The sequence below is a fragment of the Rhizobium sp. MHM7A genome (genome assembly GCF_005862215.1).
In the GTDB taxonomy this organism is placed as follows: domain Bacteria; phylum Pseudomonadota; class Alphaproteobacteria; order Rhizobiales; family Rhizobiaceae; genus Rhizobium; species Rhizobium bangladeshense.
Window position 1 is genome coordinate 559,565 of record NZ_VCHT01000003.1, and the last position, 55,712, is coordinate 615,276.

A 55,712-nucleotide genomic window follows, 5' to 3' on the forward strand; every position below is an offset into this window, starting at 1 on the left:
ATCGCGCACGGTGAAGCCGGCCGCCTTCAGCAATTGCTTCGGCGCAAGCGTGATGCGCTGGCCGTGCTGCAGCGAACAGGCGGAATGATAGGCGACCGTGATCCCCCTCGGCGTATGGGCCGGCAGGTCGAGGGTCGCCAGATACTCGGTAATGTCCTTTGCCAGCGCCGAGACCCTGGCCGCCTTTGCGGCATAGACGGGGTCGAGGCGCAGCATGTGACCGTAATCCTTGATCGTCGTGCCGCAGCCCGATGCGGTGATGATGATCGCATCGAGGCCCTGGCTCTCGATTTCGCGCGTCCAGATATCGACATTGGTGCGAGCGCTTGCAAGCGCCTGTTCAGCCCGACCCATGTGGTGGACCAATGAACCGCAGCAAACCTCGCCTTGCGGCGCCACGACCTCGACGCCAAGCCGCGTCAGCAGCCGGATCGCCGCCGCATTGATACCGGGATCGAGCACCGGCTGGGCGCAGCCGGACAGGATCGCCACCCGCCCCCGCCGTTCCGTCTCCGGCCGATGCGTGCCGGGTTTTGCGAAGTCTGAAGGCGCGGGGATGCGGCGCGGCGCCAGCGCCAGCATGGCGGCAAAGGATTTCAGCGCCGCCCCCCGCATCAGGCCGGCAAAGGGGCGGCCGAGACGGGCGAGATTGAGCGCCAGGCGGAAACGGCCGGGATAGGGCAGCACGGCCGCGAGAATGGCGCGCGTCAGCCGGTTCATGAGCGGCCGTCTGTAAGTCTTTTCGATATGAGCGCGGGCGTGATCGACCAGATGCATATAGTCGACGCCAGAGGGACAGGTGGTCACGCAGGCAAGGCAGGAGAGACAGCGATCGATATGGGTAACGACCTCGGCATCGGCGGGACGGCCGTTTTCCAGCATGTCCTTGATCAGGTAGATGCGGCCACGCGGGCTGTCGAGCTCGTTGCCGAGCGTCACATAGGTGGGACAGGTGGCGGTACAGAAACCGCAATGCACGCATTTGCGCAGGATCTGCTCGGATTCGGCGACATGGGGATCGGCGAGCTGGGCCGGGGTGAAGTTGGTTTGCATCTAACGGAGTCTCGACATTGGGAGGATGTCGTAGATCGTGCGTGGCGTACCGGCCGGAGAGGAGCAACCCATGCATGGACCCATTTCGTTCTTCATGCCATCTTCCCTGGATTGAATATGCCGGCAGGATCGAACTTCTCCTTCACCCGCCGCGACAGCAGCGCGACGGCCTCCGGCTCAGGATGAAAGGCGGCGGTTGCCGCCCTCGCCGCAGCGGATGCGCGGATCAGCGTCGCATGCCCGCCGCCGAGCGCCTTGATGTAGCGGCGGACCGTTTCTGCTTCGGTGCCGGCCTCCATCCGCATCCAGACGAGACCGCCCTGCCAGTCGTAGAAGGCGTCGATGCCGGCTTCCAGGCGGAGTGCGGCGACGAGCTGATGACCGGTGCCGGGGGCGACCGAGACACGCCAGACCGGCCGCGCCGTACCGTCGGCATAGGGTGATACATCACGGATTTCCTGCCAGAGTCTCTGGCTTTCCGGCTCATCCAGCCGCGTCACCGTGGCAAAGGCCGACATCGCCGTCGCAAGCTTTTCGATGCGCACGTCGACCGAACCGGCCAGGCCTTCGACGCGCAGAACCGTCGCCTCGCCCTCGGGCAATTTTCCGGCGAGGAATTTCCAGGCCACGGTCAGCGGCAGATGGGCGGCACCGGAGACCTCGAGCGGCAACGCCATCGCCGCCGCCATGGCATTGGCCGCTTCGGCATCGTTGAGGCCGGAGAGAACCAGCGTCTGTTCGGTTTTCGGGCGTGGCGGCACGCGAAAGGTGAGTTCGGTGAGAAAACCGAGCGTGCCGTGCGAGCCGGCGATCAGCTTGACGAGATCGAGGCCGGTGACATTCTTCATCACCCGGCCTCCGGCCTTGATGATCTCACCCCTGCCGTTGACGAAACGCACGCCGAGCAGGCTGTCGCGGGCGGCTCCCGCAACGAGGCGACGCGGGCCGGAGACATTGGCGGCAAAGACGCCGCCGATGGTCGGCTCGCCTGAGGTGCCCATGACCGGGCGATGATCCATCGGTTCGAAGGCGAGCATCTGGCCGTTTTGCGATAGCGCCGCCTCGACCATGGCAAGCGGCGTGCCCGAGCGAGCGGTCATGACCATTTCGCCGGGATTATAGGCGACGATGCCGTCAAGTCCGGCCGAGCGCAGCCGATCTTCTGATGCAACGGCGTTGCCGAAGCCGGCGCGGCTATTGCCGCCGCAGATGGCGATCGGCCGGCCGCCCTCAGCATGATCGCGGATGATCGCCGCCGCCTCTTCCTCGCTTCCGGGTATCAGATCGATCATGCGGCGGGGCGCCCTTCCAGCGGGAAGACCTTCGACGGGTTCAGCAGCCAGCCGGGATCGAAGGCGGCGCGCACCGCCATCTGTTGGGCGAGATCGGCCTCTGAATACTGGTGGCGCATCAGGTCGCGCTTTTCGATGCCGACGCCATGCTCGCCGGTGAGGCAGCCGCCGGCATCGACGCAGAGCTTGAGGATGTCGTTGCCGGCGGCTTCGGCGCGGGCGGCATCCTCGGGGTCGTTGGCATTGAAGAGGATCAGCGGATGCATGTTGCCGTCGCCGGCATGGAAGACGTTGGCGACTCGCAGGCCGTAGTGATCGACGATCTCCGTGGTCTTCTTCAGCACATGGGAAAGCTGGCTGAGCGGCACGGTGCCGTCCATGCAGATATAGTCGGCGATGCGGCCGGTGGCGCCGAAGGCGGATTTGCGCCCCTTCCAGATCAGCGCCGCTTCCGTGGCCGACTGGCATTCGCGCACGGTCTTCACAGCATGGCGGCGGGCGATCTCGACGATATCCTTCAGGGTGGCGTCCATTTCGGCTTCCGAACCCTCAACCTCGACGATCAGCAACGCGCCGACATCGAGGGGATAGCCGGCATGGGCGAAGGCTTCGCAGATCTCGATCGCCGGCTTGTCCATGAATTCGATGGCAACAGGGATGATTCCGGCGGCGATGACATCGGCGACGCAGGCGCCGGCCTCTTCCGAGCTTTCGAAGCCGAAGAGCACGGGGCGGGCGCCTTCGGGCTTGGCGATCAGCCGCACCGTCGCCTCGGTGACGATGCCGAGCTGGCCTTCGTGACCGCAGACGAGGCCGAGCAGGTCGTAACCGGCCGCGTCCAGCGCCTTGCCGCCGAGCTCAATCACCGTTCCGTCGACCAGCACCATCCTGACGCCGAGCAGATTGTTGGTGGTGACGCCATATTTCAGGCAGTGGGCGCCGCCGGAATTCATGCCGATATTGCCACCAATGGTGCAGGCGAGCTGCGAGCTCGGATCGGGCGCATAGAAAAACCCGTCCGCGAAGACGGATTCGGAGATGTTGAGATTGGTGACGCCGGCCTGAACCACGGCGACGCGGTTCGGCAGATCGATTTCCAGGATGCGGTTCATCTTCGAGAGGCCGAGCACGACCGCATCCTCCTGCGGAATGGCGCCGCCGGAAAGCGAAGTGCCGGCGCCGCGGGGCACGACGGGAATGCCGTAACGGTGGCAATAACGCATGACGGCCGACACCTCGGCCGTGGTGCGCGGCAAAGCGACGGCGAGCGGCAGGCGGCGATAGGAAACGAAGGCATCGGTCTCGAACGGCACCAGCTCGCGCGCCTCATGAACCAGGCATTCGGGTGGCAGAAGATCGGCTAGATCCGCAATGATCCGGGCGCGGCGCGCCAGCACATCAGCGCGCGGGGCGAGAAACGGAATGGCGTCGGACATGGTGTCCTCTCTGACCCTGACGACCGGAAATCACGGCGGAAAGATGACTGCGCGGCGGGCCGCCAGCCTCTGCCGCCGGTGAACCGGCTTAGCACTTTCCCGAAAGCGGCGCAAATGCTAAGCACTTATGTCAAAAGGGGAAAAAATCACGAAAATCGCATGACCAATCTGGGTGATCTCGAAATCTTTGCCAAGGTCGTTTCAACGGGAAGCATGTCGCTCGCCGGGCGTACGCTCGGCTTTTCGCCCGCGGTCGTCTCCAAACGGATCAAGCGGCTGGAGGACCGGCTCGGCACTCGGCTTCTGCAGCGCACGACGCGGCAGATTTCGCTGACGGAAGCCGGACAGGGTTTTTACGACCGCGTTCTCGGCATTCTCGCAGGGCTCGAGGAGGCCGAATTCTACATTTCCGGCCGCTCGGCGCAAATGCACGGCACACTGAAGGTGTCGGCGCCGACCTCCTTCGGACGCATGCATATCGCACCGCATCTGAAGGCGTTCATGCAGGCGCACCCGGAGCTTGCAATCAACCTGGTGCTGGCCGACGAATTCAGCGACATCGTCGGTGGCGGCTTCGATCTGGCGATCCGGATTGCGGAACTGACCGATTCCAGCCTGGTCGCCCGACGGCTGGCGCCGGTGCGCCGGCTGCTCTGCGCGTCGCCGGATTACCTCGCGCTGCATGGCGAGCCCAGGCATATCGACGATCTGAAACACCATCGTTGCCTGCCGGCGCACAATAACGACACCTGGCGGTTGAACGGGCCCGACGGCCCCCTCAGCCTGCGGCCGGACGGCATGCTGATCACCAATTCGAGCGAGGTCATCCGCGAGGCTGTTATCGCCGGCCTCGGAATCGCACTGCGCTCCACCTGGGATATCGGGGAGGAACTCAAGGCCGGTCGCCTGGTGCAGGTTCTGCCCGCCTATGAGGGCTCGCACAATGTCACGCTCTCGGCCGTCTATCCCAGCCGACAGTTCCTGCCGGCAAAGGTACGGCTTTTCATCGACTATCTCACCGAGCTTTACGGGCCTGTGCCCTATTGGGAGCGCTGATGGCTCGGCGCCCGGTTTACCGCGAGAGATCGAGATAGGCGCTGGCGACCATCGCATCGATTTCGGCCGGTACCGGTACGACGCAGGATTCGGCACCGACCTCGCCCTTTGCGATCCGCTCCAGGCAGCGGGCCTGGAGCGTGAAGCCGAGATCCATAGACTCGACCGTGTTGCCGAGCGGCCGCGGCCCGGCGAGATTGGCCATATGACCTCCGCCAAGCACGTGGAAGCAGCGGCCGTCCTTAAGACGGAAGGTCTCGATATGCTCGGCCTCGTAGAGGTCGATGCCGACGACATCGGGATGGCTGCGAAAAGCCTCGACGTCGATCTCTTGCGGGAAGTGACCGCCATTCATCAGGATCGCGCCGTCCTTGAGGAGCGGCAGGTCGGCAGCCGTGACGATGCCGGCGAAGCCGGTGACCGTGACCAGAATATCGGCCGAACGAATCGCCGCCTCGCGCAGCGGCGTGACAAAACCGTCGAGATGAGCCTCCAACGTCGTCACCGGATCGATATCGACGACGCTGACAATCGAAAAGGCATTGCGGAAACAGGCCGCCGTGCCCTTGCCGCAGGCGCCGTAACCGAAGACCGTCACGCGTTTGCCGTTGGTTGAGCGGTTGGTGAAGCGCAGGTAGCTTTCGAACAGGCTCTGGCCGACGGCATGCCGGTTTTCGGCAAACTGCTTGATCGGGCTGTCATTGATAACGAGGACCGGCACGTTCAGGCGCGTGCGCAGCTGCAGCAGGCGTGTTCGTCCCGAGGTCGTTTCCTCTGTGCCGCCGAGAAGATTGGCGTAAGGCCTTTCCACGGCGATGGCGAAGAGATCACCGCCATTGTCGAGCAGCAGATCCGGCCTTTCTGCGATTACGGCCTCGAGAGTCCGATGGTGAGCGGCTGGATCGGTCGTCTGCGTGGCAAAGACATTGATGCCCTGCGCGCGCAGGAATTCGACGGTCGAGGGCTGGGTGCTGTTGAGGTTGCCGGTGCAGACAAGACGCCCGCCGCCGGCGCGAAGCGTCATCAGCAGCGCCACCGTCTTCGGCTCCAGATGGATGCCGGTGCCGATCGTCAGGCCCTCGAAGGGGCGCGTACGCTCGAATTCGGCAGACGTCGCCGTGAGCAGCCGACAGTTGCTGCCGATCCAGTCGATGCGGGTGGCCTTAACTTCCATCGTGTTCTCCTCTGCGTCTGATGTCGGAGCATTTTTAGCGGAGCGAAAGCACTGCGAGTATGGAGGTTATTCTGGCGGAAGGGCAGAAAATCTGCCATTTCAAACCTCCGCACCACTGTGAAGCAGCCAGGTGGAAAGAGCAGCAAAAGCTGCCCGCCTGGCGTCGAGCGCGCGATAGCAGAGGCTGTAACCTGAGGGCCGGGAGATGAAGCCGTAAGGCGCGACCAACTGTCCACGCTCGAGATCGTCCTCTATCGAAGCGCGCGGCGCAAGCGCGATACCAAGTCCGGAGCGGGCGGCGCTTAGCGCCAGCAGCAGATCCTCGAATTCCTGGCGGCGGCAAAAGTCGACCGGAGGCGTGCCGCTTTCGGCAAACCATTCGTCCCAGAGCTTCGGGACGCTACGGCTGACAAGCATCGTCAGCGCACCCATTGCCGCGGGGTCCTTCGACAGCATCCCAGCAAGCGCAGGTGTGGCGACCGGACCGAACTGGTCCGCCATGAATCGCAGCGCCGCGATCCCTGCAGCCGGCCGGTACTCGCCGCCCATGATCACCGCATCCAACTCAGGGTGCATCTGCAGCGGTTCAGCCACCGTCATCGGTACGATATCGACCGCTATGTCGCCAAGGCTGGCCTGCATGTCCCCAACGCGCGGCATCAGCCACCAGACGGCGAAGGCGGAGGGAACACCAAGGCGAATCCGGCGCGTCCCGACACTTCCGAACTCCAAAGCAGCACGATGCAGGGTATCGAAAGCCACACCTGACGCTTCAGCAAAAGCGCTTGCCTCCCGGGTCGGGACCAGCCTGCGGCCCTCGCGCGTGAAGAGCTTGCGGCCGAAGTGATTCTCGAGCGTCGCGATCTGCTGGCGCACCGCTCCGCGGACGACATTCAGCTCCTCGGCGGCCTTCAGAATGCTGCCGTGACGGCAGACGGCCTCGAAGGCGCGAACGGCATTGAGAGGCGGTAGACGCATGGTGGCATATTCTCAAAAATGATCTGGAACTATTGATCCCACCATTGATTACAAGGCAAGCCGAAGTCATATTGTACACCTGTGCAATATGACGCTTTCGAAACAGCTCTTGCCGGATTTCTGAGCCCGTTCCAGCTCGATGTCCACTAAGTACGATGCTCAACCCGCTTCGGCGTCTGCGGCTTTGGAAAGCGTAAGCATTCCGTGATACAAGTATATGAGTGATTCCTAACAACCGCTGTAAAGGTGACCCGACAATTGACTCTTCTCGCCCGACTGGCTTCCGATGTGCAACTTATGTTCCGGCGTCCGCCGCGGCAGCAATATGGTGCGATCTGCTATCGGGTGAAGAAGAAAAGCGGTGATGTCGAGGTCCTTCTGATGACGAGCCGCGACACCGGCCGCTGGGTCATTCCCAAGGGCTGGCCGATGAACGGAAAGTGCGCCCACGAGGTCGCCGCGCAGGAAGCCCTGGAAGAAGCCGGCGTACGTGGATCGGCCGAGGCGGAAACGCTCGGTTCCTACACCTATCCGAAGGTGCTGCGCGACGGGGTCCAGGTCATCTGCAAGGTGCAGGTCTATGCGCTTGAGGTCACCGAGTTGGCGAAGAACTTCAAGGAAAAGGGCGAGCGCACCATCGAATGGGTCTCGTGCGACGAGGCGGCTAGCCGCGTGCGCGAACCCGAGCTCCGCAACCTCTTCCTCGCCTTCAAGCGAGAGATGACCGACAGGCTTTCGGTCAAACCGGCGAAGCAAATCCCGGCGGAATGAATCCTGCCATCTTGCACTGCTAGGAAAGCAGCGTAGAAGCAGATTCATCCTTCAGGAAAAAGAATGCCGCCACGTCCCGCAGTTCTGACGAAACGCACGCTCGACAAAGACCTCGATAAGATCACCTATGTCGAGGACGCCGCAAAGCATGTTGCGCGACGGCTGGTGGCGCCCGGGCTCGGGCTGATCTTCGTCGGCCTCGCCATGCTCTTTGCAGGCGTCTACGTCTTCGACCGGCCGGGAGCCGTGCTGATCGTGGCGGCAGCGGCCCTTGCCGGCTATATGGCGCTGAACATCGGCGCCAACGACGTGACCAACAATGTCGGTGCGGCCGTCGGTGCACGCGCCATGACGATGGGCCAGGCGCTGGTGATCGCTGCGGTTTTCGAGGTCCTTGGCGCCACGATCGGGGGCGGCGAAGTGGTCAAGACGATTTCCTCCGACATCGTCGACGCCGGCCACGTGTCGCCGGCGGTGCTTGGCTGGATCATGATGGCGGCGCTGACCGCAGCGGCCCTCTGGATCAACCTTGCAACCTGGATGAATGCCCCGGTTTCCACCACACACGCGATCGTCGGCGCAGTGATCGGGGCCGGCATCTCAGCTGTGGGGCCGGAGCCGGTGAACTGGCGGGTGATGTTTGAGATCACTTCGAGCTGGATCACCTCGCCGCTCCTTGGCGGACTGATCGCGGCCGGTCTGCTCTATCTCGTCAAGACTCTCATCATCTATCGCGACGACAAGATCGCGGCGGCGCGGCGCTGGGTGCCGGTGCTGGTCGCGGTGATGGCCGGCGGCTTCATGGCCTATATGGTGCTGCAGCTGTCGCCGGTCGGCAGATTTCCGCCCCTCACGGTCGTTCTGATCGGGATCGGGATCGGTCTGGTAAATTGGCTTGCCGTTCGGCCGCTTGTTCTCGTCCAGGCGCGGGATCTCGAAAACCGCAACAGCTCGCTGCGGGTGTTGTTCCGGTTGCCGCTGATCGGCTCTGCGGCGCTGCTTTCCTTCGCCCATGGCGCAAACGACGTTTCGAACGCGGTCGGGCCGCTTTCGGCAGTCGTCCACTCGGTCGGCATCGGCGGCGACGGCGGCGTGGGCCACCCGCCCCTCTGGGTCATGCTGATCGGCGCCTTCGGCATTTCCGTCGGCCTGCTGCTGTTCGGACCGCGCCTCATCCGCCTCGTTGGCGAGGAGATCACCAAGCTCAACCCGATGCGCGCCTATTGCGTCGCGCTGTCGACCGCTTTCACCGTCATAGTCGCCTCCTGGCTCGGCCTGCCGGTCAGCACCACGCATGTCGCCGTTGGTGCCGTCTTCGGCGTCGGCTTCTTCCGCGAATGGTACACCCGCCATTCCAAGCGCCGCATCGCCTATCTCAGGCGCAAGGCCGAGAGCTGGGAACTCGACGAGCCGGAGGAGCCGAACATTTATGAGCGGCGGCGACGCTATCTCGTGCGCCGCTCGCATTTAATGACGATCGTCGCCGCCTGGATCATCACCGTGCCGGTTTCGGGAGCGCTTGCGGCCATGATTTATTGGGTTATGTTCGCGCTCTTCGTTTAGTGCGCGTCGCGATCTTCGAGATTCGCGTGCTGCGCTTAGGGCTTTATTTTTTCGGATGTCATGATCGCAAGACCTTGCATGATCTTGCGGCATCGACTTCAAGATTTCGAGTTTTTCGATGCGCGCCAATTTCCGCATGCAACGGCTTTTCGTCGACGCGCCGCTTTCGAGTGGCGCCGCCGTGGAAGCAAGTGCCGAACAGTTCAACTATCTCGCCAATGTGCTGAGGATGGAGGATGGCGCGGAAATCCTCATCTTCAACGGCCGTGACGGCGAGTGGAAGGCTGCCCTCTCCTTCCCGACGCGTAAACGCATCCTGCTGACGGCAACCGAGCAGACCAGGCCGCAGCCGGCGCCCTCGGACCTGCATTACCTCTTTGCGCCGCTCAAGGTCGGCCGCATGGATTATCTCGTGCAGAAAGCGGTCGAAATGGGCGCCGGGCTGTTGCAGCCGGTCCTGACCCAGCATGTGCAGGGCAGGATCACCAGCCTCGACAAGCTTCGCGCCAATGTCGTCGAGGCGGCAGAGCAATGCGGCATTCTCGCCATTCCCGATGTGGCCGAGCCGGTACGCCTTTCCGAATTGCTCGACCGCTGGCCAAAAGAGCGTCGCATCATCTACTGCGACGAGGGCGATGCCGGGCAGAATCCTCTGCCGGTGCTGTCGTCGATCCGGGAAAGACATCTCGCCTTGCTGGTCGGGCCGGAAGGCGGCTTTTCGGAAGACGAACGGAAGCGGCTTCGAGGCCTCGATTTCGTCACCGCCATTCCTCTCGGGCCGCGCATCCTTCGCGCCGATACGGCCGCTGTTGCGGCACTTGCTGTGGTCCAGGCGACGGTCGGCGACTGGAGCTGACGGCGAAAACGGGTGGACATGGAAATCGCAGCTATTTTTTTGATGCGTCGTTGAAAGAATTTCACTTGCAACAGACGTGACTTGGGTCCTAATCAGCCTTCCAACTGCCCGGCCCCCTGGGCGCCTTTTGAATACAGGTACCCCGCATGGCCCGCGACACCACCGACCAGACACCGCTCTCTTCGGTTCAGGATCTGACCGATTACATCGCTGCGGGCAGCAAGCCGCGAGAGCGTTTCCGGATCGGCACCGAACACGAGAAGTTCGCCTTCTTCCGCGCCGACAACAGCCCGGTTCCCTATTTCGGGGACGCCAGCATCTCAGCCCTGCTTACCGGCCTGCAGAAGAAGAGCGGCTGGGAGCCGATCATCGACGGCGGCAACATCATCGGCCTTGCCGAACAGAACGGCATGGGCGCGATCTCGATCGAGCCAGGCGGCCAGTTCGAACTGTCAGGCGCGCCGCTGGAGACGATCCATCAGACCTGCAGGGAATCGAACCAGCACCTGGCGACGCTTCGCGAGATCGCCGAGCCGATGGGCATCCGCTTCCTCGGCATCGGCGGCAGCCCGAAGTGGGCCTATGCGGCAACCCCGCAAATGCCGAAGTCGCGCTATGAGATCATGACCCGCTACATGCCGAAGGTCGGCACCAAGGGTCTCGACATGATGTACCGCACCTGCACGATCCAGGTGAATCTCGACTTCTCCTCGGAAGCCGACATGCGCAAGAAGATGCGCGTCTCGATGAAGCTGCAGTCGCTGGCAACCGCGCTCTTTGCATCCTCACCCTTCACCGAGGGCAAGCCGAACGGTCTGCTCTCCTGGCGCGGCGACATCTGGCGCGATGTCGACAACCGGCGCGCCGGCCTGCTCGATTTCACCTTCCGCGACGACTTTGGCTTTCGCGATTACGCCGAATGGGCGCTCGACGTGCCGATGTATTTCATCGTCCGTGACGGGCACTATCACGACTGCACACACGTCACTTTCCGCCAGTTCATGAATGGTGCGCTGAAGGGGGAAGTAGCCGATCCGGCGCCGACGATGGGCGACTGGACCAATCATCTTTCGACACTCTTCCCCGACGTGCGGCTGAAACGTTTCCTGGAAATGCGAGGCGCCGACGGCGGGCCCTGGCGGCGCATCTGCGCATTGCCGGCCTTCTGGGTCGGCCTGCTCTACGACGACGCAGCCCTCGAGGCAGCCGACAAGCTGACGGGGGACTGGAGCTTTGCTGAGATCAGCGCTCTGCGCAATGCCGTTCCGGCCGAAGGACTGAAAGCCGAATTTCGCGGGCATACGCTCTTCGACATGGCGCGCGAGGTGATCGGCATATCAAGGGCCGGCCTGAAGGCGCGCGGCAAGCTGAATGGGGAGGGCCAGGACGAGAGCATCTTCCTGGCGCCGCTCGAGGAGGTACTCGCCAAAAAGGCGACGCTTGCCGAAGACCTGCTCTCCCTCTATCACGGGCGCTGGCACGGCTCGGTGGAGCCGGTCTTCGAGGACTACCAGTACTAGGTGTGCAGTCCCCGTACTCTCCAAGTCGGAAAACTCGCTCCACGCTTTGCCGTAACGGCTTCAAGTTCTTATGGCAAAAAGCCGTTTGCACATTACCTTTTCCGGATATAGTGGCGTTACACGCGTCACGACTCGGGGAAAGGGACTCCCATGCTGCCACTCTTCGACATGATGATGCAGGCGCAGAACGGCGCGGCGATGGAGGCGATCGCCCGGCAATTCAATCTCGCGCAGGAACAGGCGACGAAGGCGATGGCGGCATTGATGCCGGCCTTTTCCGCCGGCCTGAAGCGCAGCACTAGCAATCCCTATGATTTCGTCGGGCTGATGCAGGCCGTTGCCTCCGGCAACTATGCTCGCTATTTCGAGGATATGAGCCGGGCCTTCACCCCGGAGGGCATTTCCGACGGCAACAACATCCTTGCCCAGCTCTTCGGCTCCAAAGAGGTTTCGCGGGCGGTCGCCGCCCAGGCGGCACAGATGACCGGGATCGGCCAGGAGATCTACAAGCAAATGCTGCCGGTATTGGCCGACACGCTGATGGGCGGGCTGTTCAAGCAGACGACCGGCCAGATGGCCTCTCCGGTCAACCCCTTCGCTAATACGGCGATGGGCGAGAGCATTCAGAAATGGCTGGAGAGCACCGGCTTTGCACCGAAACCGAAAGCACCGGAACCCAGCGTTTTCGACAATCCGTTCACGCAGGCGATGCAGCTGATGTTTTCAATGCCGAAACAGGAGCCGGCGCCTGCCCCGAACCCCTTTCTTGACAATCCCTTCGCCAAGGCTTTCCAGGAGATGATGGCCGGGCTCGGACAGCAGCCGGCCGCCAAGCAACCGGCCGCCGCCAAGGCGCCTGAGGTGCCGAAGGAAGAGGCGAAGGCCAATGCCGAGAGCTACACCGAAATGCTGAACGCCATGTTCGACAGCGGCCTCGAGGTGCAGAAAAGCTATCAGAGGAACCTGGAAGCGATTTTCGAAACCTACCGGCCGAAGTCTTCCCCTGACAGCAAGGCATAAAAAACCCGGCGATGGCTTGGGAAAGCCGATCGCCGGGTCAAGCGGCAGGGCTATTGGCTATCACCCTGCGGGGAAACTCGACGCTCCTACTCGTCGCAGGAGCGGAAGAACTGAAGGCGCCAGCGATTGCGCGCCGAACGCGTCAGATGTTCCGACGGATCCTCGAAAAAGGTCGAGGCCAGGAACGCAGAGGTCAGATCGGCCCTGGTGAGGCCGATATCCCTCAGCTGAGTGTCGTTCAGATCTTGCAGCGCGTTGATCTCCATGCGATTGCGGAACACGCGAAAGAGGGAGGTCAACGGCGAGAGGCCTGCCGCCAGACGCTGGGAAAACGTCGGGGTGAGCTTGCCGCAGTCGAGTTCTAGTGTCCGGTCTGTCATATGCATCGAACTCTCCTTTCTTTCGGGGCACGCAACAACCCACCCCTCCCGCGAGGTCGTACGGGAGGGAGCAGGCTGAATTCGGCTCGGACAGGCAGGTCACCTGTCCTTCACTTTGCTTGATTTGCATCCCGAACATGCCAAAGACCTATTGATCAGTCCAACGAATGTTTCTAATGATTATCATCAGCTATCTTTATAGGTGAAACCATGTCCGCGCCTCTTGATCTCGACCAGTTGCAGACTTTCATCGCCATCGTCGATTCCGGCAGCTTCACCAAGGCGGCCGACAGGGTCTACAAAACCCAATCTGCCGTTTCCATGCAGATGCGCCGTCTCGAAGAACGCATCGGCAAGCAGTTGTTCATCAAGGACGGCCGCGGCAACCGGCTGACGGTCGAGGGCGAAAAACTCCTCAATTACGCCCGGCGCATCATCCGCCTCAACAATGAGGCGATCGCCGCCTTCGACGACAACAGGCTGGAGGGGACGCTGCGCATCGGCACTCCGGACGATTATGCCGACCGCTATATGCCTGAAATCATCGGCCGTTTTGCCAAGACGCACCCGAACGTCGAGCTTTACATCGTCTGCGAGCCTTCGATGGACCTTGCCGAGCGCATGCACAAGGGCGAGCTCGATATCGCGCTCGTCACCCACAATCCGCGCGAGCGCATGTCCGATGTGGTGAGAACAGAACCGCTGTGCTGGGTAGGCTCGGCCAACCATCCTATCCGAGACGACGCGCCTGTGCCGCTTGCCGTTGGCCGGCGCGACTGCCAATGGCGCCAACTCGCCTGCTCGGCGCTTGATGCCGTCGGACGAGAACACCAGATCCTGTTCACCAGCTGGTCCTGCACGGTCGTCGCCGCAGCGGTGCTTGCCGGCATGGCGGTCTCCGTGATGCCGGAATCGGCGCTGCGGACGGGCATGAAGGTACTGAGCCAGGCGGATGGCTTCCCCGCTTTGCCTCCGGTGCAGATCGGGATCATGAAAAGGCCTGGCGTTTCGATCTCGCTGATGAACGCGATCACTGCGCATATCACTGCCTGCCTCGACAACATCACGCCGGCGGTTGTCGACGACAGCCTCGACGTGGATGTTAAATCCGCCCAGGCGCGGCTTTATCCGCGGCTGAAGGCCGCCAATACGATGCCGAGCTGGTAGGGCGCTTCAGCTCGTTATCTGCGAGTATGTCGTGATCCCGGCTCCGCTTCCATAGGCGGCGCTCGGCGCGGCAGCGGCGAAAAGGGAGGCGCGGATGACGCGTTTCCACTCGCCGAGCATGCGCCGGGCTATGGTCTCTTCGCTGACGGCGGCAAGCCGGATAACGGCGCCGATCAGGTGGCTGAAAAGGTAAGTGCGCGCGAACATTTCTTCGTCGCAAAGGTCGGGAGCCAACCTGCGTACGGCGTCATGAAAGATGCCGGCGACGCGGCCGCTATGCTCGATATTCAGCTGAAGCAGATCCTGATCCGTCTCGGTTCCCATCCAGACGCCGAGATAGACGGGATCGTCGCGATAGGATTCGTAATACCAGTCGATGGTGGCGCAGACGAGATCGAGGGCCTGCTCGAGTGACTGCACTTCGCTGAACATCGCAGCCGTCTTCGCCTGGATTGCCGAAGCGTGCTGGTCGAACAATGCTTTGACGATCGCTGCCTTCTCCGGGAAATACTGGTAAACCGAACCTATCGGCACCTTGGCGGCTACGGCGAGTTCCGTCATCCGCATGGCGCTGACGCCTTTTTGCGCGATTATTTTGGCAGCGGCGGCAAGAATAAGATCCAGCCTCTGGATGCTGCGCTCCTGCTTCGGCTTCCTGCGCAAGCCGATGCGTTCCATGCTTTCCGCGCCCATTTCGTTCCCATTCTTATTGTTCGCGGCGGATGCATCTGCGTCCGGCGCGTTGAGCGGATATGACATTGCAGGCGTTCATCAGCGGTAAATGGAAAAGCTCACATTTTAACGATCGGCAAACGTCAGTGAAATCAGACTTCTAGACCACATTACTCTGATTGATAGGCACGCAAAAAACGTTACCTGGTTGTAAGATCCGATGAGTTGCTGCCTGGACAGCGTCACCGTCAGCCCACCGCCATCCAGACGGCGAGCCAACCCCACATGGCTGCAAGCACCAGATAGCCGGCAGCAAAGATCGGGCTGCGGTAACGGAGATCATTGCTCGTGACGTGAATGGCGGCATGAGCGTAACGCAGGGCGACGAAGACCCAGGCAAGGCAGACGGCGACAAGATTGTCGGCCTCGGTGATAAAGAGAAGAATGCAGCAGGCGTAAAAGAGTACAGGCAATTCGAACTGGTTGGCGAGGCAATTCTTGACGACCAGGCTTTCTGGGGGTTCGTCACGATTTTCGCGATAGTCCGATTTCCGGATCTTGCCGGCGCGCACCAATTTCCCGCGGCGCATGCCCAGGAGCACATAGAGACCATAGACCAGAGCCACATGGGCAAGCAGTGGCCAGAAGATTTGATAGCCGGTCATGGTCGCCGTTACTTTCCGCTCCTATATGTCGATGGCAGCATTAGCGGAAAGGATTAGCGGATGCCAGCGGCTCGCCGCCGGTATCCGCAAACCCGATATCGTCTTCACACCTGGGCGCTGCCGCCGTCGACGAAGAGTTCGGCACCGGTGACGAAGCTGGAATCCTCCGAGGCAAGGAAGAGTGCGGCAGCGGCAACTTCCTCGGCACGACCGACCCTGCCCATTGGCACCTGGGCCGCCAGGACGTCGAGCAAGCCCTGCTGTTGCGCTTTGTCCTTACCTGCCAATTCGACCAGTCCAGTCGTTTCCGTCGGGCCAGGACTAAGCGTGTTGATCCGAATCCCGCGATCCTTCAAGTCGAGGATCCAGTTGCGCGCAAAACTGCGCAAGGCGGCTTTCGATGCGGCGTAAACGCTGAAGGCGGGTGTGCCGGTCGAGCCTGCTGTCGATCCCGTCAGGATGATCGATGCTCCTCGCGAGAGCAGCGGTAAGGCCTTCTGCACCGTAAAGAGAACCCCCTTCACGTTCCGGTCGAACGTGTCGTCATACTGCTCTTCAGTGATTTCGCCGAGGGGCAACATGGAGCCGCCACCCGCGTTCACGAAGAGCACGTCAACTTTCCCAGCCTCTGCCTTCACCCGTTCATAGAGGCGATCGAGGTCGGCGAGATTGGCTGAATCAGCCTGGATTCCCACAACCCCGCCGCCGATCTCAGCGATTGCTGCATCGAGAACGTCCTTCCGGCGGCCGGTGATAAAAACGCGTGCGCCCTCGGCTACGAAACGCTTAGCCGCTGCAAGGCCAATGCCAGAAGTGGCGCCCGTGATAACCGCAACCTTCGCATTCAGTCGTTGTGTCATCGTGTCGTCTCCTTTGGTTCGACTGAAGCGGAGATATGGACGGCGGCGTCGTTTCGGAATAGAAAGAATTGAAATCCATTGTTTCAGGAATGAAATGAGCAAATTTCCAGATTTCGAGGGTCTGGCGATGTTCGCGAAGGTCGCCGAAGAGCGTTCTTTCCTTCGGGCTGCCCAGACGCTCGGCGTGTCAGTGCCGACAGTTTCGCGCGCCGTGAGCCGGCTTGAGCACAGGCTGGGCGCAAGGCTCTTCAACCGCACCTCACGGCAACTCGCGTTGACGGAATTCGGCCTGCGACTGGTCGACAGCGCCGCACGAATATATGCCGAAGCCGAAATGGCAGAGGACGCTGCCCGGGAGATTGCTACCCGGCCGAAGGGGCTCATCAGGCTTGCCGCACCGATGGCCTTCGGGACACGCTGGCTGGCCCCAATCCTACCCGACTTTTTCGAGCTCTTTCCGGATATTTCCATCGACCTGCACTTGAGCGATGCCGTCGTCGATATCGTCGCAGACGGCTTTGATGCGGCGCTCAGGATCGCGGTGCTGCCCGACTCCTCATTGGTCGCGCGCAAGCTGACGCCGGTGGATCGCTTCATTCTCGCTGCACCCGCATATCTCGATCGGTACGGCGTGCCGGAACATCCCCGTGAACTAGCGGCTCACCATTGCCTCGGATACACTTATAGGGCGCGACAGGATGTCTGGCGCCTGCGCAACAGTGAAGGCAAGGAGGAGGTCATCGTGCCAAGTGGCTCTCTCAAGGCCACCAATTCCCAAGCTTTGGTGCCAATGGCGCTACGCGGCCTCGGGATCATCGAACTACCCGAGTTTCTCGCGCATGACTATCTCATAGACGGCCGGCTGAAGCCTATCCTTCCCGCCTGGACGCTGCCGACCGGCGCACTGTATTTCGTCACACCTTCTGCTCGGAACCGGCCAGCGAAGGTCGAGGTCCTTTCCGATTTCATGATGGCGGGGCTGTCAAATCCGGTATGGCGGCGAAGGGGCTGATAGCCGCTTCAACCCCGGCCTGGCGAGAGCCAACGGGCAATGGCCAGCCGGGCGGCGACGATGAAGCAGATAGCGAGGCTTGCGAATTTCAACCGCGTCATCCATGGCAGCAGGTACGTTGCAAGACCTGCAGACGCGCCGTTGCCGAAGGCGATCAGACTGGAAATATTCTCGCCGTAATCGGAGATGCCGTAGATAAAAGGCAGCAGGTAGATCGCCTTGGCGAGGAGCGGATGAAGTGGCCGGCCGAACCACGAGCCGACAGGGCCAAGCCAGAGGAAGACAAGGAACAGCAGCGCCGTCAGCAATGCCGGAAAGATCAGCTCCGGCCCGAAATACATGGCGCTGAGCAGCCTCGCCGCCGTTTCGTTCCCGTCGAGCACCTTCTGCATGTGGAGGACGGCAGATTCCTCGTAACCGGCGAAATAGGTGTCGAGCACCGCCTGCCCGGTTTCGTGCTTAAAGGGAACGACGAAGCCGAATGTCGTCCAGGCAATCACCGCAAGGCAGAGGACTGCGAGCAGCGCGAGGATCCAGGACGGAATTGCGCTGCCCGCCTTCATATCAGAGGCCGGCGCCCGGATAGTTCGGGCTCTCTCGGGTGATCGTCACGTCATGAGCGTGGCTTTCGCGAAGACCGGCTCCGGAGATGCGCACGAAAGTGGCCCGCTCCTGGAAATCCTTCAGATCCTTGCCGCCGACATAACCCATGGCCGCCTTGAGGCCGCCGGCGAGCTGGTGGACGACGGCCGACACCGGTCCCTTGTAAGGCACCTGACCCTCGATGCCTTCCGGCACGAGCTTGAGTGTGTCGCGCACCTCAGCCTGGAAATAGCGGTCGGCCGAGCCGCGGGCCATGGCGCCGACGGAGCCCATGCCGCGATAGGCCTTGAAGGAACGGCCCTGGTAGAGATAGACCTCGCCCGGGCTTTCATCGGTGCCGGCCAGCAGCGAGCCGATCATGACGGCGGAGGCGCCGGCGGCGATCGCCTTGGCAAGATCGCCGGAGAATTTGATGCCGCCATCGGCGATGACGGGCACGTCCTGATCCCGCGCGGCCTCGACCGCCGACATGATGGCAGCAAGCTGAGGGACGCCGACGCCGGCGACGATGCGCGTCGTGCAGATCGAGCCCGGGCCGATGCCGACCTTGACGGCGTCCGCGCCGGCATCGATCAGCGCTCTGGTGCCGTCATAGGTGGCGACGTTGCCGGCCATGATCCTGACCGAATTGGAAAGCTTCTTGACGCGGGTAACAGCATCGAGGACACGCTGCGAATGGCCATGGGCGGTATCGACGACCAGAAGGTCGACGCCTGCCTCGATCAGGCGTTCGGCACGCTCGAAGCCGTCATCGCCGACGCTGATGGCGGCGGCGGCGCGAAGCCTTCCCTGGGCATCCTTGGACGCGTTCGGGTTCAGCTGCGACTTCTCGATATCCTTGACGGTGATGAGGCCGACGCAGCGGCCGTCAGCATCCACGACCAGCAGCTTCTCGATGCGATGCGAGTGCAGTAGGCGCTTGGCTTCCTGCTGATCGACGCTCTCCTTGACGGTGACCAGGTTGTCCTTGGTCATCAGCTCATGGATCTTCTGCTCCGGATCCGAGGCGAAGCGGACGTCGCGGTTGGTGAGGATGCCGACGAGGCGGCCGGACTTCTCGACGACCGGAATGCCCGATATGCCGTGTGACTTCATCAGGCTCAGCGCTTCGGCAAGCTTCGCGTCCGGGCCGATGGTGACCGGATTGACCACCATTCCACTTTCGAACTTCTTCACCTGGCGGACCTCTTCAGCCTGTTCGATCGGCGTCAGGTTGCGGTGGATGACGCCGAGGCCACCGGCCTGGGCCATGGCGATCGCCAAGCGGCTTTCGGTGACGGTATCCATGGCCGAGGAGAGGATCGGGATGTTGAGGTCGAAGTCGCGGGCGATGCGGGTGGAGATATTGGTCTGCCCGGGCATGACCTCGGAGTGGCCGGGCTGCAGCAGCACGTCGTCGAAGGTAAGCGCGTCCGCGCCGGTTGCCGTTTCAATGATGCGGGCCATGGCCAAATTCCTTCAGTTAAGAAAATGCAACCCGGCCCGGAAACGAATCGTCCGCCCCGGCGGTGTGCATGAATTGCTTGGAAGTTGGCGAGGGCTGGTAACACGTCTACGACAGGAAGGAAATAGCAAAAAGCCCGGTGTGGCCGCCGGGCTCGTCATGACAGCCATGCATCTACCGCATCGGCCCGAAATCGAATTCGATTCCGGAAAGCACGACGCGTAGATTCAAAGTGTTACAGCGTCCTTTGCGCGCCTGATAGACGCGCGGTCCGTAAAGCGCATCGCGGCAAACTTGATTCATGCGATGCGCTTTAGCTCTTTGCTTTTACGCATGTCGTTAACCCGGAACCGCTGCACACTTCCGGGCGACATGCGGTAGCTCAAATGTCGAATTGATAGGTCTTCGGCACGAAGCGATAGCCGCCGTCCTGCTTCTCGGCGAAGCCGACCGCCGGGAACGGCATGTGGTAGCCGAGGAAGGCGACCTTGTCGGTCGCGATCATGTCGAAGACCTTGCGGCGGCTCGCCGCCGCCTGCGCCTTGTCCATATCGAAGCGCACTTCCCAATCCGGGCGCAGCAGCGACAGAATATAGTGGTTGGCCGTATCGCCGGTCAGCAGCAGGCGCTTGCCCTCGGATTCCACATGGAACACCATGTGGCCCGGGCTGTGACCCGCCGCCAGCATTGCCGTCATGCCGGGCGCGACGCCGTCACCGTCCTTGATGAATGTGGCTTTTTCGACAAGCGGCGTCACGTTGGCGAGCACGGCCTTGTGGCCGCCTTCGGCGGGCGTGCCCTCGCGTGATTTGTTCGACCAGAAGTCATACTCAGCCTGGCCAACCACATAACGGGCATTCTTGAAGGCGGCGGCGCCGTCTTCCATCAGACCGCCGATATGATCCCCGTGCAGGTGGGTCAGCGCCACAAGGGTGACGTCGTCGGCGGAATATCCTGCGGCCTTCAGACCTTCGGCAAGCTGGCCGGCGCCGCGCGCCCGCCCCGCCGCGCCGAAGCCGGTATCGATAAGAATGACATCCGAACCGGTATCGATGATGGCAGGCGCATATCCGTTCAAGAACTTGTCGGCCGGCAGGAAGTTTGCGGTCAGCAAAGCCTTGACGGTTTCGGGGTCCTGATTGGTGCCGAAGGTTTCATTGGGTCTTTCGGAGATGTTGATGCCGTCGCGCACGACGGTGACCTTAAAGGAACCGAGCTTGAATTGATTGATTTCGGGCAAAGGCGCTGCATTCATATTGCTGCTTTCTCCAGTCGGGGCCGCTTCGGCCTTCTGTCTTAAAATTACCGGCGCCGCCAGCAGTCCGAGGCCTGCGGCAAAAAGCGTGCGCCGCTTTAATTGCGTTGAAATTGCCATGTCCACTCCCCTTTGTTGCGCGGCGTGTCGGCCGCACTGCCCCGACGATATGCCCGCCCGGATTCATACCCGGGCGAAGCGAACATATGTCAATCTTGATAGGGAAGGTTGCGGGGCAAGCCAGCTCACGCAGACGTGAACCAAACGTGCGATCGAAGCCGATTGAAGGATTGGCAGGCCCTGGAAGTGGGTCTACACAGCAAATGCCTTCCTCCTCCGATCGCAGCCTATCACGGCTCCCGTCTATGAACCGCATCGTCCCGCTGATCCTTGCCGTCGCTCTCTTCATGGAGCAGATGGACTCCACCGTGATTTCGACGGCGCTGCCGGCAATCGCCAAGGATCTCAACGTCGGGCCGATCACTCTGAAGCTGGCACTGACGTCCTACATGGTGGCGCTGGCGGTGTTCATTCCGGTCAGCGGCTGGATGGCCGACAGGTTCGGCGCCAAGAAGATATTCCGCCTCGCCATCTCGGTCTTCGTCGTCGGCTCGATCTTCTGCGCCGTCTCTTCCAATCTCGTCGAATTCGTATTTGCCCGCTTCCTGCAGGGCATGGGCGGCGCGATGATGACGCCGGTCGGCCGTCTCGTCCTGGTGCGCACCACGCAGCGCAGCGACCTCGTCTCGGCCATGGCGCTGCTGACCATTCCGGCCCTTGTCGGCCCGCTCACCGGCCCACCGCTCGGCGGCTTCATAACTACCTATTTCAGCTGGCACTGGATCTTCCTGATCAACGTGCCGGTCGGCATCGTCGGCATCTGGCTTGCGACGATCTTCCTGCCGGAGGTTGAAGCGACGGCGCCGCCGAAGCTCGATTTCACCGGCTTTCTGCTCACCTCGCTTTCGGCCGCGGGCGTCGTCTTCGGCCTGTCGGTGGTCAGCCTGCCGGCCCTGCCCCCGGTCATCGGCATCACCGCGACCTTGATCGGCCTTGCCTGCGGCATCCTCTACGTCAGCCATGCAAAGCGCCACCCGGCGCCGATCCTCAACCTCAAGCTATTCAAGAATCCGACATTCCGGGCTTCGACTACGGGAGGCAACCTCTTTCGAATCTGCGTCGGCGCCATGCCATTTCTGACACCGCTGATGCTGCAGCTCGGCTTCGGGCTGACGCCGTTCCAATCCGGCCTCATTACCTTTGCCGGGGCGATCGGGGCGATCACCACGAAGTTCATGGCCAAGCGGGTTTTCGCAGCCACCGGCTTCCGCACGACGCTCATCGGCGCCGCCATGGTGACGGCTGTGGTGACCGTGATCACCGGCTTCTTCACGCCGGCAACCCCGCATCTCATCATCATCGGCGTTCTGCTTCTCGGCGGTTTCTCCCGGTCCTTCATGTTCACCGGCGTCAATGCGCTTGCCTTTGCCGATATCGATGATGCGGAAGCCAGCCAGGCGACATCGATGAGCTCCGTCATGCAACAGGTCAGCCTGGCGCTCGGCGTCGCCGTGGCGGCCGCAATTTTGGAGACCTCGATCCATATCAGGGGCGAGGCGCTACAGGTTGCGGATTTCCACCTTGCCTTCTACATCATCGCAGGACTGACCGTGATTGCGACCATTCCCTTCATCCGGATGGACCGCAATGCCGGCGCGCTCGTTTCCGGCCACCGTCCCAGTCTCGTGAAGGCGTCTAAGATCAAGGCGGAACAGCCGGTCGTGAAATAGGCCCCCGTCTTATTCGGGGCTTTCGCAGACGGCACCCAGCTTGTTGCCGTCGAGATCCCGGACATAGGCCGCATAGAAATGGGCGTGGTAGGAACGCAGGCCAGGCTTGCCCTCATCCACCGCGCCTGCCGCTATCGCGGCTGCGTGGAAGGCATCGACAGCCGCCCGCGTTTCGGCCGCAAGCGCGATCATGGCACCATTCCCGGCAGTCGCACGGCGGCGATTGAACGGCGTCACCACCCAGAAGCGGCAGCGCGTGTCACCTTCGGCGGAATAGCCGATTTCCTCCTCCGAATGACGCTGGCGCCGATAACCGAGCGCACCCAGCACGGCGTCATAGAAATGACCTGCCCGTTGAAGATCGTTGGTGCCGAGTGTGATATAGAGAAGCATCTGGCCAGCTGTATTAAAATCCTGCGCCGCCATCATCAGCCGGAATAAGTCTGAAGATCAACCCTCTTCTGTTTCGCCTTCCGTCTTACGCCCTTTAAAGCCCTTGGCCAGCAGGAACATTTCGACCGATTCGGCGCGCGACGAGGCGGGCTTGACATGGACGACCTGGCGAAAGTTCTGCTTCAGCATGGCGAGCAGATCACGCTCGGTGCCGCCCTGGAAGGTCTTGGTGAGGAAATGCCCGCCCTCCCCCAGCACCTCGATGGCGAAGTGGGCTGCGACTTCGCAAAGATGCATGGTGCGCAGATGATCGGTGCGATGGTGGCCCGTGGTCGGGGCGGCCATATCGGAGATGACGAGGTCGGGCGTGCCGCCAACAGCCTCCATCAGCTTTTCCGGCGCACTGGGATCGAGGAAATCGAGCTGCAGGATCTTGACGCCGGGAAGCTGGGCCATTTCGAGGAAATCGATCGCCGCCACACGCACGTCCTCATCCGTCGAGCCGGTGACCTTGGCGGCGATCTGCGACCAGCTGCCAGGAGCTGCCCCCAGATCGATGATGCGCTTGGCGCCGCGCAGGATGTGGTATTTCTCGTCGATCTCCAACAGCTTGAAGGCGGCGCGGGCGCGATAGCCTTCGAGCTGGGCGCGCTGCACATAGGGATCGTTGATGTGGCGCTGCAGCCACTGGCGGGAGGATGCCTTCATCTTCTTGTTCTTGACGCGCTGGCCGAGCTTGCGGCCGGTGCGGTTTCCCGCGATCGGTGCCTTTGTCATGCCCTTCCCCCTATTTCGCCCGCTGACCTCGGCGGTTGCGATGGCGCCGCCATACGCCGTCATCGGCCATCATGTCGGTGAGCAGGCCTTCCCTCAAGCCGCGATCGGCAACCCGCATGCGCGGGCTCGGCCAGCGGCGGCGGATCGCCTCGAGAATGGCGCAACCCGCCAGCACCAGATCCGCGCGGTCCGGCCCGATGCAGGGATTGGCGGCGCGGCTTTCGAAATCCCAGGAGAGAAGCTTTGCCTGCATGGCGGAGACCTCGTCATCCGAGAGCCAGATGCCGTCGACCTTGCGCCGGTCATAACGCGGCAGGTCGAGATGAACGCCGGCAAGCGTCGTCACCGTGCCCGACGTGCCGATCAGGTGGAAGTCGCCGGTCTCAGCGATCTCTATCTGCGGGCAATCGAAGCTTCCAAGCATGGCTTCGACCTCGCGCACCATGCCTTCGAAAACATCCGGCGTGACGTCGCGCCCGCCGTGACGCTCCGACAGCGTCACGACGCCGACCGGAAGGGAGGTCCAGTGGGTGATGTGATTGGCCAGCCGGCTAAAGCGATTGTCGCCGATGCGGATGACGGCGATCTCCGATGAGCCGCCGCCAATATCGAAGAGGACGACGGAACGGGTCTCGCGGCCGACGAGTGAGGAGCAGCCGGAGACCGCAAGCCGCGCCTCGGTCTCCCGGTCGATGATTTCAAGCTCGAGGCCGGTTTCCGCGACGACTCGGCCGAGGAACTCCGCGCCATTGATCGCCTGGCGGCAGGCTTCGGTGGCGATCAGCCGCATGCGGCGGATCTCCCGGTTCCTGAGCTTGCCGGCGCAGATTTTCAGCGCCTCGACCGCCCTTTCCATCGCCTCGTCGGAAAGACGACCGCTGGCGGCAAGGCCTTCGCCGAGCCGCACGATACGAGAAAAGGCATCGACGACGCGGAACTGACCCGGACGGGTCGGCTGGGCAATGAGCAGACGGCAATTATTGGTGCCGAGATCGAGCGCAGCATAGAGCTCATCCGGCCATGCGTGCTCGCCGGCCTGGCGATCCCCCTGGCGACCGATGCTCTCCTGGCGCCCTTTACGGCCGTCGGCCGCGCCGTTCTGCATCTCGCCGGGGACGGCACTGAGCGCGGTCTCATCGACGCGGCTTTCCTGCAGCGGGACATGGGCAGGCTTTGCCGATGACAGCGGCCGGCCCTGCAGCCCGCGCTTGCCGCGATGCTTCCGGCGGTTGCGCCGGCTCGATGCCTGTTCGGCCCCCGACCGGGCGGCACTGGCTACCGCGCCTGTCTGTTCCACCGCCTGGTTTTGAAGCGAGCCATGCTGCGAAGCGCCCTGACCGCCACGACGGCGACGCTTCCGCTTGCGGGCCGGATTCCCGGCTGCATCTTCTATCGGGCGCGCAGGCTGTCCGGCACCGCCGGAAAGCTCATGCGAAGCGGGATGAGCCGCATTGCGGGATTGCCCGCCTCGCTTGCCCTTGCGGCGCCTGGACTTCTTGCCGTCCCTGCGCCCTGCCGCCGTCGCCCCGTCAAATTGCGGCTTGGCGCCGCCTTCGGGGTCTTCCACGTTGTTTTTCCACCGCGCCGCGCAAGTCCCTGGGATATGCAGCAGGCGCTCATTCGATTTTTGCGTTGCCGCAAGAATATCAGCGGCCGCCAAAATCACCAAATTCTTTTTTGGCAGAGGGCTTTGCGGAAGAGGTTCGCCCCTTGGCTGAGAGGGCCGATTTTTTTCAAAACAGGTATTTGCAATCGCCGGGCTTTTGTTTATAAGCGCCGCACACCAGCCGAACCGCCCGCCGGTTCGCTTGCTGGGGAATAGTTCAATGGTAGAACAGCGGACTCTGACTCCGTCGATCTTGGTTCGAATCCAGGTTCCCCAGCCAGTCCTTCTTCAACCTCAGATGAGCTCGGTTCTGTCGACAAAATAGGACAGACGGCTTTTTGTTGCGGCTATTCAAAGAGAATGAGGCTTGCAGGCGTCGGCGGCATCGGTTTGACCGTGACGCCGGCTAGTCCGGCCATTTTTGCCATCTCAGCCAACTCGCTTTCCTTATAAGCCTGGCCCGCCGGCGTGCTGGCGAGCATCTCCCAGGAGAAGGCCGCGGGAAAAGGCGGCGACACGCCATCTTCGTTCGGCACAAAATCGACCGCCACGATCCGACCATCCTTTGCAAGGCTCGCGATGATCTTTCGCAACAGCTCAGCGCATGTCGGCAAATCGAAATGGTGCAGAAAATTCGGAAGCAGGACGAGGTCATAACCCGTGCCCCACTCCACATCGAAGGCACTGCCGGCGATCGTCCGGTAGCCGTCCGCCACGCCGGCTTTTTCCGCATTCTGCCTCGACAGCTCCAAGACGGCGCCCCAGTCGACGGCGACGATCTCAGACGATGGAAAGGCCTTGGCAATTTCTATCCCGAAAACGCCTGGACCTGCGGCGATGTCCAACACCTTCTTTGGGGAGACCGGCCAGCCGGAGATTTCGCCAGCCAGTAGTTTGGCGCTGAGCCCGGTAAAGGAGCCCATGCCGCGCGCAAATTTCAGCCAGACCGGATTGTCTGGCGACATGTTCGCAAGCCCGGCCGAACCGCCGTTTCGCACGATGGCGGCCGGGTCGCGCAGAAAGTTATCCAGTACTTCGGGTGCGGCGACGAACTCGACAGCGGAGCCCATATAGGCCGGCGAATTGCGATCGAGGAACATTCTGGTCGAGGGCGTCGTTCTGTACCGTTCGCCCTCCTTGGTCAGGAAGCCATGGACCACAAGGTAATCGCAGAGGATGCGAACCCCACGCTCCGAGGCGCCTGTTGCCGATCCCAGCACAGCTGGCGTTTTGCCCTCGCCGATATGAGTGAAGAGATCAAGCTCGATGGCCGCCCTGATCGCTGCCGTCTTTCGGCAGGCGAACAGTGCATCGACCACGAGTTCGGGCGACACTGCGCCAGCATGGGCATCCCCGATGATTGTTTCCATGGAATTCCCCCAAGAATTTCGACTGATCTTGCCTGGCAGCGCCAGCCGCAGAAATTATGCGTATATTCGGCCTTCCTACAATACTCACCGCGCTAACCCTATCGGGTTCCCCGCCGCAATGGCAGAGCTGTCCTGCGGCCGTCGACAAGAGACGCGATTGCTCTTCCACGCAGAGCGAACCACCCTCTCGCCTGTATCCTGACGGGGAGTGAAAGTTCAGACGACAATGCGGTTCCGGATTTCACAGCTGCCAGAACGTGATTTCCGAGCTGACAAGGATAGAAACTGAATGGAGCGAATGTTAACCGGCTGGAGCAGTTGCCGCGCATCGCCGCCTGTCACGACAAAGCCGACGGGTCATTGGGACCTTCCTCGCTCTGGCAGCCATGCGGATTTGGCCGACATTCACGGGATAATCTGGGCATCACGAGGAATTGAAGGCGACGCCTCCATGCCGCGAACATCGACGCGGGAATTGCAAAATGCTGATCTTGACCGCCTGGTATCAGACCGCTGGATCGGCTCCATTTTCGGACTGCAGAAACCAAGCGTAGGTGGCTCGGATGCCGTCCTCAAGCGGGATGCTTGGTTTCCAGCCCATGTCCTGCAGCTTCTTGTTGCTCATCAGCTTTCGCGGCGTGCCGTCGGGTTTGGAAAGATCATGAATGATCTCGCCCTCGTAACCAACAACGCGGCATACCAAACGCGCCAGTTCGATAATTTCGAGATCCGTGCCCGAGCCGACATTGACGTGCTGCGATCCCGAATATGTTTTGAGCAGAAACACCAAGGCGTCGGCGCAGTCGTCGACGTGAAGAAACTCACGGCGCGGGGTCCCTGTGCCCCAGACCACGATGTGCGGGTCTTTGCGAAGTTTCGCGGCATGCGCCTTGCGGATGAGGGCGGGCATTACATGACTGGAATTCAGGTCGAAATTATCGCCCGGGCCGTACAGATTGGTCGGCATGGCCGAAATGTAATCGCGACCATATTGCTTACGATAGGCCTCCGCGAGCTTGATACCGGCGATCTTGGCAATCGCGTACCATTCGTTGGTCGGCTCGAGCGGACCGGTCAGCAGCGCCTCTTCGGGAATCGGCTGTGGAGCGAGTTTGGGATAGATGCAGCTTGAGCCCAGGAAGAGAAGCCGGTCCACTCCCGCTCGGTGGGCGGCTTCGAAGATGTTGGCTTCGATGATAAGATTGTCATAGAGGAATTCTGCGGGATAGCTGTCATTCGCGAGGATGCCGCCAACCCTTGCAGCGGCGAGGATGACCGCATCAGGTCGAACTGATTCAACAAATTTCTCGACCTCGTCCTGGCGCTTCAAGTCGACTTCCCGGCGGGTAGCCGTGATGACGCTGCAATTTTCCGATTGAAGCCTGCGCACAAGAGCGCTGCCAACCATACCACGATGACCGGCAATCCAGATCTTTTTGTTGGATAAGTCGTACACTCAGATCTCTTTCCGGCTGCCTTGAGCCTTCCAGTGCTTGATATCCTCGCGCACCATTTCGGCTGCGAGTTCGCGAACCGGCGTCTTATGGTGCCAGCCCAGATTCTGACGCGCCTTGGTCGGGTCGCCAAGCAGAAGATCGACTTCCGTCGGGCGGAAATATCGAGGATCGATTTCCACAAGGCACCTACCGGAGGCGGAGTCATAACCCTTTTCGTCGACGCCGGACCCCTTCCATTCCAAGGTGATGCCGACGTCGGCGAAGGCCCACTCGACAAACTGGCGGACACGCGTTGTCTCACCCGTCGCCAAGACGTAGTCATCCGGCTTGTTCTGTTGCAGCATGAGCCACATGCCCTCGACATATTCGCGCGCGTGGCCCCAGTCGCGCTTGGCGTCGAGGTTGCCCAGGAAAAGCTTGTCTTGAAGGCCGAGGCTGATGGCAGCCACCGCCATCGTGATCTTGCGCGTGACGAAGGTCTCGCCGCGAAGCGGGCTTTCATGGTTGAACAGAATGCCGTTCGACGCGTGCATGCCGTATGCCTCGCGATAATTCACGACGATCCAGTAGGCATAGAGCTTGGCTGCGGCATAGGGAGAGCGCGGATAGAACGGGGTCTTCTCGTTCTGCGGCACTTGCTGCACGAGACCATAGAGTTCCGATGTCGATGCCTGGTAGAATCGGCTTTTTTTCTCAAGACCCAGGATGCGAATCGCCTCAAGCAGCCTCAACGTCCCAATACCATCGGCATCGGCTGTATATTCCGGCGTTTCGAAACTGACGCCGACATGGCTTTGTGCGGCAAGGTTGTAGATTTCATCAGGCTGTGTCTGCTGCACGATCCGCAGAAGATTGGTCGAGTCGATCATATCGCCATAGTGGAGGATGAAGCGCGGATGGGCTTCATGCGGATCCTGATAGATATGCTCGATGCGGCCGGTGTTGAAAGACGATGATCTCCGCTTGATGCCATGCACTATATAGCCTTTGCTCAGAAGCAATTCGGCCAGATAGGCACCGTCCTGACCAGTCACCCCGGTGATAAGCGCAGTTTTCGTCATTTTTCACGTCGTCTTTCGATGCAATCTTTGGGAGGTGTTTATGGAAACGCCCGAACTAGCGCAACCCCAATGTGACCGACACCTGGACAAACGAAATTCAGCATTGCCGATCTCTTCGGTTGACGGCGGGTTGGCGCAATGAGACTAGAGCTTTCCATTTATCAGATGTCCAAAGGGAAAAACATGATCTTGGTGACGGGAGGCGCCGGCTTTATCGGTGCGAATTTCGTGCTCGACTGGCTCGCGCTTCACGATGAGCCGGTCGTCAACCTTGATGCCCTAACCTATGCCGGCAATGTTGAGAATCTCGCCTCCGTTTGGAACGACCCGCGCCACCTCTTCGTCAAAGGCAGCATTGCGGACTACGGCCGTGTCGAAGAACTGCTGCGCTCCCATCAGCCTCGCGCCATCCTTAACTTCGCTGCGGAAAGTCACGTGGACCGATCGATCCATGGGCCAGAAGAATTTATCCAGACCAATATCGTCGGCACATTTCGCCTGCTGGAGGCGACCCGCGGATTTCTTGCCTCCCAGAACGAGCAGTTCCGGGAGCACTTTCGCTTCCTTCACATATCGACGGACGAAGTTTATGGTTCACTTGCTCCCGCCGAGGCCGGCTTCAGCGAACATCGCAAATATGAACCCAACAGTCCTTATTCCGCAAGCAAGGCCGCGAGCGACCATCTGGTCCGCGCCTATCATCACACCTACGGCCTTCCTGTTCTGACGACGAACTGTTCGAACAACTACGGTCCCTATCATTTCCCAGAGAAGCTTATTCCGCTGGTTATTCACAATGCCCTCTCGGGGAAACAGATTCCGATCTACGGAGACGGGATGCAGATACGCGACTGGCTCTTCGTCAAAGATCATTGCAGCGCGATCCGACGTGTTCTGGAGAGAGGAGAAGTCGGGGAAACCTACAATGTGGGCGGCAGGAACGAACTGACGAACCTATCGGTCGTCAACACGCTTTGCGAGATCCTCGACGAATTGAGACCCCTGCCAAACGGGGCAAGCTACAGGGGCCAGATTTCCTTTGTACGTGATCGGCCAGGCCATGATCGCCGTTATGCCATCGATGCGGCCAAGATAGAGAGGGAACTGGACTGGCGTCCCAACGAGACCTTCGAGACAGGCATTCGCAAAACGGTCGAATGGTATCTCGCCAACGAAGCCTGGGCAGAGAACGTCACAAGCGGCAGCTACCGCCAATGGATCGACCGCCAGTACCAATAACAACTTGGGAAAGGCAAGGCTCTGTCCGTGTGCGTGACGTCAATACCTGATGAAATGGTGCAGGAAACTTATGACCGGGCGGGGTACATGGCGTTGCACCCATCTGCGCGCTTTAACCTTGAAAAAGGGGCGAAGGCCGCCGGAAAAGCCTGGAGAAATCATCCTGATCACCTTCAGGGCACGCATGAGAGCGCGCTCGTACGCCTCGTAGACAGCGGTCGGCTCCTTACAAACGGAGGTGTAGAAAGCTGACAGCCGATCGAACATGCCGTTGGTCAGCAACTGAAACTGGTGGAAGTGATAAAAGATCAGAGGCGAACCATCGACCTCGATCCTGCCCGACGCATCCCGCGAAAAATGCAGCTTTTCGTAATTCCAGGGAGCAACTCCGGCTCCCGGATGCTCGATGATATGGCAATTTGGATAGAGATCCGGCCATTCGTCCAAATACTTCTGGTCGCCCATCTTGCCGTCTTCCAGGCGATAGTAGCACCATTCAATACATTGCTCGCGCCAGCGCGCAAGGCAGCGCATCCCCTCTTCATCGCGCCGGAAACTCACCCATTCAACACAGAAACGGCCGTTAATTTCGCGGTTCTGCAGCCGTGGGGCAAAACGGTGTTCAATAATCGCGATGGAACTATTGCCGATTTCCTCGAAAATCGGGGTGACCGGTGAATAGAACAGCAGATCGGAATCAAGGTAAGTGATGAAATCAATTTCCGGATGCTGCTCCAGCACGAAACTCGGCAGACACGGAGACAGGGTCCAGCAATATTCAGCCACGCCACGCGATTTCTTGGCTTCCAGAAGTTCCGGCGTCTCCATATCCGCAAGAGCGATGCAGGTGATGTAGGGCCTCTTGGAGGCGGTCAAAATCTCCTGCGTCTGCTGGTCCATGCAAAGCACGAAAACATGCGCGTCAGGACACCACCGGACGAGGCTCTCCATCATGGCCATCCCTTTGATGAGATAGCCGCTGTCGAAAAGGGTACAAAAATAAGTCGTCATGATTGGGATTGTTTCCTGCACAAATAGGTGCGGCTTGCATTGCCTTTGCTACTATCACGTGGATCGGCGCTCTCGTTCAGCGTGAAGCTAGCCTGGACTTCCAGGCCATGAACTCGAAACATGTCCAATAGCTGCGGCTCGGAAAAATGGATCTCTATGGTCTCGACGCCATAGGCCTGCTTGCGGAAATACTTGGTGGGCTCGCCATAGACAACAGGCGTACGATGAAAAATCACGTATTCCTTGGCAACACGGGCGCTCTCTGCAATGGCCGCTTCATAGTTGGGAATATGCAGCAGGCAACATCCCGAGACGACGACATCGAAAGCCTCATCCTGATAGCTGAGCCGCGTCGCATCCTCCACGTCGAACGACAGTGCCGGATAGGTGCTGCGCGCCATATCGATAAAAGCATCGGAATAATCGCAGCCGCGGTAGCGTAGCGGCAAGCCACTCGCATCAAGCACTTCGGAATAATATCCGCTGGAACAACCGATTTCGAGCAGCGAACCATTGGCCGGAAGATTGTCGATCCTGCGCAGAGCGGCGGCAAAAACATCGAATACATCGATGGAAGCGCCGTTGCGATATTCCTTCAGCTGGCGCTCGACAAGAGCCCTCTGACGGGCGGGTAGATCACTCGCTTTCCAAGATGCGGCAAGGCGCGAACTTTCGCTGTCGCGACGAGACGCATCTATTTCCACATAGTGAGACGATATCGATGTCGCCGGCGACAGCCGTTCACGCAATCGCTTCAACTGGCTCTTCACCCCTGGGAAGCGATTGAGACTCGCGCGCAGAAACGACATCAGCCCAGTTTCTCCAGATATCGTTCGAGGATCGGAACCAGTTCTGCCATTCTCGACTTGTAGGTGTGGTCCTTCAGCGTCCTTGCCTGACCGGCCTTCGCGATGGCATCAGCCTCGTCGGGGTGGTCAATATAGTAGCGGATGAGTTCTGTCGCTTCCTCGGGAGTGGAATAGGCAACCACTTCCTTACCCACCTCGAAAATCTCACCGAGATTATCTTTCCTGTCGGTTATCAGCAGCGATCCCACACCGGTGGCCTCATAGAGCCGCATGTTATTGGCGTTGTTTTCGGCGACATTGATGTGTCGGTTCATAGTGATCCGGCTGCGAGCCAGAGCGCGGTACATATCCGGGCCCCAGACTTCGCCATTGTGGCGTTTACGGATCGGAGAGGAGCGTGGAAGCGTCCTGGCGCCGTAGCCGAAAAACTGTATCGGCGTAGTTTCGGCAAGATATTCGAGCAAAGGGATCGCCTTGCCATGATGGCGGCTTATACCGCCGACAAAGCTCACCGGCACATCCCGTGGAACGTCCCCGAGGATTTCGAGCACCCGAGTGTCGAAGCCAATCCGGAAATATTCGGATTTGATACCCATCTCGTGAAAACGAGGCACGAAATGTGGGAAGGACGTCAGAATGAGGTCATATGGACGCAAGAAGCCGTCCGGCGGCAACGGACAAGCGATCTGGCCCACGATCAACGGCACAGTCTTTTTCAGCTCGGTCAAAGCATGAGGAGGAAAGAAGCTGAGATCCTGGCAATAGAGCACATCCGGCTTGAATGCTCGAACCCGCGCCATCGCAACCTCCAGCAATCCAGGCAGCGCCGCCAGGCGTGCCCCGATATAAGGCAACCTGAAGAACCGATGTGGCAGTTTCATCGCCCATGGGCTGAATGGTTCGTTGTTCTCCTTCGCCCAAGCCGATTGAAGCGGAACACAATTTCCAATGATATCGATGACTTCGCAACCTAGGCCCTTCAGGTGGCGCGAATAGAAGTCAGACGTGCCGAATGCGGCCTCGAGCAGAGAATCCGTCTGCCTTTGAGAGGAAGCCGACCTCAAATCCCGATTGCGACGATAATGGGTCGTTAGAAATCGGGAATAGTAGGTATCGAATACGGCAATCCGCATGACTCTAAATCCTAGTTCTTCGCCGCGGATAGTCGGAGTTCTACCAAGAGGCTATCGCCCTGACCTATTGCGTCCAGAGCCCGGTTCCCCAAGCCCAGCATGACACCGGCAAGGCGGGCGCCGCGCGAAGCCGCGACATTGCGGAGCTTTTGAATGAAGCTCGGCCGATTCTGAGAACTGCCGCTTTCCGACCAGGTACTGGACGCCTTTCCTTCCTGTCGCTGCTCCCGTGAGGTCTTGAGCTGAAGCACTGACCAGAGGTTGGGAGTGATCGTCCTGATACGCCCGACGTCGTAACCGGATTTTCGCGCCAGCAGGGCAAAAGAATTACGATTGAAGTGGTTCTGGTGGTACGGAATGTGCCAGTTGATCCAACGCTCCTTCCACAGTTTGCGGTGGAAGGAACCCGTGTTCGGGAACGCCAGTATGACGCGCCCGCCGCTGTTTAGCCGATACTTCAGAGCCGCGAGCAACGCAAGCGGATCGGGCACATGTTCGATGACCTGGTTCAGCACGATGAGATCGAATTTCTGATCTGCGAACGGCACGTCATAGATATTGCCGATATGGACACGGAGATCATATCTTTCGGCAATGGTACGGACGTTCGGATCGGCCTCGACACCCCAGCATTCCACGCCGAGCTTACGCATCTCCAGAAGAGAAAGGCACGAACCGCAGCCGATATCCAATATCTTCTCCCCCGGCTTGGCCAGATAGTGTCCTTGGTTATCGGTACCGGCAATCCAACGACGAAGACCGGCGAACGGCTTCTCGACGAGAGCAGCCTCTTTCTCCAGCGCATCAAAATCGATCTCCCGACGGGGATAATAATTGCTGTAGAGCGCCGGCAGGTCTTCCTCCGTCAGCCGTGGCGCCGTCGACATGTGGCCACAGGAAACGCACCGATCTATCGAGTAGACGCCGGGGCAGCCATATCGGTCGTCGCTGATGCGCTCGATGAAGATTTGCATGTTCGATCCGCATGCGATGCAATGCTGATGCTGGCCGCCGCTCATATCGTTTCTTCCTTTCGTTTCGCCAATGACCTCCACGTCGAAAACGCGCGGCTGCACGAGAAATACGCCATGCGGATCGGCGCGCTGATACGTTGTAACGGCGACCCGACAAGCGAGTAGAAAATTAGACGCTGAAATACGTTGTGAGGCGAACGCCTGCCAAACAACCGTTTTCGCCATGAAAGCCTGGATGCGTCATTTCCATAGACTGGAGGCGAATAGACGATTGCCTTGCTGCTGACAACCAGGGGCACCCCCGCACGCGCAAAACGCATGGCAATTTCATAATCGGCCATATAGTGCGGCAAAAGGTAAGGCCGCATGCCGCCATATCTGCGAAACAGGTGCGCCGGATAGAGCGTTCCGCGACCACTCAACGCGTCGACACAATACTGGCCACTGGGCGATCGCTTTTCGGCTTCGCTCAATTCCGAGAGGAGATCCCAGACGGCAAGCCTGTTGACGTTCAGCTTTGCCCCTATGCTGACGAGAGGCGGATCCCGCCCCTCCTCATGAATCACGCTTCCGACGGCAGCGTCACCGTTTGCCCTGGATGTCTGCACCAATGTCTCGACATAATGCTCGCCGAACCAGGTGTCATTGTTCAGAAACAGGATGTAATCTTCCGTTTGACAGGACGGAAGCACGTATTTCAGCCCTTCCTCGATGGCTCCCCCCCACCAAAGATTGCCGTCGCCTCGGATTTCGACCACATCGCCCTGCGACTTCAGGTATTCTGCCGTACCATCGGTCGAACCGTCGTTGATAACGACGATTGTCAGCGCGTTGACGAGAGTTTGTCTCCTGAGAGCTTCCAACACCCGCCGGGTGTGTTCCAGACGATTGAAGACTGGGATAATGACGTTCACGCGCATCGCTGAATTTCCGGCTTTTCGAGAAACCAGCCAATGTAAGGCCATTCGTGCTGCTGCGGCGCTGGTGAAACGCCAATGCCCCAACGCTTCAGTTCTTGCAAGGGTGGCGGAGTCACGGAGCCAAATGTCCCGGCTGGCTGGAAACGGTCCAATACCTCATAGCCATGCCTGGCAAAACTATCATGCAGTTCATTCCCGTTTAGGAACCAGATCGGGTAGCTCGCGCTGTAGATCCACGCCGGCACACGCTGCACAAAAGGTTTGGCTGCGACATCGAATTGCGCCGCAGTCCTATCGATCAGGATGAATTTGACGCCGCCCGACAGCAGACTTTCCAGGCATTCAAGAGGATATTCAAGATATTGGAGAACGCCGGAAAGCAGAACAAGGTCAGGCTTCACGCGGTCAATCGCCTCCTCCAGACTGTCGGAAAAACTCAATCTGTCATCTTCAAATTCTGTTCGACCAGCGCTCACAAAATGTGGTTGCTCGACAACGCACCATTTCACATCCGCAAGATGCGCAAGTGCCGTTCGGTTCTGAAAATAGGAACTTCCCAACGCGCCCCCAATATCAACGACCCTCAAGCGGAGATCGGATCTGGATGCAACATAGAGAAGCCAGGCAAGCAGCGGATGGGAGTAGCTTTTCTCCGTGAAAATGACAGTGTCTCGCTCATATGCGGCTCGGCCTTCGACAACTGCACGTGTCGCTTCAAGAACCTTGGCAAGAATGGCCGGCGCATCATATCCATCGGAAGCAGCCGCGGCTGAGCGCCAACTATCGTAAGGCCCGTCGAAAACAATGTTATGTCGCCGAAATTCGCTCCAAATGTCCTGTTCCCGCGCTTGAGGTGCTTCTCGAGTCACCTCAAATAAACAGTGGATTCCCGGCAGCGAAAAAGCAAACCGTCTCATACTTCAAACCAAGCTTGGAAAGGCCGTCGCTCAAACTCGTCCAGCGCGCCACCGGGCGTGGAATTGAAGATGTGGATATCATTCGCTCTCGCGATATTTGCAATGGCTCGATATTGTCGCCACAGCCGGGCCGCCTGCTGAAAGTCGTCGTGACGGTTCGTTGTTGGGGTGCCGTCCGCATTGACGGTGAAATCTTTCCCCTTTTGCACCTTGAGTTCGAACGCGTATTGGTAGGGCGATGAGAGGAAACGATCGTGGTCGACGCCGAGCAGGATGATCTCTTTGAAACCAAGATACATCGCGACCATCAGGGCCATCACCGGCACCGAATCGACACGCGGCACCGGTTTGGAGATATCGACGATATCCACCGATGGTCTTTCGTCAAAGCTTTCGGCGAGCACGAGATACCGGACTCTTCGTCCTGAAAACAGATTGTGTTTTCGAACCAGCTCCGCTTCCGTGGAACTGAGGAACAGCTCCGTCCTTCCCAAATGCGAATGCATCTCCTCAAACCAGCGGACCACGTCTTCCGATGTCATCAATCCGTAGGTAATTTGCGGAACGCAATGATACAGAGACTGGAACTTGTCGAAATCGGAGTGCAGGTAACCGTTGGAAACGGTTATGACATTTTCGCCTTGAAGCCGCGACAGATCCAAGCCCTTGACGCTCGGGCCATTGCCCAAAATAAAACAGCGGCCACCCGCGTGCAGCCCGGCAAGCGGTCTATTTTCTGCCAGCGATCTCGCGACATCAGCAGATAACTTGTGACGATTCCTTAGCCTGCGCTTCAACTCATGCACACCATAGGGGAGCAGCATGGAGCCAAAGGTCAAAATCTTTCTCAGGGCTGCAGCCACTTCACCACCTCGAAGACTTCGGCGAATTTTACACCGATGCGCTGGCCGGCGTTCTCGGCTTCGTTGCGGAAAAAGCTCACCCATTTCCGCCCCGTGCGCTCCATTTCGGATTCATGGGCAAGAATCGCTTTTTCCTTCTGGTCCCAATGGGCGGTGATGTCGACGTAGAAATTCCCCCTGAAATCGACGGTCGAATGATACCAGTTGCTGCGATACATCAGGAGACGGGGCACGTGGCGGCAGCTGTGCAGCGACGCGCGCGACAAAGCGAGATGGTCATGATGGATGTCCCCGACCCAGTGGGTGTAGACCATGTCGATCTTCAGATCCTGCACAAGCTTCAGGATCTCGATGTTCAGCGGGTCGACGAACTCGATCTGGAGCGTTTTGAATTCGCCGCAAAACATCTTGTGGACGCCCAGGATTTCCATCGCAGCATCCGCCTCCGCTCTGGCGACCTGGCTGCTGCGGACGGACTGGTCATATTGGTTGGAAAAGCCGGATACGGTGGCGACATAGACGTAAACCGTATCGCCGTTTGCTGCATGGCGCGCCAGTGCACCACCACAGCCCAGTTCCACGTCGTCAAAGTGGGCACCGATCGCGAGAATATTCATTTACAACTCCAGAGCAGGTCACGCGTGCCTGCAATACCACAATTCAGCAGTGTGTCGAGAATGCTGAGATAGGGAATGAACTCGCCGAACGGCTGTGGATAAACCGGATGGACGAAATGCTGCCATTCGACTTCGATGCCGGCGGCCTCGAATACTTCCGGCCGCATATAATCGCGTGCGCCAAGGCCGGAGAGATAGCGTGTCGCTCCCACTTTGCGCAGCAGTTCGACGAGCAATTCGTTCCTATGCCCTTGCGGGCTTAGTGTACTCGAGCGCACCGTTGGCATCGCAATTTCAAGCATATCCAGAATCCCTTCCAGGAAATGCATGTTGAAATCGGCCAACAGATCGAACCGCTTGTCATAGAGGCTCTCAATGCGAGGAAAAACTTCGCTCCAGCCAGCAGACTTCCGATAGTTTTCACGAAGCAGGGAAAGGTTCTGGTCTATCCATCCAGTACCGGTCGCCAGTTCCACCTCGTTGATCGGGGTGCCGAAGCTAGGCTTTTTGATTCCGACAGTGAGCCAACGATCTCCCAGCGCGGTCTTTATCTTGTCACGGTGGGTCCAGCTTTTGCTCGTTCCATGAACAAACTGGACATGGTCCAGAACGATATAGAGGTCGGCGTTCAGAAAACGCTGAAAAAAGCCGAGATAGGAGGCAAAGTCCGGCTGATGAATCACTGCTGTCAGGGTCATGCAGCCAACCTCTCCAGCAAATCGGCCACGCGACCCACCCCGCCAAGGTCGACCGTGGTCATGGCAGTCTCGCTCATGCTCCTGATGGGAATCGCCGTTTCCAGAACACCGAGATCAAATGCCGAGTGATGGCCGGCGAAGAACGCTGCGCCCGACTGTTCAAGAGCGCGGCCGACTGGTATTTCAAAAGGTTCATTGGCGATCACGACGCACGGCAAGCCGGCCGCACAGGCTTCGAAGGGCGTAAGACCGCCACCGGTAATTGCCAGATCGTGACCATACATCTCTGCCGCAAGCGAAGGCACCTGCTTCAACAGCCTGAACCGGTCCGGCGCAGCGGTCGCGACGACCACTTCTTCAAGCTCTGCCATGTGCTGGAAGCTAGGGCCCGTGACGATCGTGACAGGGAAGGGATTGCTGCTCAGCCATTTTGCAACGCGAACCGTCACGCCGTAAGTGTCGGCGCCGCCAAGTGTGACAAGTATAGATGCAAGCTTTTCCCGAACTCGGCGATATGTCGCGATTTCAGGATTGAGGATCATGTACTCCACCCCCAGCCGAACATCCCTGCCTTTCAGATCCTCCGTGTTTTCGAACAGGAGAGCGCAGATATTCAAGTCGGCAAGTTCCGCGCCATCACCACGATCATCGAAGGTAACAAGCTTCGCGTCCAAGCCCTTGATCGTCTCGGTATGGAGCCGCTGCGTATTAAGGCGGTCGTTGATCCAGATCGGAGAGGAAGCAGCGGCTTCCAGGAAATCCTTCTCCCATCCCGTCACGACGGCGAGATCATAAAGCGACACATCAAAACCGCGCTCGCGGATGATCCTCAACGAATTCGGATGATCGTTCGCCAAAAATCGGACCGTATGACCGCGGGTACGCAGCTCGGAGGCGAGCGTCAGCGACCGAAACAGATGGCCCATGCCACGTGCATGCGAACTTTCTATGCAGAAGACGAACATAGCCTGATTGCTTCTTCTGTCCCGAGCCAGGTTCCACCCGCCAGCGCTGCGAGTGCACAGGCACGTCTCCAGTCTTCCTCAGTATCCACCGTCAGGCGCAGATCCGGAGCGACTTTGGCTTGGGGCACCTCAAGCCGACCAATCTTGAACAATTCAGGCCGATCGGTGAAGTATTCATTCACGTGCTCGCGATGATGCGGCAGCTTCCCCTCGCGATGACTGCGCGTGAGGGCTTCGAATGTGAATATCTCGGCACCGACGCCGATAGGCAGCTGGCCGAACGCATGGGTATAGTCGAATCCATGTTTTTCGTGAAAGTCGATCAGTTTCTCGAGTTCATCGATGTCGGTGAAAGGATTATCTGCGGTTAACCGCACGATATCCGACATCCCAAGTGATCTTGCACATTCGAAATAGCGGTCGAGCACATCGGCTTCGTCGCCACGAAAGCAGCTTACTCCGTGCTCAAGGCACCAGTCTTCGATGATATCGTTCTCGCTGGCCGCCGATGTCGCAACGACAATCTTGGCCGGGCGCTTCAACATCTGAAGTCTACCAAGAACATGTGCGAGAAGGGGCTTGCCGGAGATGTCGCGAAGGACTTTGCCCGGCAGCCGCGTCGATCCCATCCGCGCCTGGATGATGATCCCAAGCATCACGCCAGATCGCTCCACTGGAGCACCGCGTCCGCATCGACGTCGTTTGCAACCCGGCGTCCTGCGAGAGCTTCGAAATGCTTCGGTTCAATTCCTGTTCCAGGCCGCTTGACGGAAATGTCGCCGGCTGAGATGACATGGCCGGCCTTGAGTGGTCGATTGACGACAACGCTCTTGCGATTGTTCAATCTCGTCGTCGCTTCGCTCGCAGCCGGCTCCTTGCGGCCACTGCCTTTCATGATCTCGAACGCGCGTATCGCGTCAACGAGCCATTTCATTTCCGCGGGATCAGCGGAAAGCATGTGATCGGGACCGTCGGCGGTCTTGTCATAGGTGAAATGCCTCTCGATGACGCGGGCGCCCATTGCGACCGCACACAGGCTTGCGACGGGGTTCAAGGTATGGTCGGAATAACCAACGTCGAGATCCGGAAACGCTTCCATCATCGTTTGCATTGCACGCAAGTTCACATTTTCCGGATGTGTGGGGTAACTTGTAATGGCGTGCAGCAGAATGAGCTTGTCATTGCCGGCCGCCTTTATTGCCGCGACGGATTCCCGAACTTCGTCGAGCGTCGACATCCCCGTCGACAGGATAATTGGCTTACCCGTCTTTGCCAGATAGCGGAGAAAGGGAATGTTGACCGCGTCGTCCGAGCCTACCTTATGGGCCCCCACTCCACATTTCTCCAGCAGATCGACATCCGTTTCATGTGAGGGCGACGAAAACCAGTCCAACCCATGCTCCTCGGCGTAGCGGAAAACCGCTTCGTGAAGGTCGTGTCCGATTTCATATTTACGGAATAGTTCGAACTGGGAGGTAACGCCAGTGTTCTCCATGTCGAACATCGCGTTACGGCTCGACAGAGTCTCAGCGCGATAGGTCTGGAGCTTGACAGCATCGACCCCCGTCGCCTTCGCCTCGTCAATCAGGCGCCTTGCCTGATCATACGTCGTGAAGTTTCCGCCGATCTCAGCGATGATATAGCACCGATCAGGCCGGTAATTCCGGAACATCCTGTTACTCCCTGTAATTCACGACCGGCAAGGCCGCCTCGCTCTGACGGCGATCGCAGCCCTTAAACTATAGGCCTGGCGACGTCTGGCCGTACCGCGCGGATTTGGCCGCTTACTGTCCGATTTCCTGATTGCGGTCGACGTAATTCCGCACAGTGACCTGCCGGCCGCAAATCTCAGCCGTCTCGTCATTTGTCTGTCTCGGCAGATAACACCTGCGGCAGACCTCGCTCTTCAGGAAACCCTGCGGCTCCTTGTGCAAAGCGCGCACGGCGTTCATCTTTTCCCCGTGCCAGATCTGATGCACGGTCTCGGTGTTCGCATCGCCGATGACCTCGCGGTTTTCCTCGTCGTTCGAGCACTTCATGACCAATCCGTCGGCACCAATCACCAGGCGTTGGTACTGCTGCGGGCATGTGAAGTTGTCGAGATAGGCAATATCTGAATCGTTGCCGAGATAATCGATCAGCGGGTTGAAGGCGACCAGATCCACATGAGGCGCGAACGTCTCATAATAGAGATCCGGATTTTCCCGGATCGCCGGCCAGATACCCTGCACCTTGATGACAGGACGGTGGAGACCGCGCTCCTCCTTGTATTTCTTTATGTCCTTGATCTTGTCGAGCAGAGCTTCGAACTTGATCGGCTTGCGGATCCGCTCATAGGTCTCACCGGTGCCGTCGATCGAAACGGTGATCCAGTCGATGCCGGCATCGACGAGCTGGGCGAAATAATCCCTGTTGAGCTTGAAGCCATGGGTGAGAGTCGAGACCTCTTTGATCCCATGGTCCTTGGCATAACGCACGCAGTCGGCAAAGCGCTTGTGCAGCGTCGCTTCGCCGCGCAGCGACAGGCGGATTGCCGGAACCTTGCCACCGATCTCGTCGATGATGCGGCAATAGAGGTCCCAGTCCATCCGGGTCGTATTGACGTGCTTCTTGAACTCGTCGCTGATCGTATAGCACATCGGGCAGCGCAGATTGCAGATCGACGCCAGCTCCAGATCGACCAGCAACGGATAATCCGAAACCTGCTGGTTCAGGGCATATTCCGACCATTTGCGCCGGTAATCGGCGTATTCAGCTTCCCAACCCTCGCCACGGTATCTGTCGAACGCGGCCTCGCGCTCATCCGTGTCCATCGAGTAGTTGCCTTTGTTGATCGGAACGTAACGTTCGTTCAATTTACGACTCCTTCATCAGCTCGCGGATCCCGGCCGGCAGATCCCATTCCGGCCGCCATCCGAGAACGGCGCGAGCCCGCGTAATGTCGGCCCGCACGTCAGGTATTTCATTCCGCCGAACAGCGCAAGACGACACTACAGGTAGATCAGTGCCGGCAGCTTCCTGCAAGATATCGATGATTTCCTGCACCGAATAAGACATGCCGGAGCCGATGTTAATGCAATGATAGCCTTCAGACACGTTCATGGCTTTTGCGAAGGCGCTCAGGACATCGTCAACGAAGACATAATCCCGCCGCGGACTGAGGTCCATGACCTGTATTTCCTGCTTGGTTCTTACCTGGTTCAGAAGCGTCGGTATCAGAAATTCCGGGCGCTGCCCAACCCCATATATATTGAAAAGGCGCAATACCACCACTGGTATCTGCTCGTGTGTGGCGGCGAACTCACAGAGTTGTTCGGCAAGATGTTTGGAAAGAGCGTAGGGATTGCTGGGTCTGACCGGAGCAGTCTCGTGGATCGGCAGCCGCTCCGGCACTCCGTAGACATAGGCGCTTGAGAATATAAGCTTGGCCTTGTTCCGTTTGCACCAGTTCAAAGCATGCTGCGTCCCGAGAACGTTGGCAGCCGTGAAGCTCGGGCCTTGCGTCCAGCTGTCGGGAACAAATGTCCTGCCGGCTAGATGAAACAGCGTACGCGCCGGGGGAAGTTCCTGCCACGTCCCCTCCTCACTTATGTCGCCATGAGTCCGGTCCAGCGCCAGCACATCAATGCGGGCCTGTTCAAGCCGCTCTACCAGACGTCTCCCGAGGAAGCCGCCAGCACCGGTGACGATGGCATCAACCATTCAAGAACCTGGACTGCATGTTTTCGAACTGCTCGATCGCCTGTGCATAATCGTCCGGGCGTCCGATATCGAGCCAATAGCCGGGAAAATCGCGAACGGTGGCCGGCTTTCCGGCCGCGAGGAGATCAAGCATCAGCTGGTCAAAGCCATAGGCACCCCGATGCGGAATGTGCTCGACCGCCCGCGAAGACACCATATAGACGCCCATGCTGACTTTATATTCAGCGGTCGGCTTCTCCCGGAAGCCGGTCAGACGTCCCGCCTCGTTTGTATCAAGAACGCCGTAGTCTATGCGATGCTGCCGTGTCTTGGACGAAATCGTAAAGATATTGCCGTCACGGACATGAGCATCATGAAAATCGGCGTAGTTTAGGTCCGTCAGAATGTCTCCGTTCATCACGAGGAAATTCTCCGGCAGATCCTTGATCAACCGCAGCGGCCCCATCGTGCCAAGCGGCTCGTCCTCAAGCGAATAGTCGATGCGTACGCCCCACTTGTCGCCATCCTGGAAAAACGCCTTGATCAGTTCCGCCTGGTGGTTGACGGCAAGGGTAATGTGCTGAAACCCGCCTGATATCAGCTGACGAATGATGACCTCGAGAATAGGATAATCACCGATCGGCATCAGAGGCTTTGGTAGGACGACAGTATAGGGCCGCAACCGCGTTCCCATCCCTCCCGCCAGAATGACTGCACGTCTAGACATTGAAAATATCCGCCTTATACCGCGCCAGATTGTGCGGCTGACGCAGCCATTCGATCGTTGCCTCGAGCCCGTCCTCCAAGCTGTAGCGAGGGGAAAATCCTGTCAGGGACTTGATCAGGCTGTTGTCGCAGCACAGGCGCTCCACTTCGCTGTTTGTGGGGCGCAAGCGCTGTTCGTCGCATTCGACCTCCACATTGACGCCGATGAGGTCGGCGATCAACTGAACGGTCTCGCCGATCGAGATCTCGCTGCCGGAGCCGATGTTGACCGTCTGGCCGACGGCTTCGTCACTGGCCGCAAGAGCCAGGAAGCCGTCGCATGTATCCTGCACGAAATTGAAGTCGCGGGTGGGCGAAAGCGCGCCAAGCTTCAGCGTCGTCCGCCCGCTCAGAAGCTGTGAAATGACTGTCGGAATAACCGCCCTTGCAGATTGTCTCGGGCCGAACGTGTTGAAAGGCCTTGCAATCGTCACGGGCAGGTCAAAGCTCGAATGGTAGCTGTAGGCGATCGCATCGGCGCCGATCTTGGACGCCGAATAGGGAGATTGCGCCTGTAGGGGATGGCTTTCGCTGATCGGGACGAAACGCGCCGTGCCATAAACTTCGCTCGTCGAAGTCTGGATCACCCTTCCTACACCAGCGTCGAGAGCCCCTTGAAGAACATTCAACGTCCCATGCACATTCGTATCGATGTAGCTTGAGGGTGCCTGATAGGAATAGGGAATCGCAATCAGAGCGGCGAGATGGAAAACCGTATCCACGCCTTTAGCGACGGCGCGCATTTGCGCGGGATCACGGACGTCTCCGAGGATTACTTCGAACTGGCCACGATGTTCGGATTGGTCCAGCCAACCCCAGCTGGAAAACGAATTGTACTGGCAGAGGGCGCGAACTTCGACGCCCGACCTGACTAGCGTCTCGACAAGATGAGAGCCGATGAACCCGTCTGCTCCGGTGACAAGCGCTTTCTTCATTTCAAAACACCCTCAGAATCGCGCAGGAAGACCTTCTCAACCTCCCAAGGTAACTGTATCGCCGAAATCGACGGCTTCCGTTGCTGACCCAGCATCTGGATGATTCCCACATTGTCCTCCACGTCAAACCGAATACCCTCGGCGACGGAATATATCGAGAACCGGCTCGATATCCCCAGCCGCACGTAGAACGTGCCCGTGTTGAGAAGGCATCCGGGAAATTTGACGCGGGCTCGATAATAGCCGGCTGGCCGGGCGTCGAGGCGCCCCACATCGAGTTCGGGATCGGAAAGGCTGACGAGGGGAGTATAGCCGTCCTCCATCATGATCTGCATTCCGACCGAGAGGCCGGAAAGCGGCTCCCTCAATTCGTATTCGACCTCGACGGAGAAGCCCTTAGACAGTTCCACCGTTCCCGAAACCTCGTCCTTCTCGTTCAGTACCGCAACACGGCAAATGACCGCCTTTCCATCGACGTCCTCGGGATTGACCGAGTAAATTGCCGTGCCGCCGAATTCCGGGCGGTCGAGGTAGGCCTTTATCACATCTGCGGTATCGCCCATCGCAGCGACTTTGCCGTCGGCCATCAGGATCGATTTCGGGCAGATGCTGCTGATCGCAGTCATATTGTGGCTGACAAAGATAATCGTTCGACCAGCCTTCGTGACTTCCTGCATGCGTCCCATGCATTTATTCTGGAAGTTGACGTCGCCGACAGCCAATACCTCATCAATCAAAAGAATTTCCGGCTCGAGATGCGCCGCAACGGAGAAAGCCAGGCGCACGTACATTCCGGATGAATATCGCTTCACCGGGGTGTCAATGAACTCGCCGATCTCAGCAAACTCGACGATCTCATCGAATTTGGATCTGACCTCGGCACGGCTCATGCCGAGGATGGCGCCGTTGAGATAGACGTTTTCTCGACCGGTTAGCTCCGGATGAAATCCGGTACCAACCTCAAGCAAGCTGGCAATTCTGCCGCGTATACCGATGAAGCCCGCATTGGGCATGGTGATGCGTGACATGACCTTCAGGAGCGTCGATTTCCCGGCTCCGTTCCTGCCGATAATGCCGACGATCTCGCCGTGTCCGATCTCGAAGGAGACATCATCAAGCGCATAGAAGATGTCACCCTTCAGGCGCGATGGTCTGCCGCGATCAGACGCAAAGTCGGAGACCGACACGTTCGGGTCCGGAAGGTTGCGCCACCTCGCCCACCAGCTCTGAAGGTCGCGATAGAGGGTGCCGTGATTGATCACGCCAAGACGATATAGCTTGGTGACATGCTCAGCTCGAATAACGATATCGTTCATCAGACGGTATCCATCGCGTTGGCTTCCGCGCGCGAGAAAAGTGCCAGCCCGCATATGGTGATCGCAACGGTCACCCCAAGGTTGGCAAGAAGGAGACCGACAGGCAAAGCAGAAACGTCAAATAGCGCCCAGCGGAAGGCCTGAACCGGTGCCGTCATCGGGTTGATGTAATAGAACCAATGATAGCGTTCCGGGATCTGGCTGAATGGATAGACGATCGGGGTAGCGTACATCCACAGTTGCGTCATGAACCCGACCGCATAAACGAGATCGCGAAACCGGACCGTAAGAGCGGAAACAACAAGGCCAGCACCAACGCCAAGCACTGCCGTATAGAGCAATACCAGCGGTGTCATAAGCAGGAACCAGTAGCTCAATGCCAGATCCGGGTCTGCGATTTTCATCCCAGCCGCGACCGTCAGCAAGAGCAGGAACTGGATAGCAAATGCGACAAGGCCGCTCATAGCAACGGAGAGCGGCACCACAAGTCGGGGAAAATAAACTTTCCCAAACAAATTGGCATTTTTTGAGAAAACTTCGGAATTATTGGTCAGGCAGGCAGCAAAATAACTCCAGATTATGGTGCCCGACATGTAAAACAAGAAAGGCGGAAGGCCGTCCGTGGAAAGGTTAGCAATTTTCCCGAACACAACATAATAGGTCATGGCCGTCAGCGACGGCTGGATGATGTACCAAACCGGCCCCAACACCGTCTGTTTGTAAAATGTCGTGAAGTCGCGCTTGAAGAACATCCAGACGAGATCACGATATCGCCAGACCAGCCCAAGATCCGGCGCGTTGCCCTTCGAAGGCTTGATAACGATATCCCAATCGTCATTCTCACGTGCCGAGGCCGGTCCTTTCATCTGCTCTGTCATGCCGCCAACTTCAGCTTTTCCGGGAGCGCAGCAAGAAGGCTGCAGACGCGCTCGATCTCATCCTTTCTATGCCCGGCCGAAATAGGCAGGCTCAGTTCGGTGGCATGCAGCTCATCGGCAATGGGATAATCGCCGGAAAGAATGCCTTGCATTGCCTTCTGCCTGTGCGGCGCGATCGGATAATGAATCTCGGTCTTGACGCCGTTATCGAGCAGCCACTGACGCAATTCGTCGCGGGCCGGGTGACGTATCGCGAAGATATGAAACACGTCAAACTCGGCAGATCGGCGAAGCGGCTGCGCAAGCCATTTGGGCAGATTGGCAAAATAGATATCGGCCAGTGCCCGCTTGTGTTCAGTCACCTGATCGAGGTGACGGAGTTTAACACGCAGGAATGCCGCCTGCATCTCATCAAGCCTGGAATTTACTCCGATATAGGCGTTCTCATATTTTTTCTTCGAGCCGTAATTGCGCATATGTCTCAAGCGATCGGCAAACGCATCGTCATCCGTGACGATCGCACCGGCATCTCCCAAGGCGCCCAGATTCTTCGTAGGATAGAAGCTGAAGCAACCGGCAATTCCGAAGGTGCCCGTCAGCCTGCCGTCATAGCGCGCGCCGTGAGACTGCGCGCAATCCTCGATCACTTTGAGACCATGCTCGCTTGCAAACGTGGCGATCTCAGTCATCCGGCATGCTTTGCCGAAAAGATGCGTCACGCATATTCCGCGCGTGTTCGATGTCAGCGCCGCAGGAAGCCGTTCCGGATCGATATTGAAGGTTTCGCGCTCGGGCTCCACCAGGATGGGTTTGTGGCCCGCGCGAAGAATTGCCAGAATAGTGGCTATATAGGTGTTGGAAGCAACCATAATCTCGCTGCCTTTCGGCAGATCGAGCGCTTCGATCGACAGTATCAATGCGTCCAGACCATTGGCCACGCTGATGCAATGTTTGCTTTCCGCGAAGGCGGCGAATTCAGCTTCGAAAGAGGAAACCTCGTTGCCAAGTACGTACCACCCGGAACGAATGACATGGGAAGCAACCGCCTCCAACTCTTCCATCAGCGCGCGGTTGGCCTGCGCAAGACTTTCATACTCAATCATCTCAGAGCCGTTCATAGGGAGTGTCGATGTAATCATCCTTATCATATCCGCGAGAGGCAAAAACGAGCAGGATTGAACCGGGACCGAAGGTCATTTCGTGCCAGTCCCTTGGCTCGACAAGCAGGCACTGGTCCGGTGACGACAAGGTGATCTCTTCCCTCGCTTTTCCATCGTCCATCAAAACCACCACGCTTCCCGAAATCGCCACCAAAGCCTGCCGAGTCTTGTGATGACGATGACCGCCGCGTGTATATCCGTCGGCACCATAGATCCAGAAGCTACGGACGACCGGAAATGGTAGTATTCCGTCCATGACGGTCAACGCGCCTCGTGCGTCGGACATCGTCTTCAACGTAAGCAGGGTGAAAGCAGACAAGATTGGTTTCCAGTTTTGCGGGTCAGCCAGGCGGGAAATGCGGAGCTGGCTCCCTCACCAGGCTGATGAGGTATCGTCCGTAAGAGCTCTTTTCAAGCGGAGCCGCCAGCCTTAGCAATTGCTCGGCATCTATGTATTCCAAATGAAAGGCGATTTCCTCGGGGCAGGCAATCTTCAGCCCCTGGCGCCGCTCGATGGTGGCAATGAACTGACTCGCTTCAAGGAGTGAATCGTGCGTGCCCGTATCAAGCCAGGCATGCCCTCTCCCCAGGACGGCAACGTTCAGCCTGCCGGTCGACAAATAATGCCGATTGATGTCGGTAATCTCGGTTTCACCACGCAGCGAGGGTTTCAAATCGGCAGCAATGTCAACCACGTCATTGTCGTAGAAATATAAACCCGTGACAGCGTAAGAAGAGCGGGGCCTGGATGGCTTTTCCTCCAAGGTTAGGACTTTGCCCTCCCCGTCAAATTCCACCACGCCATACCGTTCGGGATCGTGGACTTTATACGCGAAGATCGTCGCTTCATCCAATCTCTCGGAAGCCGCGGATAAATCCTGTGTCAGCAGGTTGCCGTAAAAGATATTGTCTCCGAGCACGAGGGCGGTTGCCTCTTGCCCGATGAATTCCCTGCCGATCAAGAATGCCTGGGGAATGCCTTCGGGCGCAGCCTGCACGGCATACTGAAGGTTCAATCCCCATTGGGCGCCGTCACCCAGCAGCTGTTCAAAACGCGGTGTGTCCTGCGGTGTGGAGATAATCAAGATATCCCGGATTCCCGCGAGCATGAGCGTCGACAGGGGATAATAGATCATCGGTTTGTCAAAAACCGGAAGAAGTTGCTTCGAGATGGCAAGGGTCGCCGGATGCAGCCGAGTGCCTGAGCCCCCCGCGAGCAATATGCCCTTGCGCAGCTTTTTCTTCGAAGACAAGAGACCTCCTGCAACCGGTAATTCGTGTGCAATCACGAGCTTGTCGTGATCACATCGCTCTTCGACAGTGCTCACTACAGTTAGATCGATCCGCATGCAATGCACTTAGCGAGAGAAGGAGCCGCCGCCGCTCGTCAATCGGGCGTTGATCGAGGATAACTTGCGGTACTCGATTGCGGTACTGCCTTTCCGTCTGCTACGGGTCGGCTAGATTTCGCCCGTTAGAATGTGAGCAAGACACCCGTCAAAATGGCTGCAGATACCGCCAATCCAAGCGCCCCCCGGATAAGCCTCATTACCGTTTGCTGGAATGTCGAGCAGACCATTGCCGATACCTTACGGTCCATCGACACTCAAACCTACCGCAATTTCGAACACATCATCGTCGACGGCGGCTCGCAGGATTCTACCCTCGCCATCATTGCTTCGGCGCCGGCGGAGAACCGCCGTGTGCTTTCGGGACCGGACGGAGGTATCTATGAGGCAATGAACAAAGGAATTGGTCTAGCGACGGGTGATATTATCGGATTCCTGAATGCCGACGATGTTTTCGAGAGCAGCGACTCCCTCGGAACCGTCGCGGCTGCGCTGGAAGATGAAGCATATGACGGCTGCTACGGTGACCTCGTCTATGTTTCCAACCGGCACGTGGATCGCGAGATCCGATACTGGAAATCCCGAGCCTTCAAATCCGGTCTCTTCGCACGCGGCTGGTGCCCGCCACACCCAACATTCTATGTTCGGCGCAACATCTATGACCGGTTCGGGCGGTTTGATCTGCGTTACCGGCTTGCGGCCGACGTCGAGCTGATGATGCGATTTTTGGAAGTCGCGCGGATCAGAACAACCTATATCCCGCGAGTCTTGGTCAGAATGCGCTTGGGGGGCGCCACGAACAAGAACGTTCAAAATATATCGCGTCAGAACAAGGAGGTGCTGCGCGCCCTTGCCGACAACGGCCTGAAGGTCTCAACATCGATGTTCTGGGCCTTTAAGATTGTGAACCGGCTGGGCCAGTTCCTGATGCGCGATCGATCGCGGCACTGATCAGCTTAAAGCCACCGCCAATGGCCGGTCACACCGCCACCCTCCCCCGCACTGCATCCGCAATCGCCGTCATTCGGTCCGCCGCAGCATGCCCGATCAGCATGAAGGCATGCGTCGCATTCGACCAGTAGACGACATTCATACCTTTGCGGTTTTCGAGGTCGGGCGCCTTCGGCCCGGTGTCAGATCTAACGATGCAGAGCGCCATCGGGCCGGTCTCGGGGTCGAGATAGGCGATCTGGGCGAGCGCCTTGCCGTCATATTGCAGCAGCAGGGCGCGCTTGAAATCGATTCCCGGCAGCGCGACAGCTTCGGGGGAGAGCGATAGATCGAGCTTCTCGTCCAGACTGGCGAGCTGGGCGGCCTGGTCCTGCCTGCCGGGAACGGGGCCGGCGAGCGTTTCGGCCGTATAAAGCGAAATATAATCGGCGACCACGGCGCGCCATTCGCTGTTTTCGTCCTTTGGGAACAAACGCCTGCCGATGCCTATGGCGGCGCGGTCGATGGCGATGCCGGCCACGAGGGAAGCGGCGAGCGCGCCGAGGAAGCGGCGGCGGGTAACAGCAGGCGCAAAGCCGGTTTTTGCGCCCTCACGCGCAGGAATGGCGGCCAGCATCGCCTCCAGTTTCTGGCGCGGGGCCTCCGAGAGGAGTGGGGCAAAAGCCTGCTCGAACGGCAGGCTGGCGCGCGTCAGGAATTCCAGCCTTTCGGCGACGCGTCCGTCGTCCTTCACGATGGCCTCGATGCGGGCGGCCTCTTCCGCCGGCAGCTCGCCGTCGATGAAGGCCGTGAGGTCCTCGTCGGAGGGAATGGTGTGTTTCGTGCTCATCGCCGTCCCCCTTCTGGTCCGGCACCGGAGAGCTTGGCGCGGGCGGCCGCCAGCCGGCTCATCACGGTTCCGATCGGAATATCCAATATGCCTGCAACCTCGCGATAGGAAAGTCCTTCCACATAAGCGAGGAAAACCACCGTCCGCTGCGCCTCGGGCAGCGCATTTACCTGCTTCAGCACCTGCCCCGCCATCACATGCGTTTCAGTATTTTGCGCGCCGTCGAAGCTCAGCGCCTCCCCGGCATCGACGAAACCCTGGCCCTGCCGCACCCGGCGCGAGCGGATCTCGTTCAGCCAGATCGAATGCAGGATCGAAAACAGCCAGCGGTCGAGCCGTGTGCCGGGGAGGAACTGATCGGCGCGCTCCAGCGCGCGCAGGCAGGTCGCCTGCACCAGGTCGTCGGCGACATCGCGCTGATGCGAGAGAACGAGGCCATAACGCCAGAGCCTGGCCAGGTTTTCCGTCAGGCCGCTCCTGATATCCGCTTCGCTCGCGATAGCCGCCTCCGCCTGACAGACCGGCGATTCCGTTCTCATGCGACTATAGGCAGGAAATGTGGTGCGCGCGACCGACATTCGGTTATCCTTTCCCGCTTCAATTTCCCGCCCAATGGCCTGCCGCTCAGATCTTCGATGGGTCGAGGATCGCAGCGTTCAGATCCTGATATTCTTCGCAAGCGGTGCCGCAGATCGTCATGATCGTGTTCAACTGCTCCTTTGCGAGATCGAGCCGGCCTTTGATGATATAGGCTTCGCCGAGATATTCGCGGACCTTGGCGTATTGTGGATCCATCTTCACCGATTGCAGGTAATAGGAGATGCCTTCGTCGGTGCGTCCGAGCTTGCGGGTGGCGTAACCGCGATAGTTCAGCACCTCGGCGCTGTTCTGGTCCTTTACCGTGTCAAGCATGGCAAGCGCCTCTTCATAGCGGCCGGCCTTGGCCAGCGAATAGGCATAATCGGTGCGGTTCTCATCCGAGACATTGGCGCCCTGCTGCTTGACGCATTTCTTGGTCTTCTGGTCGTAGATCTCGCCCTTCTTGCAGGTCGGCATCGTGCTGTTGTCATTGCCGACAGCAAAGACGGGGCCGGAGAAGAGCGAAGCGGCAAGGCAGCCGCCGAGAAGGGTGGAAGCGACGCGGACTGTCGTGATCGTCATAAGAAAACTCCTCGAGAGTGACGTTGCGAGGAGAGAACACCGCTGCGCCGGGCTTTATTCGCCGGCTTCTCCATTTTCTTCATCACTGCTTCGTGAAGTCCCCGAGGCCGAATAAATCATCGGGGCCGGGTGTTCTCGGCGTTGTGCCGGGAACGACAAGGAGAATTCCGTGACCGATACCGCCAGACTCGTCAGCCTCGCCACCGCCACGCCTGAACATGTCATCTTTCAAAACCAGGCGGCCGAAGCCTCGGCCCGGCTGTTTTCCGACCGTTTCGAGGATTTCCATCATCTTGCCCGCGTCTTCGACAGCGCCGGAATCAACAAGCGCCATGCGGCGCGGCCGCTTGCCTGGTTCGACGAAACGCATGGCTGGCAAAACCGCATGCAGGCCTATGCCGAGGTGGCGAGCGCGCTTTTCGTCGAGGCGGCCACCTCGGCACTTCGCCGGGCGGACCTCAGGGCTGGCGATGTCGATTGTATCGTGACCGTCTCTTCCACCGGTTTTACGACGCCGAGCCTCGATGCGCAGCTTGCCCGCCGCATGGGCTTCAGGACCGATATCGAGCGGGTGCCGGTCTTCGGGCTCGGCTGCGCGGCCGGCGTCTCGGGCTTTGCCATCGCGGCGCGGCTGGCACGGAGCCGCCCGGGTGCCGTCGTACTTTTCGTCTCGATCGAGCTTTGCACGCTCGCTTTCCGGCTGGACGAGCTGACGCGGCCGAACATCATCGCGACAGCGCTTTTCGGCGATGGTGCCGCCGCCTGCGTGCTCCGCGCCGGCGAAGGCGGACTGGCCGAAGTGGAATCAACAGGCGAGCACCTCTTCCCGGACACGCTCGACATCATGGGCTGGAAGATCGACGATGGCGGCTTCGGCATTGTGCTGGCGCAATCCTTGCCGCCCTTCGCCGAACGGGAACTCGCCCCGGCGGTGACGGCCATCCTGGCGCGAAACGGGCTGGGACTGCCAGATATCGACCGCTTCATCTGCCATCCCGGCGGCACGAAGGTGTTGGCTGCGATGGAGAGCGCGCTTTCATTGACACCCGGCACGCTCGACCACGAACGAGCCGTGCTTGCCGAATATGGCAACATGTCTTCGCCGACCGTGCTTTTCGTGCTGGAGCGGGCAATCCGCGCCGGGCTGCCGAACCGGGCGGCGATGATCGCAATGGGACCTGGTTTTTCGGCAAGCTGTGTGACGCTGCGGAGGGCGGCGTGATGTGGCCGTCGATCGCGCTCCTGACATTCGTTACGCTGCAGCGGTCGGGTGAGCTCATGCTCGCCCGGCGCAACACCACCGCCCTTCTCGCAAGAGGCGGCCGGGAAGTCGCCCCGGAGCATTATTCCGCCATGGTGGCGCTGCATGCCGCCTGGATCATAGGTCTTTGGCTGCTGGCGCCGGGCAGGCCGGTTCAACCCTTCTGGTTTTCGCTGTTCACCGGGCTACAGGCGCTGCGGCTTTGGGTATTGGCAACACTGAAGGACCGCTGGACGACGCGCATCATCATCCTGCCCGGCGCGTTACTCGTGAAATCCGGACCCTATCGCTTTCTCCGGCATCCGAATTATGCGATCGTCATCGGCGAGATTGCCGCCCTTCCTCTCACCTTCGGCCTGCCGGTATTTGCGATCGTCTTTTCGCTTTTCAATGCCGCACTCCTGCATGTGCGCATCAAGGCCGAAAATGCCGCACTGGAAAGCGCAATGATTTTGAAATGAATGCGATTTTTCGTTTGCGCCGTGGGACCGGCGGGGGCATTTTCAATCGACGACAAAGCGGAATGCAGGGGAATGACCAAGAACGCAATCGTGCTCGGCGCCGGTATCGTCGGGGTGTCAACGGCAATTCATCTTCAGCGGCGCGGCCGGCAGGTGACGCTGATCGATCGGAAGGATCCGGGCAGCGAAACCTCCTTCGGCAATGCCGGCCTGATCCAGCGCGAAGGCGTCGCGCCCTACGGCTTTCCCCAGCAACTCGGCCTGTTGCTGCGTTATGCACTCAACAACGAAATCGATGCCCATTATCATCTCAGTGCCTTGCCAAGCCAGCTCGCCTTTCTTGCCCGTTACTGGTGGAATTCGAATGCCCGGCGCCACGCGGTCATCACACGGGCCTATGCGCCGCTGATCGAAAACTCTGTTGCCGAGCACAAGGACCTGATCGAGGCCTCGCAGGCGCAGGCGCTGATCCGCAAGGACGGCTGGGTGAAGATCTTCCGAACCGAGGCGATGCGCGACGAGGCCCTCGCCGAGGCCGCCCTTTGGCAGAGCGAATTCGGCGTGACCTATGACAGCCTGACATCGGCCGATATCGCCCGCATGGAACCCGATATTACCGTCCCCTTCGCCGGCGGTATCCGCTGGCGCGATCCCTGGTCGGTGCTCGATCCGCATGCACTGACAGCAGCCTATCGCCGCTATTTCGAAAGCCTCGGCGGCCGCTTCGTCACGGGCGATGCCGCCTCGCTCGGCCAGTTCGGCGCCGGCTGGAAGATCATGACCAGCGAGGGCCCGCTCGAAACCGACGACGCAGTCCTGGCACTCGGCCCCTGGGCAGCCGTCGCGACGCGCCGGCTCGGCTATTCCTTTCCCCTCGGTGTCAAGCGCGGCTATCACATGCATTATGCCGCCAAGGGCAATGCCGTGCTCAACAACTGGATCCTCGATGCGGAGCGTGGTTACTTGCTGGCGCCGATGAACCGCGGCATCCGCCTGACGACAGGGGCGGAGTTCGCAATGCTTGACGCGCCGAAGACGCCGGTACAGCTCGACCGGGCCGAAGCCGTGGCGCGTACGATCTTCCCGCTCGGAAGCAGGCTCGATCCCGAACCATGGATGGGCGCGCGCCCTTGCACGCCCGACATGATGCCTGTCATCGGTAAGGCGCCGCGCCATCAGGGCTTATGGTTTGCCTTCGGCCATGCCCATCATGGGCTGACGCTCGGGCCGGTGACCGGCCGCGTGCTTGCAGAACTCATCACCGGCGAGACGCCGTTCATCGATATCTCTGCTTACTCGCCGAAACGATTCAAGCCGTGACCCCGAGGGTGGAGAGATCCCTGAGGGCGGTTGCCGCAATGCCGTCGACCGTATCGTCGATGTCGACGGTGACGACACCGGGCTCGCCTGTCGGCACCTCGAGTGTCGCCAGCTGGCTTTCGAGCAGCGAGAGCGGCATGAAATGTCCCCTGCGCTCACCCATGCGCGTGGTCAGCAGCGCCTTGGATCCTTCGAGATAGACGAAGAACAGATTGCCGCCGGCAGCAGCCCTTAGCCTGTCGCGATAGATACGTTTCAGCGCCGAACA

At 59.5% G+C, this 55,712-nt stretch carries 57 protein-coding genes and 1 tRNA gene (2 of these 58 running past the window's edge); 15 read left to right on the forward strand and 43 right to left on the reverse strand.

Annotation, left to right across the window (positions count from 1 at the left end):
* From glcF to FFR93_RS15645, 3 genes are all read right to left on the reverse strand, one after another.
* A protein-coding gene (gene glcF / locus FFR93_RS15635; RefSeq protein ID WP_138393861.1) for a glycolate oxidase subunit GlcF crosses the window boundary here: on the reverse strand, nt 1–1,053 show its 5' portion. Its footprint begins 258 nt before the window's first position; only the first 1,053 of its 1,311 coding nucleotides appear in the window; its start codon is at nt 1,051–1,053; its stop codon lies off the left edge, out of view.
* 92 nt (nt 1,054–1,145) lie between these two features.
* Entirely contained in the window at nt 1,146–2,345 is a 1,200-nt protein-coding gene (gene glcE, locus FFR93_RS15640; RefSeq protein ID WP_138393862.1) for a glycolate oxidase subunit GlcE, read from the reverse strand.
* Nucleotides 2,342–3,781: an FAD-linked oxidase C-terminal domain-containing protein gene (locus FFR93_RS15645; RefSeq protein ID WP_138393863.1), complete on the reverse strand. Its 1,440-nt coding sequence runs from the start codon at nt 3,779–3,781 to the stop codon at nt 2,342–2,344. The genes glcE and FFR93_RS15645 overlap by 4 nt, the downstream gene beginning before the upstream one ends.
* Nucleotides 3,782–3,940: 159 nt before the next feature.
* Here FFR93_RS15645 and FFR93_RS15650 point away from each other — a divergent pair, with 159 nt between their 5' ends.
* A complete protein-coding gene (locus tag FFR93_RS15650) occupies nt 3,941–4,837 on the forward strand; it encodes a LysR family transcriptional regulator (protein ID WP_064706231.1) in 897 nt (298 codons plus the stop codon).
* A gap of 16 nt (nt 4,838–4,853) precedes the next feature.
* Here the strand turns inward: FFR93_RS15650 and FFR93_RS15655 are convergent, their stop codons facing one another.
* Both FFR93_RS15655 and FFR93_RS15660 read right to left on the reverse strand, forming a co-directional pair.
* Nucleotides 4,854–6,011: an adenosylhomocysteinase gene (locus FFR93_RS15655; RefSeq protein ID WP_138393864.1), complete on the reverse strand. Its 1,158-nt coding sequence runs from the start codon at nt 6,009–6,011 to the stop codon at nt 4,854–4,856.
* 99 nt (nt 6,012–6,110) lie between these two features.
* On the reverse strand, nt 6,111–6,989 hold the full coding sequence (locus FFR93_RS15660; RefSeq protein ID WP_138393865.1) for a LysR substrate-binding domain-containing protein: 879 nt from the start codon (nt 6,987–6,989) through the stop codon (nt 6,111–6,113).
* A gap of 258 nt (nt 6,990–7,247) precedes the next feature.
* On the opposite strand from FFR93_RS15660, the gene FFR93_RS15665 reads away from it, so the two are divergent.
* The 5 genes from FFR93_RS15665 (at nt 7,248) to FFR93_RS15685 (ending at nt 12,719) form a co-directional block, all read left to right on the forward strand.
* Nucleotides 7,248–7,760 carry an NUDIX hydrolase gene (locus FFR93_RS15665; protein ID WP_138393866.1) on the forward strand — a complete coding sequence of 171 codons (513 nt, stop codon included), beginning with the start codon at nt 7,248–7,250 and terminating at the stop codon, nt 7,758–7,760.
* 63 nt (nt 7,761–7,823) lie between these two features.
* Entirely contained in the window at nt 7,824–9,323 is a 1,500-nt protein-coding gene (locus FFR93_RS15670; RefSeq protein ID WP_138393867.1) for an inorganic phosphate transporter, read from the forward strand.
* A gap of 118 nt (nt 9,324–9,441) precedes the next feature.
* The gene (locus FFR93_RS15675; RefSeq protein WP_138393868.1) at nt 9,442–10,179 is read left to right on the forward strand and encodes a 16S rRNA (uracil(1498)-N(3))-methyltransferase; all 738 of its coding nucleotides are present in this window, start codon (nt 9,442–9,444) and stop codon (nt 10,177–10,179) included.
* 146 nt (nt 10,180–10,325) lie between these two features.
* Complete coding sequence (locus FFR93_RS15680; protein ID WP_138393869.1) at nt 10,326–11,699, forward strand: glutamate--cysteine ligase; 1,374 nt, start codon at nt 10,326–10,328, stop codon at nt 11,697–11,699.
* A gap of 150 nt (nt 11,700–11,849) precedes the next feature.
* Nucleotides 11,850–12,719, forward strand: a complete 870-nt coding sequence (locus FFR93_RS15685; protein ID WP_138393870.1) for a DUF937 domain-containing protein — start codon at nt 11,850–11,852, stop codon at nt 12,717–12,719.
* A gap of 86 nt (nt 12,720–12,805) precedes the next feature.
* Here the strand turns inward: FFR93_RS15685 and FFR93_RS15690 are convergent, their stop codons facing one another.
* The gene (locus FFR93_RS15690; RefSeq protein ID WP_064706224.1) at nt 12,806–13,105 is read right to left on the reverse strand and encodes a DUF1127 domain-containing protein; all 300 of its coding nucleotides are present in this window, start codon (nt 13,103–13,105) and stop codon (nt 12,806–12,808) included.
* Nucleotides 13,106–13,309: 204 nt separating this feature from the next.
* On the opposite strand from FFR93_RS15690, the gene FFR93_RS15695 reads away from it, so the two are divergent.
* Entirely contained in the window at nt 13,310–14,266 is a 957-nt protein-coding gene (locus FFR93_RS15695; RefSeq protein WP_138393871.1) for a LysR substrate-binding domain-containing protein, read from the forward strand.
* A gap of 6 nt (nt 14,267–14,272) precedes the next feature.
* On the opposite strand, the gene FFR93_RS15700 is transcribed toward FFR93_RS15695, so the two are convergent.
* From FFR93_RS15700 to FFR93_RS15710, 3 genes are all read right to left on the reverse strand, one after another.
* Nucleotides 14,273–14,959, reverse strand: coding sequence for a TetR family transcriptional regulator (locus FFR93_RS15700; protein ID WP_138393872.1), 687 nt, complete (start codon nt 14,957–14,959; stop codon nt 14,273–14,275).
* A 227-nt stretch (nt 14,960–15,186) separates the two neighbouring features.
* Nucleotides 15,187–15,603: an MAPEG family protein gene (locus FFR93_RS15705; RefSeq protein ID WP_138393873.1), complete on the reverse strand. Its 417-nt coding sequence runs from the start codon at nt 15,601–15,603 to the stop codon at nt 15,187–15,189.
* 104 nt (nt 15,604–15,707) lie between these two features.
* Nucleotides 15,708–16,463 (reverse strand): SDR family oxidoreductase, encoded by a 756-nt coding sequence (locus FFR93_RS15710; protein WP_138393874.1) that lies wholly within the window; start codon nt 16,461–16,463, stop codon nt 15,708–15,710.
* A gap of 94 nt (nt 16,464–16,557) precedes the next feature.
* Between FFR93_RS15710 and FFR93_RS15715 the strand changes: the two genes are divergently transcribed.
* A complete protein-coding gene (locus FFR93_RS15715) occupies nt 16,558–17,475 on the forward strand; it encodes a LysR family transcriptional regulator (protein WP_138393875.1) in 918 nt (305 codons plus the stop codon).
* An 8-nt stretch (nt 17,476–17,483) separates the two neighbouring features.
* Here the strand turns inward: FFR93_RS15715 and FFR93_RS15720 are convergent, their stop codons facing one another.
* The 3 genes from FFR93_RS15720 to FFR93_RS15730 all read right to left on the reverse strand — a co-directional run bounded on the left by FFR93_RS15720 (nt 17,484) and on the right by FFR93_RS15730 (nt 20,897).
* The gene (locus FFR93_RS15720; RefSeq protein WP_138393876.1) at nt 17,484–18,038 is read right to left on the reverse strand and encodes a hypothetical protein; all 555 of its coding nucleotides are present in this window, start codon (nt 18,036–18,038) and stop codon (nt 17,484–17,486) included.
* Between the two features lies 1 nt (nt 18,039).
* Nucleotides 18,040–19,524, reverse strand: a complete 1,485-nt coding sequence (guaB, locus tag FFR93_RS15725; protein ID WP_064706219.1) for an IMP dehydrogenase — start codon at nt 19,522–19,524, stop codon at nt 18,040–18,042.
* Between the two features lie 380 nt (nt 19,525–19,904).
* Nucleotides 19,905–20,897, reverse strand: coding sequence for an MBL fold metallo-hydrolase (locus FFR93_RS15730; protein WP_064706218.1), 993 nt, complete (start codon nt 20,895–20,897; stop codon nt 19,905–19,907).
* Between the two features lie 245 nt (nt 20,898–21,142).
* Between FFR93_RS15730 and FFR93_RS15735 the strand changes: the two genes are divergently transcribed.
* Nucleotides 21,143–22,567, forward strand: a complete 1,425-nt coding sequence (locus tag FFR93_RS15735; protein ID WP_138393877.1) for a DHA2 family efflux MFS transporter permease subunit — start codon at nt 21,143–21,145, stop codon at nt 22,565–22,567.
* 9 nt (nt 22,568–22,576) lie between these two features.
* Here FFR93_RS15735 and FFR93_RS15740 read toward each other — a convergent pair whose 3' ends face one another.
* Genes FFR93_RS15740 through FFR93_RS15750 form a run of 3 tightly spaced genes read right to left on the reverse strand, consistent with a single transcriptional unit; the run spans nt 22,577 to nt 25,304 of the window.
* Nucleotides 22,577–22,960, reverse strand: coding sequence for a VOC family protein (locus FFR93_RS15740; protein ID WP_138393878.1), 384 nt, complete (start codon nt 22,958–22,960; stop codon nt 22,577–22,579).
* A 57-nt stretch (nt 22,961–23,017) separates the two neighbouring features.
* The gene (locus FFR93_RS15745; protein WP_064706216.1) at nt 23,018–23,737 is read right to left on the reverse strand and encodes an RlmE family RNA methyltransferase; all 720 of its coding nucleotides are present in this window, start codon (nt 23,735–23,737) and stop codon (nt 23,018–23,020) included.
* A 10-nt stretch (nt 23,738–23,747) separates the two neighbouring features.
* A complete protein-coding gene (locus FFR93_RS15750) occupies nt 23,748–25,304 on the reverse strand; it encodes a Ppx/GppA phosphatase family protein (RefSeq protein WP_138393879.1) in 1,557 nt (518 codons plus the stop codon).
* 245 nt (nt 25,305–25,549) lie between these two features.
* Between FFR93_RS15750 and FFR93_RS15755 the strand changes: the two genes are divergently transcribed.
* Nucleotides 25,550–25,623: transfer RNA gene (locus FFR93_RS15755), tRNA-Gln, on the forward strand.
* A 67-nt stretch (nt 25,624–25,690) separates the two neighbouring features.
* Here the strand turns inward: FFR93_RS15755 and FFR93_RS15760 are convergent.
* The 3 genes from FFR93_RS15760 to gmd form a co-directional block, all read right to left on the reverse strand.
* The gene (locus FFR93_RS15760; RefSeq protein ID WP_138393880.1) at nt 25,691–26,713 is read right to left on the reverse strand and encodes a class I SAM-dependent methyltransferase; all 1,023 of its coding nucleotides are present in this window, start codon (nt 26,711–26,713) and stop codon (nt 25,691–25,693) included.
* A gap of 505 nt (nt 26,714–27,218) precedes the next feature.
* Entirely contained in the window at nt 27,219–28,169 is a 951-nt protein-coding gene (locus tag FFR93_RS15765) for a GDP-L-fucose synthase (protein WP_138393881.1), read from the reverse strand.
* A complete protein-coding gene (gene gmd, locus FFR93_RS15770; RefSeq protein WP_064710843.1) occupies nt 28,170–29,231 on the reverse strand; it encodes a GDP-mannose 4,6-dehydratase in 1,062 nt (353 codons plus the stop codon).
* Nucleotides 29,232–29,414: 183 nt separating this feature from the next.
* Between gmd and rfbB the strand changes: the two genes are divergently transcribed.
* The gene (rfbB, locus tag FFR93_RS15775) at nt 29,415–30,470 is read left to right on the forward strand and encodes a dTDP-glucose 4,6-dehydratase (RefSeq protein ID WP_138393882.1); all 1,056 of its coding nucleotides are present in this window, start codon (nt 29,415–29,417) and stop codon (nt 30,468–30,470) included.
* A gap of 39 nt (nt 30,471–30,509) precedes the next feature.
* On the opposite strand, the gene FFR93_RS15780 is transcribed toward rfbB, so the two are convergent.
* From FFR93_RS15780 to rfbA, 21 genes are all read right to left on the reverse strand, one after another.
* On the reverse strand, nt 30,510–31,481 hold the full coding sequence (locus tag FFR93_RS15780) for a hypothetical protein (RefSeq protein ID WP_064710842.1): 972 nt from the start codon (nt 31,479–31,481) through the stop codon (nt 30,510–30,512).
* Nucleotides 31,478–32,290: a class I SAM-dependent methyltransferase gene (locus FFR93_RS15785; RefSeq protein WP_138393883.1), complete on the reverse strand. Its 813-nt coding sequence runs from the start codon at nt 32,288–32,290 to the stop codon at nt 31,478–31,480. The genes FFR93_RS15780 and FFR93_RS15785 overlap by 4 nt, the downstream gene beginning before the upstream one ends.
* Nucleotides 32,290–33,423 carry a glycosyltransferase gene (locus tag FFR93_RS15790; RefSeq protein ID WP_138393884.1) on the reverse strand — a complete coding sequence of 378 codons (1,134 nt, stop codon included), beginning with the start codon at nt 33,421–33,423 and terminating at the stop codon, nt 32,290–32,292. Before FFR93_RS15790 ends, FFR93_RS15785 begins: the two co-directional genes overlap by 1 nt.
* Before the next feature lie 11 nt (nt 33,424–33,434).
* Nucleotides 33,435–34,397 (reverse strand): class I SAM-dependent methyltransferase, encoded by a 963-nt coding sequence (locus tag FFR93_RS15795; RefSeq protein ID WP_246661316.1) that lies wholly within the window; start codon nt 34,395–34,397, stop codon nt 33,435–33,437.
* Nucleotides 34,398–34,438: 41 nt separating this feature from the next.
* Nucleotides 34,439–35,317 carry a glycosyltransferase family 2 protein gene (locus FFR93_RS15800; RefSeq protein ID WP_138393886.1) on the reverse strand — a complete coding sequence of 293 codons (879 nt, stop codon included), beginning with the start codon at nt 35,315–35,317 and terminating at the stop codon, nt 34,439–34,441.
* A complete protein-coding gene (locus FFR93_RS15805; protein ID WP_138393887.1) occupies nt 35,308–36,234 on the reverse strand; it encodes a TIGR04325 family methyltransferase in 927 nt (308 codons plus the stop codon). The genes FFR93_RS15800 and FFR93_RS15805 overlap by 10 nt, the downstream gene beginning before the upstream one ends.
* The gene (locus FFR93_RS15810; protein WP_171049192.1) at nt 36,231–37,097 is read right to left on the reverse strand and encodes a hypothetical protein; all 867 of its coding nucleotides are present in this window, start codon (nt 37,095–37,097) and stop codon (nt 36,231–36,233) included. The genes FFR93_RS15805 and FFR93_RS15810 overlap by 4 nt, the downstream gene beginning before the upstream one ends.
* The gene (locus FFR93_RS15815; protein WP_138393888.1) at nt 37,082–37,714 is read right to left on the reverse strand and encodes a PIG-L deacetylase family protein; all 633 of its coding nucleotides are present in this window, start codon (nt 37,712–37,714) and stop codon (nt 37,082–37,084) included. Before FFR93_RS15815 ends, FFR93_RS15810 begins: the two co-directional genes overlap by 16 nt.
* Complete coding sequence (locus FFR93_RS15820) at nt 37,711–38,412, reverse strand: WbqC family protein (protein WP_138393889.1); 702 nt, start codon at nt 38,410–38,412, stop codon at nt 37,711–37,713. The genes FFR93_RS15815 and FFR93_RS15820 overlap by 4 nt, the downstream gene beginning before the upstream one ends.
* Nucleotides 38,409–39,377, reverse strand: coding sequence for a glycosyl transferase (locus FFR93_RS15825; RefSeq protein ID WP_138393890.1), 969 nt, complete (start codon nt 39,375–39,377; stop codon nt 38,409–38,411). Before FFR93_RS15825 ends, FFR93_RS15820 begins: the two co-directional genes overlap by 4 nt.
* Entirely contained in the window at nt 39,359–40,033 is a 675-nt protein-coding gene (locus FFR93_RS15830; RefSeq protein ID WP_246661318.1) for a glycosyltransferase family protein, read from the reverse strand. Before FFR93_RS15830 ends, FFR93_RS15825 begins: the two co-directional genes overlap by 19 nt.
* Nucleotides 40,033–41,049, reverse strand: coding sequence for an N-acetylneuraminate synthase family protein (locus FFR93_RS15835; RefSeq protein ID WP_138393892.1), 1,017 nt, complete (start codon nt 41,047–41,049; stop codon nt 40,033–40,035). Before FFR93_RS15835 ends, FFR93_RS15830 begins: the two co-directional genes overlap by 1 nt.
* Before the next feature lie 112 nt (nt 41,050–41,161).
* Nucleotides 41,162–42,232: a radical SAM protein gene (locus FFR93_RS15840; protein WP_138393893.1), complete on the reverse strand. Its 1,071-nt coding sequence runs from the start codon at nt 42,230–42,232 to the stop codon at nt 41,162–41,164.
* Between the two features lies 1 nt (nt 42,233).
* Complete coding sequence (locus tag FFR93_RS15845; RefSeq protein WP_138393894.1) at nt 42,234–43,079, reverse strand: NAD(P)-dependent oxidoreductase; 846 nt, start codon at nt 43,077–43,079, stop codon at nt 42,234–42,236.
* Entirely contained in the window at nt 43,072–43,785 is a 714-nt protein-coding gene (locus FFR93_RS15850) for a nucleotidyltransferase family protein (RefSeq protein WP_064710828.1), read from the reverse strand. Before FFR93_RS15850 ends, FFR93_RS15845 begins: the two co-directional genes overlap by 8 nt.
* Complete coding sequence (locus FFR93_RS15855; protein ID WP_138393895.1) at nt 43,778–44,758, reverse strand: NAD-dependent 4,6-dehydratase LegB; 981 nt, start codon at nt 44,756–44,758, stop codon at nt 43,778–43,780. Before FFR93_RS15855 ends, FFR93_RS15850 begins: the two co-directional genes overlap by 8 nt.
* Nucleotides 44,755–46,074, reverse strand: coding sequence for an ABC transporter ATP-binding protein (locus tag FFR93_RS15860; RefSeq protein WP_138393896.1), 1,320 nt, complete (start codon nt 46,072–46,074; stop codon nt 44,755–44,757). The genes FFR93_RS15855 and FFR93_RS15860 overlap by 4 nt, the downstream gene beginning before the upstream one ends.
* Complete coding sequence (locus FFR93_RS15865; protein ID WP_138393897.1) at nt 46,074–46,952, reverse strand: ABC transporter permease; 879 nt, start codon at nt 46,950–46,952, stop codon at nt 46,074–46,076. The genes FFR93_RS15860 and FFR93_RS15865 overlap by 1 nt, the downstream gene beginning before the upstream one ends.
* Nucleotides 46,949–48,055 carry a DegT/DnrJ/EryC1/StrS family aminotransferase gene (locus tag FFR93_RS15870; RefSeq protein WP_138393898.1) on the reverse strand — a complete coding sequence of 369 codons (1,107 nt, stop codon included), beginning with the start codon at nt 48,053–48,055 and terminating at the stop codon, nt 46,949–46,951. Before FFR93_RS15870 ends, FFR93_RS15865 begins: the two co-directional genes overlap by 4 nt.
* Nucleotide 48,056: 1 nt before the next feature.
* Complete coding sequence (locus FFR93_RS15875; RefSeq protein ID WP_082928014.1) at nt 48,057–48,431, reverse strand: FdtA/QdtA family cupin domain-containing protein; 375 nt, start codon at nt 48,429–48,431, stop codon at nt 48,057–48,059.
* 22 nt (nt 48,432–48,453) lie between these two features.
* Nucleotides 48,454–49,365 (reverse strand): glucose-1-phosphate thymidylyltransferase RfbA, encoded by a 912-nt coding sequence (gene rfbA / locus FFR93_RS15880; protein WP_138393899.1) that lies wholly within the window; start codon nt 49,363–49,365, stop codon nt 48,454–48,456.
* Between the two features lie 249 nt (nt 49,366–49,614).
* Here rfbA and FFR93_RS15885 point away from each other — a divergent pair, with 249 nt between their 5' ends.
* Complete coding sequence (locus FFR93_RS15885; protein WP_138393900.1) at nt 49,615–50,412, forward strand: glycosyltransferase family 2 protein; 798 nt, start codon at nt 49,615–49,617, stop codon at nt 50,410–50,412.
* A gap of 28 nt (nt 50,413–50,440) precedes the next feature.
* On the opposite strand, the gene FFR93_RS15890 is transcribed toward FFR93_RS15885, so the two are convergent.
* Genes FFR93_RS15890 through FFR93_RS15900 form a run of 3 tightly spaced genes read right to left on the reverse strand, consistent with a single transcriptional unit; the run spans nt 50,441 to nt 52,402 of the window.
* Nucleotides 50,441–51,241, reverse strand: coding sequence for an anti-sigma factor (locus FFR93_RS15890; protein ID WP_138393901.1), 801 nt, complete (start codon nt 51,239–51,241; stop codon nt 50,441–50,443).
* Nucleotides 51,238–51,819, reverse strand: coding sequence for an RNA polymerase sigma factor (locus FFR93_RS15895; protein WP_138393902.1), 582 nt, complete (start codon nt 51,817–51,819; stop codon nt 51,238–51,240). Before FFR93_RS15895 ends, FFR93_RS15890 begins: the two co-directional genes overlap by 4 nt.
* 46 nt (nt 51,820–51,865) lie before the next feature.
* Nucleotides 51,866–52,402: a tetratricopeptide repeat protein gene (locus tag FFR93_RS15900; RefSeq protein WP_138393903.1), complete on the reverse strand. Its 537-nt coding sequence runs from the start codon at nt 52,400–52,402 to the stop codon at nt 51,866–51,868.
* A 169-nt stretch (nt 52,403–52,571) separates the two neighbouring features.
* Here FFR93_RS15900 and FFR93_RS15905 point away from each other — a divergent pair, with 169 nt between their 5' ends.
* The 3 genes from FFR93_RS15905 to FFR93_RS15915 all read left to right on the forward strand — a co-directional run bounded on the left by FFR93_RS15905 (nt 52,572) and on the right by FFR93_RS15915 (nt 55,444).
* Nucleotides 52,572–53,624: a type III polyketide synthase gene (locus tag FFR93_RS15905; RefSeq protein ID WP_138393904.1), complete on the forward strand. Its 1,053-nt coding sequence runs from the start codon at nt 52,572–52,574 to the stop codon at nt 53,622–53,624.
* Nucleotides 53,621–54,124: an isoprenylcysteine carboxylmethyltransferase family protein gene (locus tag FFR93_RS15910; protein ID WP_138393905.1), complete on the forward strand. Its 504-nt coding sequence runs from the start codon at nt 53,621–53,623 to the stop codon at nt 54,122–54,124. The genes FFR93_RS15905 and FFR93_RS15910 overlap by 4 nt, the downstream gene beginning before the upstream one ends.
* Nucleotides 54,125–54,196: 72 nt before the next feature.
* Entirely contained in the window at nt 54,197–55,444 is a 1,248-nt protein-coding gene (locus tag FFR93_RS15915; RefSeq protein WP_138393906.1) for an FAD-binding oxidoreductase, read from the forward strand.
* Here the strand turns inward: FFR93_RS15915 and FFR93_RS15920 are convergent.
* On the reverse strand, nt 55,434–55,712 hold the 3' portion of the coding sequence (locus FFR93_RS15920) for a gluconokinase (protein ID WP_138393907.1). The gene runs 261 nt beyond the window's last position; only the last 279 of its 540 coding nucleotides appear in the window; its start codon lies beyond the right edge, outside the window; the stop codon is at nt 55,434–55,436. The genes FFR93_RS15915 and FFR93_RS15920 overlap by 11 nt on opposite strands.

Bases quoted from the DNA above. Each gene is read 5' to 3' on its own strand.
- glcE (WP_138393862.1), bottom strand. From the start codon at position 2,345: ATGATCGATCTGATACCCGGAAGCGAGGAAGAGGCGGCGGCGATCATC.
- FFR93_RS15645 (WP_138393863.1), bottom strand. From the start codon at position 3,781: ATGTCCGACGCCATTCCGTTTCTCGCCCCGCGCGCTGATGTGCTGGCG.
- FFR93_RS15650 (WP_064706231.1), top strand. From the start codon at position 3,941: ATGACCAATCTGGGTGATCTCGAAATCTTTGCCAAGGTCGTTTCAACG.
- FFR93_RS15655 (WP_138393864.1), bottom strand. From the start codon at position 6,011: ATGGAAGTTAAGGCCACCCGCATCGACTGGATCGGCAGCAACTGTCGG.
- FFR93_RS15660 (WP_138393865.1), bottom strand. From the start codon at position 6,989: ATGCGTCTACCGCCTCTCAATGCCGTTCGCGCCTTCGAGGCCGTCTGC.
- FFR93_RS15670 (WP_138393867.1), top strand. From the start codon at position 7,824: ATGCCGCCACGTCCCGCAGTTCTGACGAAACGCACGCTCGACAAAGAC.
- FFR93_RS15675 (WP_138393868.1), top strand. From the start codon at position 9,442: ATGCGCGCCAATTTCCGCATGCAACGGCTTTTCGTCGACGCGCCGCTT.
- FFR93_RS15680 (WP_138393869.1), top strand. From the start codon at position 10,326: ATGGCCCGCGACACCACCGACCAGACACCGCTCTCTTCGGTTCAGGAT.
- FFR93_RS15685 (WP_138393870.1), top strand. From the start codon at position 11,850: ATGCTGCCACTCTTCGACATGATGATGCAGGCGCAGAACGGCGCGGCG.
- FFR93_RS15690 (WP_064706224.1), bottom strand. From the start codon at position 13,105: ATGCATATGACAGACCGGACACTAGAACTCGACTGCGGCAAGCTCACC.
- FFR93_RS15695 (WP_138393871.1), top strand. From the start codon at position 13,310: ATGTCCGCGCCTCTTGATCTCGACCAGTTGCAGACTTTCATCGCCATC.
- FFR93_RS15700 (WP_138393872.1), bottom strand. From the start codon at position 14,959: ATGGGCGCGGAAAGCATGGAACGCATCGGCTTGCGCAGGAAGCCGAAG.
- FFR93_RS15705 (WP_138393873.1), bottom strand. From the start codon at position 15,603: ATGACCGGCTATCAAATCTTCTGGCCACTGCTTGCCCATGTGGCTCTG.
- FFR93_RS15710 (WP_138393874.1), bottom strand. From the start codon at position 16,463: ATGACACAACGACTGAATGCGAAGGTTGCGGTTATCACGGGCGCCACT.
- FFR93_RS15715 (WP_138393875.1), top strand. From the start codon at position 16,558: ATGAGCAAATTTCCAGATTTCGAGGGTCTGGCGATGTTCGCGAAGGTC.
- FFR93_RS15720 (WP_138393876.1), bottom strand. From the start codon at position 18,038: ATGAAGGCGGGCAGCGCAATTCCGTCCTGGATCCTCGCGCTGCTCGCA.
- guaB (WP_064706219.1), bottom strand. From the start codon at position 19,524: ATGGCCCGCATCATTGAAACGGCAACCGGCGCGGACGCGCTTACCTTC.
- FFR93_RS15730 (WP_064706218.1), bottom strand. From the start codon at position 20,897: ATGGCAATTTCAACGCAATTAAAGCGGCGCACGCTTTTTGCCGCAGGC.
- FFR93_RS15735 (WP_138393877.1), top strand. From the start codon at position 21,143: ATGAACCGCATCGTCCCGCTGATCCTTGCCGTCGCTCTCTTCATGGAG.
- FFR93_RS15740 (WP_138393878.1), bottom strand. From the start codon at position 22,960: ATGCTTCTCTATATCACACTCGGCACCAACGATCTTCAACGGGCAGGT.
- FFR93_RS15745 (WP_064706216.1), bottom strand. From the start codon at position 23,737: ATGACAAAGGCACCGATCGCGGGAAACCGCACCGGCCGCAAGCTCGGC.
- FFR93_RS15760 (WP_138393880.1), bottom strand. From the start codon at position 26,713: ATGGAAACAATCATCGGGGATGCCCATGCTGGCGCAGTGTCGCCCGAA.
- gmd (WP_064710843.1), bottom strand. From the start codon at position 29,231: ATGACGAAAACTGCGCTTATCACCGGGGTGACTGGTCAGGACGGTGCC.
- rfbB (WP_138393882.1), top strand. From the start codon at position 29,415: ATGATCTTGGTGACGGGAGGCGCCGGCTTTATCGGTGCGAATTTCGTG.
- FFR93_RS15780 (WP_064710842.1), bottom strand. From the start codon at position 31,481: ATGACGACTTATTTTTGTACCCTTTTCGACAGCGGCTATCTCATCAAA.
- FFR93_RS15785 (WP_138393883.1), bottom strand. From the start codon at position 32,290: ATGTCGTTTCTGCGCGCGAGTCTCAATCGCTTCCCAGGGGTGAAGAGC.
- FFR93_RS15790 (WP_138393884.1), bottom strand. From the start codon at position 33,423: ATGCGGATTGCCGTATTCGATACCTACTATTCCCGATTTCTAACGACC.
- FFR93_RS15795 (WP_246661316.1), bottom strand. From the start codon at position 34,397: ATGCAAATCTTCATCGAGCGCATCAGCGACGACCGATATGGCTGCCCC.
- FFR93_RS15800 (WP_138393886.1), bottom strand. From the start codon at position 35,317: ATGCGCGTGAACGTCATTATCCCAGTCTTCAATCGTCTGGAACACACC.
- FFR93_RS15805 (WP_138393887.1), bottom strand. From the start codon at position 36,234: ATGAGACGGTTTGCTTTTTCGCTGCCGGGAATCCACTGTTTATTTGAG.
- FFR93_RS15815 (WP_138393888.1), bottom strand. From the start codon at position 37,714: ATGAATATTCTCGCGATCGGTGCCCACTTTGACGACGTGGAACTGGGC.
- FFR93_RS15820 (WP_138393889.1), bottom strand. From the start codon at position 38,412: ATGACCCTGACAGCAGTGATTCATCAGCCGGACTTTGCCTCCTATCTC.
- FFR93_RS15825 (WP_138393890.1), bottom strand. From the start codon at position 39,377: ATGTTCGTCTTCTGCATAGAAAGTTCGCATGCACGTGGCATGGGCCAT.
- FFR93_RS15830 (WP_246661318.1), bottom strand. From the start codon at position 40,033: ATGCTTGGGATCATCATCCAGGCGCGGATGGGATCGACGCGGCTGCCG.
- FFR93_RS15835 (WP_138393892.1), bottom strand. From the start codon at position 41,049: ATGTTCCGGAATTACCGGCCTGATCGGTGCTATATCATCGCTGAGATC.
- FFR93_RS15845 (WP_138393894.1), bottom strand. From the start codon at position 43,079: ATGGTTGATGCCATCGTCACCGGTGCTGGCGGCTTCCTCGGGAGACGT.
- FFR93_RS15850 (WP_064710828.1), bottom strand. From the start codon at position 43,785: ATGTCTAGACGTGCAGTCATTCTGGCGGGAGGGATGGGAACGCGGTTG.
- FFR93_RS15855 (WP_138393895.1), bottom strand. From the start codon at position 44,758: ATGAAGAAAGCGCTTGTCACCGGAGCAGACGGGTTCATCGGCTCTCAT.
- FFR93_RS15860 (WP_138393896.1), bottom strand. From the start codon at position 46,074: ATGAACGATATCGTTATTCGAGCTGAGCATGTCACCAAGCTATATCGT.
- FFR93_RS15865 (WP_138393897.1), bottom strand. From the start codon at position 46,952: ATGACAGAGCAGATGAAAGGACCGGCCTCGGCACGTGAGAATGACGAT.
- FFR93_RS15870 (WP_138393898.1), bottom strand. From the start codon at position 48,055: ATGATTGAGTATGAAAGTCTTGCGCAGGCCAACCGCGCGCTGATGGAA.
- FFR93_RS15885 (WP_138393900.1), top strand. From the start codon at position 49,615: ATGGCTGCAGATACCGCCAATCCAAGCGCCCCCCGGATAAGCCTCATT.
- FFR93_RS15890 (WP_138393901.1), bottom strand. From the start codon at position 51,241: ATGAGCACGAAACACACCATTCCCTCCGACGAGGACCTCACGGCCTTC.
- FFR93_RS15895 (WP_138393902.1), bottom strand. From the start codon at position 51,819: ATGTCGGTCGCGCGCACCACATTTCCTGCCTATAGTCGCATGAGAACG.
- FFR93_RS15900 (WP_138393903.1), bottom strand. From the start codon at position 52,402: ATGACGATCACGACAGTCCGCGTCGCTTCCACCCTTCTCGGCGGCTGC.
- FFR93_RS15915 (WP_138393906.1), top strand. From the start codon at position 54,197: ATGACCAAGAACGCAATCGTGCTCGGCGCCGGTATCGTCGGGGTGTCA.